Source organism: Kiritimatiellales bacterium (assembly GCA_041656295.1).
Lineage (GTDB): Bacteria > Verrucomicrobiota > Kiritimatiellia > Kiritimatiellales > Tichowtungiaceae > Tichowtungia.
In genome coordinates this window covers 1-57,671 of record JBBADV010000005.1, presented here as the reverse complement: position 1 = coordinate 57,671, position 57,671 = coordinate 1, and the positions used below count along the sequence as shown (strand labels likewise).

Genomic DNA, 57,671 nt, shown 5'->3' with positions numbered 1-57,671 from the left:
TCACACCGTTACCGTTCAGTTTTAAAGGGACGTATGCCATGGCCTGTGCGTCTGCGCCCTTGCCGACAGCCTGTTCGTGATAATTATCCACTGTAAAGTCGATTCCGGCAATGGTGCGCACGGCGTTAACGAATGCCGATACGGGACCGTTGCCGTCCGCCTCAACCCGATGTTCTTTGCCGTTGATACGCAGGTGAACTTCACCGTGGATAAATGCCGGATCTTCGTCATCCGGACGCGGCCAGTAGGCGATCAGTTCAAACGGTCCGGCAGGGGTGATAAATTTTTCGCGAAACACGCTATAGACTTCGGCGGCGGAAATTTCCCGTCCGGCATTTTCACTGTATGCCTGAACCTCTTCGCGCAGCTCCGGCTGCATCGCCTTCGGAATCTGCACGCCGTATTCCTGCTCCAGGATCCATGCAATGCCGCCCTTACCGGACTGCGAATTGATACGGATCAGTTTTTCAAAATTACGCCCTAAATCTGCCGGATCAATATGCAGATAGGGCATTTTCCATTCCATGCCGAATGCCGCCGGCGCATCTTTCAGCCGGCGCATCCCTTTGTTGATCGCGTCCTGATGCGAGCCGGAAAAGGCCGTGAAGGCATATTCGCCGGCGTACGGCTGGCGATAATAGATCGGCATACCAGTCAGACGTTCCACCGTCGCAACAATTTCCTCCATGTGCGAGAAATCCAAACCGGTATCAATGCCGCGCGAATAGAGGTTATTCACCACCGTCACCAAATCGACATTTCCGGTGCGCTCACCGTGACCGAACAGCACGCCCTCCACGCGGTCGGCACCGGCCAGCAGCGCCAGTTCGGTAGCGGCCACCGCCATGCCCTGATCGTTATGGGCGTGCAGTGAAATTTTCACGCTGTCGCGGTACGGAAAATTCCGGATGAACCATTCAATCATATCCGCATAATGATTCGGCGGACGGCGTTCCACCGTCGCCGGCAGATTCAAAATCAGCGGTTTTTGCGGCGTCGCTTTGCCCCATGCCTCAAATACGGCCGTGCAGACCTCCACGCAGAACGGCAGATCGGCGTCGGTGAATTCCTCCGGAGAAAATTCATACCGGATATCACTCTCCGGCATCGCATCCGCCAGCGCGCGAATCTGTTTGGTCGACTCAACCGCTGTTGCCAGCGCACTCTCCCGGTCGGTGTTGAACACATGTTTCATGTGCAGTTCCGAAACGGCCAGATAGGCATGCACAATTCCCTGCTTCACGCCGCGGAATGCCTCGAACGTCCGTTCAATTAAATGCGGCCGGCATTGCGTTAAGCCCATAATAAATACGCCGTCCGGAATCCGGTCTTCTTCAATCAGCTGGCGGAAAAAATCAAAATCCTCCTGGCTGGCTGAAGGGAATCCGACTTCGATCTGTTTAAATCCCATGCGGCACAGCATTTCGAAGTATTCCAGTTTCTGTTCCGGATTCATCGGGTCGGGCAGCGCCTGATTTCCGTCGCGCAAATCCACTGAACACCATTCAGGGCTGACAGTTACCGTGCGCGACGGCCATTGCCGGTCCGGCATCTTGAACGGATCCGGATCTTTATATTTCGGTGCTTTCATTATTCTTTTCCTTTTAATTTATTTTTACACAGAGAAAACCTGACTGGCAGCGTTTACTGATTTGCTCCCGGCAGCATCATGCGAAAAACTCCGTTTTTTAAAACCGGTTCGTTAAAATTAATTATTAATCCGACAGGAATATTCAATAGTTTCATATAGCTGAGCAGTTTTGCTTTACAAACGGGAAGTATTTTTTCAACAGCTTTCAACTCCAGCAGCAGGCAGTCTTCCACTAAAACATCCAGCCGCAGCGGTTCATCAAAAACAAACCCTTTATACTCGATCGGAACAATTTTCTGATTCACTGCCTGAATATTCCGCAATTCCAATTCTCTCATAAGACATTTTTCATAAATCGACTCAATCAATCCGGCGCCCTTATCCCGATGCACCTCAATTGCCGCACCGATGACTTCATGCGTTAAACCGTCTGCTTTCAAGAACAAAGGATGCATTCCAGTTCTCCATTTCTTTTTTCACACAGGGATACAAAAAAACAAAGGGGTTACATTCACACTTATTTTTAAAAAATCTCTTATCTTCGTTCTCTTGCTTTTCTCTGTATAAAATATTTTCTTTCTGTCTTTTATTTTTCACACAGAGATAACAAAGGAAAGGAAGAATTTTTATGCCTCGTCAAACTATCCATCTCTGTTTTCTTGCTTTCCTCTGTGTAAAATATTTTCTTTCTGTCTTATCCAATTTTTATCTTTTACATAGAGATGACAAAGGAAACAAAGACTCTTCATCGTTTATTAATCTATCAATTTCGGCATTTTTGCTTTTCTCTGTGTAAATCCCTTTTTCTCCATATAAAAATTTCCAACAAAAAAACCTCTCCGGCTTGCGGAGAGGTTCTTGCTGAAAATCGCTGGTTACTTTTTCATTTTAACAGACAAAAAACTTCCGCAGGTGTTTCCCGCGCAAGTAGAAGTTCAAGGCTGTTAAATAAAAATTTCATTTCGGCGGCGAACCTACGCCGGTCGTATGAGGTTGTCAACCCTCATTTTCATCCAGCAGGAGTTGCGGATAAATTTTCTGCACAAATTCGGTAATCTCTGTCTGGTACGTCTCCCCGGCAGCTTTCCGGTCGCCCGAAACGGCAACATAGGCCCATTTGTGGGCGACACTGCGGACAACGCGATCCCAGGCAAGCCAGAACATCCGTTCATAGTGGCTGGCGGTTTCACGACCCTGTCCGATAAACCAGTAGGCGTAATATCCGTAATACGTTTGCGGATTGCCCTCTTTGTCCGAATAGCGGCGCTGAATCTCAAGGACACAGACATCCAGCGGTTTGCGCCCTTCCAACGGAACTTTTATATATTTTGTTGCCGTGATGGTGTTCCCCTGTCCCGGCAGACAGCGCTGCGGACGGTGAATACTATTACGCTCACTGCCGGAAAGGACGATGGAGACAAAAACCTGGTCGGATATTTCGTTGGTGTAAATTGATTTTACAAACTGAGTGTCGTGCGGCAGTGCGTCGTATTCTGCCAAACTCATTGTATAAAGTTTTTCGCCGGTTTCCGGATCGGTGTCCGGCAGTTCGAGCTGGCTGAGGAGGTATTGTTTCGGATGGTCAGGATTATGAGAATAACGCAATTCATCGCCGGTCCAGCCGCCTGCGAGTGAAACCGGAAGTTCCATACGAATACCCGGCTGATCATCCAATGAAACATCCACCGTGAACGCCAGCGCCAGTGCGGCAATGGCAAACAGTCCGATTAAAATCAGGTATGGGGTGTAAGCGCGTTTTTCCATTTGTAAAACAGCTCCTTAAAATTCATGTTCAACAGATTGCCGAGCAGCACCATCACACTGATCGATGCCGTAAAAAGAATGTAGCTTGAATAGTCGTGATACAGCCCAAGCGCCAACTGACCCCCCATCGCCTCGGCGACAACCGCAATCGTCACAATGCGGGCAATATTCCCGATCACTGCCAGCGGAATTGACGCGATAAAAAGAATCCATTTTTTGATCAATGTTTTTTGAGTAAAATAGGCATACACCGCAGTCAAGGCAGTCATTGCCAGCAAAGAGCGCAGCCCGCTGCACGGGTCGGCAACATCCATGCCGGCCGGCATCGACGGAATCATAATGGCCGTTCCGTTCTGCACGGCTTCAATACCGACCCCGTGTAAAATTCCGGTTGCCATACCGGTTGACAGCATGCGCAGCGGGAATGCGATCACGTCCAGGAAATTGAGCGGTATGCAGAAAATCAGATAAGAACAGGGGAAGATTAATTTTTTGGCCATTTCCCAGCCAAAAAGATAAAAAGGAATGCCCCAGATCAAAAAAATCAGGCTCATCAGGGAAATACGCGTCTGCTGCATTTTTGCACCGAGCCAGTGAACTGCGAGAGCGGCAACAATGATGCCCAGCCCGCGCCAGTCAATGCGGGTCTTCACAGAAAAAATCTCTTTCCGCTTGTGCCAGATCACCCACAGGCTGACGAGCGGAATAAATTTTCCGTGCGAATAGTCCGCCCCGAACGAAATGGCGTCGTTCCAGCGGGCAACCATCCACACAAATGCCGAACGGCTGTCTACGTTGGAAACGGTGTTCCCCAGCATGTGGAACATCATAAACAACAGACCGATAATGACTGAAACCAGCCCGATCTGAACCATCTCCGGCCGCGTTAATGCACCCAGCCGCCAGCGCTCGCTCCAGATTTTTATGGATGACTGATTTTGCATAATTTTCCTTATTGCAGCCGCAACGCTATCAAACGATCCGGCGCGACTCAATTTTTATCGAAAGGTTTCCGGTGATAACCAGTCGGGAAACACCGCCTCTGCATACTGCAGGTTTTCAGCGAAAGGAACCTCATCCGTGCTAAAGAACAGGGATCCGGCAGAAGATGACTGCGCGTCGGGAAATGATTTATTTGAAAACCACACCCGTTGTCTGCCGCGGAATTGAGGGGAAGGCACCTCCGGCAGCCGGTATTCTGCACCGTTAAAAAAATCATTTAGAAACCGGGTTTGTTCCCCCCAGGTATGGTCGCCGGAACCTATCGCCAGAATGCCGACTCCCTGGATTTCAGGCGAAATAAACTGTGCCGGGCGGGAAAAAATCATCTCTGCAGAACTGGACGAAAACGGCTTGCGCATAAAACTGCGGCTGTCGGTATAAACCAGCTTTTCTGCCGGCCATTGTTCCGGAAATATTTGCTCTGCCTGCCCGCCGCGCAACGCCGCTTCCAGCATAAAATAACTGAACATCGGCGTCCACAGAACCGGCAGCTTCCCGTCCTCCAAAAATTGAAGCTCCGCATCGTGCAATGTTTTCCAGATCAACTGATGATGATCCACCGGATGTTCTGCCGCATTCCGCAACCGGAGCATGAATGGAACATATCCGCCCATGGGGCACGCACCGTCGGCAGACGGGAAAAGCTCAGTTTTTGAAACCGCCGGCACCGGAATTGTCCCCGGCAAGACCTGTACCCCGATAGCAAGCGGCAGAACCGCCGCCCCGATAAGGCTGCTTTTCACCCACCGGCGGTGTAAAAACTCCGGCAGCGGACGCGCCGCGGCCAGGAGAAGCAGCACCTCGCAACCGCGCCAGAAATATCGCGGTGAATGGAGCTGCGGCAGAAAAAAACAAACCGGGAGCAGAACGCTCAAAAACCCGGCAGCAATCCAGACCCTACCGCAGGGAGATGCTGTCCGCCGGAATTCAGACAGGAACGACAGTAGACACAACAGATATAAAAGCCCGGCTGCCCCGAACCCAAAAAGAGAAAAGCCGGCGACAACCTTCCAGTTAAAAAACAAATCGATGAACCGGTCGGGTGTGTCACAAAGAAACTGACCAAGAATGACTGCTGCAGCGCCGGAAAAAACCAGCCCGGCGGATGGAACAACACAGAGCAGCTCCTTGAAATTCCGGCGCGGCGACTTCAACGCTGAAAATACATCTGCCGCTTTTTTCACCGGGATTTTCAACCAGGCGAGGAGCGGCAGAAGAAGCAGTGCATCCGCGCGAATTCCAACGGCAATAAAACAAAGAATCCAGGAGAGCCGCTGCCGGCGGCGGGATCCGCTTAAAAAAAACGCCGCACCGGCCAGCAGAAATGCCGATGACAGCAGGTGATTATTAAAGTAAAGCGTGTTTAATAGAATTGCCGGTGATGTTAAAAACAGCAGCAAAACAACCGCCGGAAATTTTTTCCGGAATGAAAGTACAAAACCGGAAACAGCCAGCCAGAATAAAATTCCGGCAGTCATATTTGCCACAGTGAGAAACGGAATCCCAGGCAGACAATGCCGATGCAGCTGTACAATTCCGGCACCGAACCAGTAGGAGAGATAATATTTATCGTACTGATAATAATTCTGCCAGCTTTGCACTTTACCCGTAACAATATCCAGCGATCCGGCCAGCACCGCCGCCGGATCATTTTCCCGGATCAGGTCATTCGTGCACCATAAAGAGAAGCCGGCCGCGCAAATAAGCAGCAGGAACCTCCACCGGTGTGAAAAAAATTTCATGCTGATCTATTTTCTGTCAGTTTCACTCATTTTTGCGCGCAGCCATTCCATATTTTTCTGAACCACGGGATTAGAGCGCTTCAGGCGATCCGCCCGCTCAAATGCCCGGAGTGATTCTTCAAAAAGCCCGGCCTTGCGCAATTCGATTCCGAGCTTCCGCCAGTAGTAATCGTTAAACCGCTTATATTCTGCAACCCGGCGCAAACAGTTCAAACCTTCAGCGCTATTTCCGGCGGCAATTTCTGCCATACCCAGTCCGTAAAGCACAATTTTATCAAACGGATTTTTTGCATACGCTTTTTTAAATTCAATCCGTTCCTGCGCCAGCCATTTTTGTTTTTGCCCGGGATCAATTTCATAATACCGGCGGTGGTAGTAAATCTGTCCAAGACCGGAGTGAGCCATCCAGTTTTCAGAATCAATTTTTATACTGATTTTATACCGTTGTTCAGCGGCTGCGTGATCGCCTTGCGCAAGCGCGCGGTCGCCCAGTGCGCGCATCCCGGCGGAACCCATGACCTGCGCCGCCCCAACTCCGCCGATAGCGATCAGTATAAACAATATCCCGGCGAAACAGCGGTTCCATTTTGGAAAGCGCACATGTTCGGTCCGGCACAATGGTGCCGCCGCGCTGCCGGACAGTATCGCCAGCATGACAGCATTCGGGAAAATCCGCAGTTCAAAATCAAACAACCCATGAACTGCAGTTCCTGCCAGAGCGCCCAGTAATGCCATGGCGGGCAGTGCATCGCCGGAGCTCAAAGATCTCTGTGATAAACGCAGAAAACGCACACAACCGGCAATGACCGCCGCCAGCGCCAGCCCGGCGCCAATCAGTCCATACTCCGCCGCGAGTTCAAGATATTCATTATGGGCATGCACGGTTACAATCCGTGCCGCGGTAAACCGTTTGCGGTAATTTTCAAATACGGTGCCGTAGCCGCCGGGACCAACGCCGCAGGCCAATGAATTATCTTTGATCATATCCATTGTATCCAGCCAGGTTTGCGGCCGGAAATCATGGAATTCTTTTTCGACAACTGCGCCGCTGACCACATGATCAATAAATTTTACAACCGGCGTCATGCGGCGTTGAAACATATCCGACTTCATCCAGAGTCCGGCGACCGCCAGTGATCCCATGAAAGGAACAATAAGCAGCGCGAGGCAGAACCATTTCCAGCTGCGGCGCAAAACAAGCAATAATACCGTTACCGCCAGCCCGGCGATTGCGCCCAGAATTCCGGCGCGGGATTGCGTCTGATAAATCAGAATTGAAAACAGAGGAATGGCATATCCGCAGCAAATCCGCCAAAACCATCCAAGCTGCGGCATAAAAAGAAACACAAAACAGAACGGCAGCCACAGCTGGAACAGATGCGCAATATGATTCGGACATTGGTACGTTCCGCCCAGCCGTCCGCCGGTCCAATACGATGAATACCGTTCAATGCCAAAAAGGAGTTCCGGCGCAAGCCTGTGCTGGATTAAACTGTATAATGCGATGATGATTAATACGGACAACAGCGTCATCCAGATCCATTTACGGGTTGAACTCTGCGCAAGCGTATTTGAAAACAGATAATAGACACAAAAGATGCCTCCGAGTCCGGCTACACTGACTTTGGCCTCATACGGAAGCGCGGATCCGGGAATCAGATAAAGAGCATATCCGGCAAACAGCAATAGAAATATTCCGGCGGGAGGTGTGCTGAATCCGGACCATCCGCCGGTTTTTATTCTGAGAATAAAAAAGAGGATCGTCGCGATATAGATGCCCGCCACCGCCGGAGCCTGCCAAAGCATTTTGTCTTCCCAGATTCCGTAAATAAAAAACACCGGAATTAATAATAACAAAAAAATAAACGAAAATATTTGATCTCTTTTCATTTTTAGTTACTTCAATTTTTTATTCTGTTCACGGTTTGGAGGTCGCAGGCTCTGCGACCGCGGACGGCGAGCCGCCGTCCCTCCAAGGGTTGAATTATTCATATTTTTGGAGGTCACAGGTTTATCCACCATAGCTTTCCGCCTCCGCTACCTGTCCGCCATAGCTTTAGCGAAGGCGGACTTCTGCGACCCTCCAAACTTCAAACCCCAAACTCCAAACCGCAAACTTCAAACTCCAAAACCGTCACCTTCAATCTGAACCGGATTTAATACGCTCCGATACCAAAAAGCACTACACGGACTGTGCGGGTCAGAATAACGATATCCAGCCATATTGACCAGTTGGTGACGTAATAGCAGTCCCATTTATCCATTCCTTCAATCCCGGAATCGCTCCGCCCGGAAACCTGCCACAACCCCGTGATGCCGGGGCGAACCTTTACACGTAACCGGCGGGTACGCGGAGTTAATTGATCGTGATGGTATTTTGGCAGCGGACGCGGACCAACCAGCGCCATTTTTCCGGTCAGCACACACCACAGCTGCGGAAGCTCGTCCAGTGATGTTTTTCTAAGAAATTTACCCATCCATGTAATTCGCGGATCTTTTTTCAGTTTATACGATTGTTCCCATTCTGCGCGCAATGCCGGACTTGCGGCCAGTTTTCTCTGCAGCACTTTTTCTGCATCGGGAACCATGGTCCGCAGTTTGTATGCTTTAAACGGTCGATATTTCATTCCGATCCGCTCCTGTGCATAAATCGGCGCATGAAAATCCTGTACCCAAACCAGCAGCATCATGATCAAACACAGCGCCCCCCAAACCGGTAAAAACAGCAGAGTGATGAGAAACTCTAAACTCCGTTTCACAAATCTGGACAGAGGAGCAAGCAGATTCTGCTGTATCTCCAGGCCGAGCAGCCCCTGCAAATCGCAGGGCTTAATCCATAACGACGGCGTATCCTGCATATCCGGGACCAGCAGAATGGTTCGATAGTCCTGCAGCGGCCCGTCCAGCAGTGCCAGCAAACCGCCTGACGATATATCCGGCAGCGCCACAATAGCAACAGAGGCATTACAGGTCATATTCTGCAGCCCGCCGAGCACCGGCAGCCCGTTTACAATCGTTCCCTGCCGGTACTCATCGCTGAACACCATGACCGGAATAAATCCGAGAGATCTGTCTTTCTTCAATGCCCCGGTAATCAGCGGAATGGATGCCCGTGTTCCGTAAATAACGGATGGAGCGCCCCATAAGTTCAGTTCTATCAATATTTTTTTGGCCAGAACCCGTGCCAGCGGAATGAACACCGCGGCGATCAGATAGGCGGTAAGAAAAAAAATCCGGCTGTTCGCGATGTCTTTCTGTAAAAAAGCCACCGTTATTTCAATGCCGAACAGGATGAGCAGCAGAATTTCTATCCGCCGCAGGCTTTCAGGCGCGCTCAACCCCCATCCCGGCGTAAGGCGCATCATCCACGACCCGACCCACCACACCGGCAGGAAAAACACTGCTTTCTCCATGCTCAGCGGAACACCGCGCAACCAAAGCAGTACGAACCCCCCGATGAGCGCCGCTAAAGAGAGAACAGCTCCGTCAGTTAAATGCAGGCATAACACACTGATGAACCGCCGGCGGACACCCGCCTGCCGGTGTGCCGGACCGCTGTCGATCGTGATATTTTCGATCCGTGTCATTGTTGCCTCAATATGCTTTCAACCGATCCGATATTACATCCGCCGGTCGTAATATTCAAGTGCGCGCCGGATACCTTCCTGAAAATCCATCTGAGGAACAAATCCCTGTTTTTTCTGTTTTTCAGTATCGCCTCCCCGGGCGAACACACCTTCCGGCTTTGTCGAAGTCCCTTTGATCTCCGGACGGAACCCGCACAGTTCAGCCGCACTCTGTGCAAATTCAATGAACGACGTATAAATGCCGGTTGACAGGTTAAGCGCGGAAGCATCGTCGATCTGATCCATGGTCTTCAAAATACCGGTAATGCAATCCTCGATGTGAATAAAGTCCCGCATTTGCCGGCCGCTGCCCCATACCGTGATCACCGGTTCGCCGCGATGTGCTAAAATCCGCTTACAAATTCCCGGGAACGGGTAAGAATCATCCTGATCTTCTCCATAGCCGGAAAACGGCCGGTAACAGACCGACTTTAACCCGTGCTTTTCATACGCCAGCTGTGCGAGGTATTCATTGGTCAGCTTGGCCCAGCCGTAGGTCATATCCGGCATTCCAATACGATCGGTGAATGTAATCATCTCTTCTTTCAGCAGCAGGTAATGTTCCGGACGCTGAAGCTCGATGGGATAGGCGGCGCTGGAACTGAACACCACATTTTTCGCGGGGCGGGTCTTCACCGCCCACTGCCAGTAGTGTGCATCGATAGAGAGATCATCCGCAACAGCCAAAGGATTATTTTCGATCATCTCCCGCCCGCCGACCATGGCCGCAAGGTGAAACGCATAGTCAAAATCACTCTCCGGATGCTCGGGGAACCACTGCCGGCAGTCCTGTTGATAGAAATGGAATGTTTTATATTCGCATGGATTAAAAACTGGCCACTGTTCCGGAAGAATGCCTCCGCTCAACGGAACCACCGGATCCACACAATGCACCTCATGACCGCACTCCAGCAGACGCGCAATCAAATGCCGCCCGACAAACCCGCAGCCACCGGTTACCACTGTTTTTTTCATCATAAGCCTTTCGATTAATCTGTTAAACGCCGTAAAACTCTCTGTACCGCAGTAAAAACCTCTTCAACTGTAATTTTCATCATACAATAGTCATTCGGGCGAATACACGTTTTTTGCAGACAGGGGGTACCAGGGAAGCCGATTGATGCCGCTCCAGCTCCAATCCCCGGAGCCGCCGACATTCAAAATCCGCATACCACATCCTTGAACTCAAAAAGCTCCAGAAGCCGGTCCATGCGCTTTTCCCGCATGCCGCCACCAAGTTTTAACAACAGGTTTAAAACCGGATTATCCATCGCAATTTTCTAATATGCGGAATGCTTTTTCCAGGCGTTTCATGTAGCACTCAAGCGTATACATGGAGTTGTACCGCTTCCGGCCCGCGATTCCCATGCGACTCCGTAATGCATCATCTTTCGACAGCAGCTCAAGCCTGTCAGCAAAGACATCCGGTCTGTCATGCGGACAAAGGTATCCCGTTATGCCATCTACAACCACATCCCGCGGCCCTGTCCAGTCGGAAGCCACAACGGGCAGACCATGTGCCATTGCCTCCAGCTGCACGATGCCCATTGTTTCCCACGGATATTTTGTCGGGAAGAGCAATACATCCGCCCGCTGATATTCGCGCAACAGATCGTCCCCTGTTTTCCGCCCGACACAGTCCACCGCCTGTTCGACACCATGGTCCTTTCGCAGCCTGAAGAACCGCTTTTCTTCTTCGTCTGTGTACCAGCTGCCTACTGTCCGCACCTTAAAATCAACTCCCCGTTGTTTAAGAATCCTGACCGTATCCAACAGGGTAAACAATCCCTTATCCTCCGTGTGAATACCGACATACAGGATATTGAATGCTCCATCACAGCTGAGTCTGGGTTCGGGGACAGTCGATGCCATGTCTAATCCATGCGGCACCACCACCGTATGCTTTGCCTTGAAATATCCAGGATCATCGGGACAGGACTCCCCGTTCACGATACCAAGGGCCATCTTCCCGTACGCCAGCCGCAGCCAGGGCCGCAGCCAGAAGTGCGTTTCGGAAAAACGGGAAACGCCGCCGGCATGGAAATGAAGAATGACCCCTTTACAGAACAGTCGCGTCAGTAAAAGAAAAAATATATCGCGCAGCACGGGAACCAGATTGGGCGACGCAGGGGGGTAATAGAGATACCGGTCCCGCCGGGTCCCCAAAGCCTTCCACGTATAGCCAATAAGTGCAAATAAACTCCATATTTTTGAAATGGAAAACTTCCCGGCGGAGCTTACCGAATCACTGAAATTCATGCGCACAAACCGGACATCGTAAATTTTTGATAAATTATCCACCAGCACCTTGATCATCTTGGCCTGACCATTATACGGCGGCGGTGTCTGCCCCACAATTACAAGTTTTATCTTCGATCTCCCGTTCATTTCTTCAGCATAGAAAATGAGTCTCAAACTTCTTTGACTGCAGCGACTAAAATCTTATCGGCTCCATGCGATAAAACGGGCTGAGCCGGTGGCGGGCTTGAAGGTGCTGCGATGCTCACTGTCACCGGACAGATAAACAGCATATTCCAGCGGGAATCTTTCGCGATATCCGCCGCTAAAGTACTTTTCCAAATAGCGCAGCACTCTCAGTGGATAGTGCAGCATACGAACGGGCGGCGGCGCGGTTGTCCGCCACCGGATCAGCTCATCCTGTCCTGTCCGGCTGTTGCTTAGATTCTGCCCCGTCACAAAAAAAACCGACAAATATTCACTCATCCGACCGGCTTTAAATCCATGCTTCAGCAGCCGTGTTATGAAGTCGCAGTCGCTTACCGCTTTCCACTGTATATCAAAACAGCCCGTCTCCTGGAAAACATGCTGCCGGAAAAACATGGCACAGCTTTGTGTATAAAGATGATCCGACTGCACATACCATCTCCGCAGCGGCGGATTTTTCCGGTAAGTCAACAGGCTGCCGTTTTCATTCAGCAGCAATGCATTGCCATATATAAAATCCACCTCCGGATATTTCAAAAAAAAACCTGCCGCCTTTGCGAGTGTCCCCGGCAGATATTGTTCATCGCAGTTGAGCCAGGCGAAAACCTCACCGGTCGCCCGGCTGAACCCTTTATTGAGTGCATCATACATGCCGCCGTCCGCTTCGCTGGTAAAGGTTAGCTGATAGGTGTCAGTCGATTGTTGCCGGGCAATGTATTCTTTTAAATACTCAACGGTACCGTCCGTGGAACAGCCGTCCTGAATATGATGATGCACACGGAGCGCATGTTCAGGTGTTAAGCTGTCTGGCTGCTGAGCTGCCGGCAACTCCTGCTCAACCGGCAACGCACAACCATCCACTATACCACTTCCCGCCACCTGATCGGCAATCGATGCGATACAGCGTTTGAGATACGCCAGCTGATTCAACGCAGGGGTAATAATGGAAAACTTCATCTCTCCGCCATCAATGGTCTGAACGGTGCAGCGCATTCCCGCGCAAAAGCTTTCCCCCGACCAGCAGGATAAACCGGGGATTGCCGATCAGATAGCGCCGCCAGAGCCGTTTCGGTTCCGCACCCAGACGAAACAGCCACTCCAGTCCGCTGCGCATCATCCAGCGCGGAGCCTGCGGGATTTCGCCGGCATGGAAATTAAATGCTGCACCGACTGCAATAACCGCCGCCGCATTCAGTTCCGGCTGGAATTCCGCCACCCAGTAATCCTGTTTCGGCGTACCGAGCCCGCACCAGACAATATCTGCACCGGACGCATTAATGCGCTCAATAACATCTGCTTTTTCGCCGGCGGTCAGAGGGCGGAAAGGCGGCGAATACATTCCGGCGATCTGCAGGCCGGGAAATTTTTCCAGCAGGTTTGCTTTCAGCTGAGCAAGGACTTTGTCGGTGGCGCCATAAAAGAAGTGTGAAACAGGCCTCTTGCCGGCTGCTGAGCTGTCGGGACATTGGACCCCCGGGCATTTCTCATCAATAGCCAACGAACATCCATCCACTGCTTCCGCCGTTGCTGCACACAGCGCCAGCATCAGATCCGGTCCGTAAACTCTCGTCGCGTGTTTGAATCCATAGCGATGCGCCAGCCAGACCAGCGGCATTCCATCGGTAGCAGCCAGCCCGGCGCTGGAGACAATGCCTGCCAGCCGCGGCTGATCCGCACATTTAACCATTGTATCCGCCGTACAAACATTGACATAGTGTTTTTGACCGGTTGCAATCCAGTTCAGAATCCTGTCCCGCGCACCGGAAAGGCTCATCGCGGACAGCGCAACAACTCCGGCCGGGAACCGCGGATATCCTTCTGCATCTGTAAAGGGATGGAGCGGGCGCTCATGAATGAAGAGCGGATATTTTTTACAGCGCAGAAGCTGCAGCATCACTTCAAACATAAAGCGGGGATTATCCGGCAGATACCGCTTCCACAGCCTCGGCTCCTTGATGGCGCGGTGCAGCCACTGCAATCCCGCATATTTCACCCAGTCGGGGGCATCGATCTGCACACCGGCATTTACATCAAAGGCGTAGCCGACCGGACAGATGATTTTACAATCCAGCTTCCCGCGCATCTGATCCATAAAATAGAGCTGCTTCGGCGTGCTGATTCCGATCCAGAAAACATCCGGCTTCGCGGCGGCGACCTGTGCAATCAGACCGGCCTCCTCTTCCGGCGTCAATGGCCGGAAGGGCGGACAGTAAACTCCGGCAATCTGAATTTGCGGATGCTTATGCTCCAGCGCTGCTTTCAGTTTTTCAACCACGCCGGGCGCCGCGCCGTAGAAAAAGTGCCGCCAGCCTTTATCTGCGCCGTACGCGCAGACATCGCGCAGTAAATCAGGACCGTACACCCGCTCGATACTCCGGTATCCGAACAGCTTGCCAAGCCAGACCAGTGGCATACCGTCCGGGGTGTTCAGCACCGACTCGTTCAGAATCCGCTGCATGCGCGGGCTGCGGCGCGCCTCAATAATTCCGGCGACTCCAAGCGCGGATGTCATTACGGGGGAATGACGGTTTGGAGTTGATGGTTGGGAGTTGGGAGTTGATAGTTGACAGTTTGGAGTTGATAGTTGGCAGTTGGCAGTTGAAACAGCATCTGAAACCTCACTCTTCAAACTTCCAACCTCAAACCTCTCCGCATCCGAAACTCCAAACTTCAAACTTCCAACCTCAAACTTCTCCGCGGAAGAGTTGCAGTTTGGAGTTGATGGTTGACAGTTGTCTGCTGGACTCTGAACTCTGAACTCTGAACTCTGAACCGGCGCATTGCCTTCGATGATTTCCTGAAATCGCCGGAGGCAATCGCTCATGTTCACTGCATCTACGCCGACGCCCAGCACGTTAAACCGCGCAGAACCCTTCCGCCGGTGTTCCGCCAGAGCCGTATAAAAAAACTGCACCGGCACAAAAAGCAGCAGACCGGCCAGCAGACCGAGGCTGCCGTCTATCATGCCCCATAGGGAGACCTCACGGGTCGGGGAGAGCACCTGCAGCAGTTCAACCTGAAAAGCAAACAGCGCTCCTGCAGCGAAGAGCATCAGAAGCCGACGGAGATAGACGGTTCTCTTTTTCGACTTCAACGTCTTTAACGGTTTCAATGAGGACTCCGCCCGTTTGAACAATCCTATCGGCTCTAGCGGAAACAGATAAACCACCGCCATCGCAAACCCCAGCAGCCCGAATAAAATCATCTTACCCTGTCTGAACGGATCCAGCCGGCTCAGACTCTCCCCGTAATCCATCAACTGCTGTTTCAAACTGTATTGTTTGACAACATCACCCGTATACACTGCATTCCAGCCCGCCTCCAGCGTGTGCACCATCCAGCCGGAAGCCATTTGCGGGAACTGCGTTACCTGCGCTTTCGGGATCAGGGCGCCGGTCAGGATGATCACCGCCAGCAATGTGATGGCAAACCCGCCGATCTGTTTAAACAGCTCCGCTTTGATCAGATAATTTAAAATTACGCTGCCCCAGCAAATTCCGATCCCCCATGCGCCCCACCACGGGAGAACCGCACCCGTCAGAGTACGGACCAGAAAAAACACGCTCAGCACCAGTGTAAACAGCAGCAGCGGCAACGCATCGACTATCTTATTTCTCATCTTGTTCTTCATCATTGAGTTGTTAAAACTGTGAAATCATTAATCTGGTATACCAGATCAGTTGCCAGTTGCCAGTTGTCAGTTATCAGTTGTTGGTTGTTGGTTGTCAGTTTCAGACATCATGACATACGCCGTTGCGTTTTCGTTGAACTCTCTTTCTTCTCCTCGGGATTCCGTTACTGAGCGCGGAGTACTGTTTGTTGCTAACGGTATCAATCCAATATCTTTCTGACCGATCTCTGCCCACTGATTGTTACTATCCGCCGGCCTTGCTGTATCCCCGGCATTTCCTTGATTAATTCAACGATCTTTTTATTTAACGGGACATCCGCTTTTACAACTTCACAACTGTCTTATAAATTTCAATTAACTGCTGATAGTTTACTTCTGCTGAATACTTCTGCTCAAAATCTTCTTTAGCACGTTCGCCCATCTTCTTCATCTCATCCGAATGGTTGAATGCCCACGCAATTTTATCAGCAAGATTTTTTTCATCTCCAAGAGAAAAGAATACTCCTGTTTTGCCGTCTTGTACGAGCGATGAGGTCACTGTGGGATCGGCGACAATTGCCGGTGTAGCATTGATTCCGGCTTCAATTAACGTAAGACCGAACGTTTCATGCCACACCGAAGAGAAGATAAGGAACTCAGCCTGTTTCATTAACTGCTGAACTTCTTGATTTGGCAACTTACCCGCAAAAAGAATTGAAGACTCTAATCCGTATTCTTTCATATATCCCTGAAGAACATCACGTTCCGGACCATCGCCGGCAATAACGAGTCGAACATGGCGGCTGGTTTCCCCGGTGTGTGTACTGCTGCAATGAGTTTTTTGAAACATCTCCCATGCACGCACCAGAATCCGGACTCCTTTTTCCCGGCTAAGCCGTCCAACAAACAGAGCGTATCGATCCAGGGCATTAAAAATCAGGCTTGTGGACTGCGGTTCTCTTCCCGGCACTTCATCTGCTGCCGCAGCTTTAACCGCTGCTCTTGCCGGCTCCCCTGTTCCTGGAACCTGAATAAAATTAGGTTTAACTAAAACCTTATCCGCCGGCAGACCCCCTTCAATCATTTTTTGCTTTTGAAATTCCGTTAGTACAATATAAGCCGTTATTTTTTTCGTCCAGGTTCCCAGCAGTTTATGAGTGAACAGCATCATCGCAACCACCAGTGAGCCGGCTTTCGACCCACGATAACATGAATAGCGCACCCCCGGCCATTTAAACGCCTTTGTGAGGCAGGCCTCGCAGATTGAGCTGTCCAGTGATGGCTGGTGGCTGCCGGGGATCAGGCTGATGCTTCCTGTACGCTCTGTTTTATGCCTTCTTTTCGTGGTGCGAAAAAGAAAGGCATTCAGACAAAGCAGCCGGTAGTTATGCAGCGTTTGCACCACCGGCACTTTTGCGTGCGCGCAAGCCCAGTAGATCGAGGGAGAAACCAGCGGAAAAGTATTGTGGCAGTGAACAACATCCGGTTGCTCTTTGTGCAGCAGCTTCCGGAACTCCCGATATGTCTTCCGATTCCAAACCGTCTTGAACGCAACGCTCAAAAGACCAAGCGCATGACGCATGGCGAGACCTGACTGCTGCCCTCCGGATTCTCCCCCGTCAACCGGAGACGAACAGCGATCGACGATCCCGCTGTTGTTTTTATAATAAGTTATCACCTCATGTCCACGCTCGCGCAGCAGAGCAAGCTCTGCCGCCACGACCGCATCTTCGCCGCCCGCCTGCTGATAATAGTTATGAACTTGAAGAATCTTCATTTTTACACTGCATTGCATAACCATAAGCACTGGAAATATCGGCCATCCGGGTTTCCCATGTCATATTACGCTGGACCTGCTCCCGAGCTTCTTTTGAGAGGCGGGCAAGTACAGCAGGATTATCTGCTATCTCACGCATCACATCAGCCAGTGCCGCCACAGAGGAATCCGGCGTGTGAACAGGAACGGCGATTCCTCCTCCCTTCTTCACCTGCAATGCCGGCCCGCCAAGATCCAACGTTAATGCGGGGCGACCGGCCGCCATCGCTTCCAGTACAACATTCCCGAAAGCCTCATGAAGCGCTGGGTGAACCAATACATGACAGTGGGATAGTACGCCGTAGACGTCCTCTAAGCTCGAAAGTTTATCAAGGAAACGTACACGTGCGCCTATTTTCAGGCTGTGTACCAGAGTTTCTAAACGCTCCCGTCTTGTTCCATTGGCGATTATCCAATATTCGGCATCCGGCAGGCTGGCTGCAGCAAATGCTTTAATTCCCAGATGAAACCCCTTCCAATGCAACGGGCGGCCTATGCTTATAAATCGCAAGGGATCCGCGGGCGGATCGGGCAGTGCGAGCAGGTGCTTGCACCTGGAAACAGCCAGAGCACACTGAGGCACAATTTTAACCCGCCGGCATCCCAGTTGTTGCAAGCGGGCAGCCGTTTCCTGAGTGGATGCCAGGGCAATTGCACTCCGGCGTGCCGTTGCACGAACGCCGGGGAGATGCTCGCCCAGCCAGCGGGCTATGACGCGGCTCAATTCAGACAGTGCGTCCTTGAAGCGAAGATTCTTGAAAAAAGCGCCAGGCATTGATTCTCCGCCCCCGACTGTGCCCCATACAAACGGAACCGGCAGCTTGGGAAGCATGCTTGGAATCCAATACTTACCAAATGTCACATGGTGTGTGAGATCAAAATGCTGTATTGCATGAGCAGACTTTATTACCGGCCAGCTGAACCGCTGCCAAAGGTAATAATAAAGCTGCACACCCCGGCCGCCCTTTTTCCACCAGCGTGCCCATATCGGCAGGTCATAATAGATAAAATGCAACCCCGGCACCGGGTGTTTTGCCAGTTCCGCGCCGATCGCCTCGCGGTTATTGGTGCGCGTCAGCACCCACACATCATGATGCTTTGCCATCTCTGTAGCCATGTTCCACCCGACCCCCGGCTCAGAGCCTTTATGAGGTTCGCAGGCATAGGCAGACATCAGCACCCGTAAACGTGTTGGTTTTACTGGTTGAGTTGCATGCATAAATATTTTGTGTTCCCCTGGAGCGCTTTCTGTTTAATTTCTCATTATTTTATCAATATCTCACGCAATTCTTTCCATAACGCACCCAGTGCAACCAACCGATACCATAACGTTTTGTCAATCCAGCTGATTTGCTGATCAAGTAATTCTGCAAAACACCAGCAGGCGTAGGCGGAATCAAAAATCTGCGGAATGCTGCTGCGGCAGAATTCCCAGTCAATCAGAGACAGCATCCGGCTGTCACCGGTTTGAGATTTTAAGCGACCGGAGAGCGGACATGAAGCCGGAGTGCGCTGAATGACATTCCACGGGGCGAAATCGCCATGCACAACTCCGGTATGTGAGCGAAGATCGAGGGCGCCGCATTCGCGGCAGGCCGCAATGAGAGGGCTCAGCCGGCCGGCTGCGCGCACTCCGCTGCGCTCAATCCACTCGCCCACCGTCTCCGGGAGTGCTGCACCTCTCCGGGGAAACTCTTCTTCCCGTTTAAAACCTGACACCTGCTGTTTAAACCCGCCGTTTTTGAAAAAAAATGTTTCAAACTCCCTTGGCGTCAGCTGCCGGCCCCTGATCCGTTCAACCAGCAGAGCCTCCCGCCCGCAAACAGGAGGCACAGCTTGTATCTTCGGGATACTGATGGAATCAAAAAAAATATCCCGTACAACGGCAGCCGAGGCGGCGGAATCCGGTGAGCCGGAAAACAGCTCCAGGCTGTTTCGTTCGTTCAGAATTGCCTGATCGGCATCTGTTCCGGCTGCGATTTTTAAAACCCAGGAGGATTCCTTTCCCGTATCGATCACCACCAGCTTGCGGCGGGAGGTCGGTTCACCGACATACATGCCAACCCGCTCCGGCACGGTATCTAATGCGGCGGCAGCCTGTTCAAGAAAAGATTCAGATATTCCGATCGCTTCTGCTGCACCGGGTATTTTAAAATCAAAGAGTCCCATCAGCTTAAGGTATAACCGGGGGACCCGCTTAGTCGGTGCGGCAAAACAGCTCAACGCCTTTAAACTGCCTTTTGCATGTGAAGCAATGTAGCGCAGCTCTCCTTTCCGTTTCACTGCCCGAAAAGAACGCTGTTTCCCGGCGAGCATGAACGTTAACTGTTGATCCACTGCAGGCATTTATCTTGTGCTTCCTTTCCTGTAACACCACTCCATTACAGCCATCCTCCCGGCAGTTCTGGCCGCCATGTAATTCAAAACCGCCGCTTGCACATCCCGCACTACATCCGCCAGCGGCTGTGAGGCATCAATGACATGCCCGTTCGGCAGTTTCTGTACTAATGCACGATAGGCCTCGCGCTGCCGTTGGCACTCCTCAAACGAAACCTCCTGTTTACGGGCCTGAAGAATTTCAGGGTCTGCATCCAGGCAAAAGACCAAATCCGGTTTTTTTATAAAGATAAAGCCCAGCCGCACAATCCATGGCGGAAGACTCAACCGGTACCGCCGTTGATCCACAAAAAAATCATAGTAGTAGCGGTCGATCACCGCAAATCCGTTCCGAAACAATACCGGTTTGATATACCGCCACCACCCGAAAATAAACGCTGCGTAGTGATATCCGAAATAGAGGAGACTTATGATTTGGTTGCGAGGAGGCTGCCCGTGCGGATCTTCGGCCGGAGGTGTTGTTCCTCGTTGCGGAACCGGTTTCCAGTGGCAGTGGATAGTGCGTTCCGGATAGAATGTTTTAAGCAGTCGAACCTTCAGTCCGCCAGCAACGCTGCTCTTGCCGCATCCGTCCGGCCCGGAAAAAACAACAGACAGCCCCGGAGAACTGCGCCATCGGCGCACCAGTCGATCAACATCCGAAACCATGGAGCGGACCAGGCGTAATGGATGACGCAAATTTGCAAGCAATACGTTTATCCGGACCATCGCGGCTTGCGCTTCGATGGCTTCCCATTGCCCGGCTGCGGCATGTTCAACAATGCGCCTGCTCAGGCTGCCGCCCAGCCAGGGAGAGAGCACTTCAGTAAGTTCATGACGGCTGTCTGATGCCGAACGCCTGATCGTCTCCCGGTATTTTTCTTTGACACGGCCGCCATAGAGCAGCCGCGTCAGGAGAAGGACAGCGGTCTCATGCACCGGTGCGGGTCTGAAAAAATTTTTATGCGGCAGGCGGGATTCCAGCATCAGGGAATGATCTGCAAAGAAAAACGAATACCATTTTGCCCCGCACATCAAATCCAGATGGATCTGCTCCAGGGTCTGAAGATTATAGAGGAAGAGTGCCGTACAGGAAAAATGCCCCAGATTATGAATGGTCCACCCTTCCTGACGCGCCGCCTGTTCCAGCAGTTTCCGGGCAGGATGGAGCTGAGCCGGATCCAGCAGAATATCAATATCGTTCTCTGTATGCTCCGGCAGCAGCTCATAATTGCGTAAAACGAGATAGCGGATATTGGCGCGGTCCCATGCGCTGAACAGGCGGGTAAGCACTGCAGACATAGTATTGGATATAGTCATAAGCAGACAAGTGACCGACGACCGCTATCAGATAAACCCGGAAAGACCGGCAGCGCCTGAACTGATATTATTTCTACCACCGTTTATGCCAGAATCCGGTTGGATGACTGATTGTTTTGATCACCCGTCCGGCCGGATCACCGTTAAGATACAGGGAATAGTTTTCCGGCGGCGCGAGAAACAGCTCGGCGATACCCCGCCTCAACCCCAATAAACGGGCCGTCAGCGTTGTGCCGATCGACCGTCCATGCAGGAACTCATCCTCATAGCGTTTTTTTTCGAGGAGCCCCGCGTCTGTCCAGTTTATATTCTCCCCGGTATCCGTAAAGACTGATACCAGCGCATGACAAACCGCAAATGTACAGCCGGCGCGGTGCAGGTCATTATACCAAACCTTGTCGCCAAAGTTTTTCCAGCTCGTATCAAAAAAAACTTTTTTTTCTTTTGTGACAGATGCCCGGTGAAATGTGGTCGCCGTCATTCCCGCACAACAATATTTCGAGAACACGCGATAGGGCTTCAAGCTGCGCCGGTGGCAGATATACTCCCCCTGATCATCCACTACCACCATATCCGCCAGCACCACATCCTCCTGCGGATGTCTTTTCATACACCCGGCAACAGTGCTGAGCGCATTCGGCAGATACTGCTCATCACAGTTCAGATGGGCGATCACATCGACATCGTCAGGAGCCAGCTTCCAGCCCCGGTTGAGCGCATCATACATGCCCCCGTCAGCTTCGCTGGCGCAGGTCAGCTGGTAGCTGCCGGTCGCAGGTTGCCGGGCAATATATTCTTTTAAGAACTCGACGGTGCCGTCGGTCGAACAGGCATCCTGAATATGATGATGCACGCGGATCGCATGATTCGCTGTTAAGTTGTCTTGTTGCCGAGTTGTCGGCAGCTCCTGATCAACCGGCAGCGAACAATCCTCAACTGCATGACTCCCCGCCGCCTGATCCGCAACGGAAGCCACACAACACTTTAACCACTCCAGCTGGTTATAACTGGGTGTAACAATCCAGAACTTCATGCGGCTGCACCTTCTCCGCTGCCGGCTATGTGCTCCTGCCGAGCGATGTCTCTCTCCTCTAAAACCGATTGATAGGCGATATGCACCACCCCCATGTCGAAGATAATTACTGCCAGGTATTCCGTTTTGCCAAAAAGAACCCAGTAAGCAAAAATCTGCGTGAGTACCAGGGCAATAAAGTAGAGCGTAAAGCGCTCTAAAACGGTGGATGCAGCGGAGAGGTTTTTCCCCATTCTAAAACACTTAACAATGAAAAAAATGTGTACAGTCAGCATCACCAGCAGGCCGGGAAGGCCGTAGTCGATCAGCAGCGTCAGGGGGCCGCTATGATAGGAGTGCGTCAAAAACATGAACCACTGGTTCTGCAGCTGAACATCAAGGGCGCCGAGTTCACTGATTGTTGTCCAGACATTAAAAGCAATCCCCCGCCCGATCAGCCAGTATTCCGGGAATTGCTGCAGACAGTATTTCCAGATTTCAAAGCGCCACTCTGTGGAACCCTGAGCCACGGATGCCTGGGCTAAATTGACCGTGACGCCGGGTACAAACGAGACTGCGCGCTGCATCCCCAGCGGCAGAAACGGGGCGGCAGCCAGAATCGCTCCCCACAGCAGCAGCCCTGTAAACAGCGCCTTCACAACATATTGTTTTCTGTTTCCGGCATAAAAATAGAAAAAGACAAAACATAAAAAAACCGTACTGACAATTCTCCCCCGAAATCCGGTAGCGGCAGCCGCCATGAGCGACGCAAGAGCCAAAAGAGCCGGCAGCCAGATGCGCTTCCAGTGAATCACCAGCGCCAAAGGCAGCAGCGAGGTCGCTAAAGGCATTGCCCAGCTCAGGCGCACCTGACTAAACTCATTCATTGTTTCCATCGCAACAAAAAATCCTCTGCGCTGGAAAAGCGTATTTACGCCCCCGAGCAATACCGAAAGAAAGACCGTCCATAGAATGCCGCTGCGAGTAACCCGGAGACGGCGGGAAAAGAGATAAAAAAAGGTGGCAGCAAATACCAGAATATACGGAGAACCGCCCCAGACTGCTGAGCCGAGAAATTTCAGACCGCTGCCGCGGGCAGCCATAAGAACTAAAATAACGGCTACAAATGAGAATAACATCCTGTCGCCCGGCTGTTTTTCATAGCGGCCCCGATGCATCAGCATCAATGAAAAACAGCTCAGCGCCGCAAAAGCGAAGAAAATGGAGGCATCTGAAAAGGAGCTGATGCGCAGGACGCTCAACGAAGTAAAAGAGGCGGTCAGAGCCAGATACAGACTTCGAACAGGGTGACTAAACAGTATGATCATCAGCGGAATACCGATGACCGCTCCCATGAACACCAGTTTTTCAGACTTTATGGCGGAAGAACTCACAAAAACAACTACTGCTGTTAAAAACAGCGCCAGCAGTCCCCGTTTTAACCGGACGGCATCCGGTCCGCTTTGTCTATGAAATGTATTATCCATTATTTTTTGCCGTATTCTTATTTTGTTTATCCAGCAGGCAGCCCACAATCCCTTCGGGATGCCACTTTTTCAGAAAGGCTGCCGCTGAATGCTGCCAGCGCACGCTGCCGGACCCTGCAGTATCCGGTGCGATTTCCAGCATCTGATCCGCGCGCTGCAGGTATTCAGGATCTCTGTATCCCGCCAGCAGCAGGTAGGCGATAAGGCGCTGCCGGTCGGGATCTGCGCCCCGCCGGCCGGAGTAGACCGCATAGAGACGGTTGTACAGCTTGCCATGCCAGTTAAAGCCCGCTCTTTCTATAAAAGTCCCGTATCGTTGCAAATTATAAAAGGTCTGGCGAAACCTGTTTGACTCGAATGCAAGAAAACGCTCGACCATCCGGTCCGCCAGCTCCTCCCAGTGCAGCTCGAGTTCCGCGGCATTCGGTGCGGCATCGAAACGCGGATTAAGCTTTTGATGCACGGCGGCACGGTAAAGCGGCAGCAGTTCGCGGCAGCCGGGATCGCATAGCGCCTCGAAACGCCGCAGCCGCTCGGCGTATGACCAGTGGTAGCGGCGGCGGCGGATCAGCTCGGCATCGCCCAGAGCAATCGCCGCCTTATTCAGCTCGATCAAAACATTTTCAGTCCAGGGCATGTTGTTGAGCTGATCGCGATTTTCGAGAATATAGCGGGCAATCAGCAGTCCGCTGCCGCGCGTGAAAAAATACTGCGTACCCTCCCGCTGAGGGAGGCGCGCAGCCCGGACCGACCGGATCGTAATATGATCCGGGCCGTAAATAATGCGATGGCCTGCGCGCGCCTCATAGCGGGTGATCGAGTCTCGCGGAACAAGCAGCTGCCACCGGCTGACCAGTCCCATATCGATCTGCTTGATGCCGAACCGGGCCGCGCAGGACTGTGCAACAGCCTCAATCCGGTCTCCATAGTCCCGCTGCGTTGCCTTGACCTTTTTTACAACCAGATAGAGGTCGTAGTCGTTGACGGGGCGGATGCCTTTTTCATCTTTAACAACCCCTCCTTCGCCGCGCCCGAATCCTCCGGCAGCCAGCACAGCAATCAACCGGTCCCCCAGCAGGGCTGCGAGATCTTCCGCCACCGCGCGCAACTGGCCGGCGATGATCCGGTTGACTTCCGGATCGGCATGAACTGTAAAATTAAATCCGGTGAGATCATGCATCTTCATGATCAAGACTCCTTAATGGACGTCCCCGGGCACCTGCCGGCAGCGGCAGTTCGAGGCTGTCAAGAACGGTGGCGAACAGATCAACCATCGCCGCCGGCTCTGAAAGCTGCCGGGCAAACGGCTGCGCCGTGGAGTGGAAGAGGGCGGCGGCATGGTTGTCGCGCACCTCACGGCGATAGCCGTGCATTCCTTTCTTGATATCTCGAAAATGCCAGTAATCGGGGTGGATCTCATAGCCGGCATCAACCCACCAGATCAGATCGCCGAAGCGGCGGCTCTTCCAGCGGATTGCGTAGTCAGTCCGGTCCTGTTCCGAGATCCATGTTCCGCCTTCGATGCCGGCCAGCAGCTCCTGCAGCGGACCGCGAACCGCTTCGTTATGGATCCAGAAGCGGGCAAAGGTTGAATCCAGAAAGACCGTATAATCCTTTCCGGCGCTGAACGGTATTGTTTTAAGAGCAGCGGCGATATTCACCCCCCGCTCCACCGCCACCATGCCATGATCTCCGAAAACCAGGCAGTCGGTCTGCTCATACAGCGCAGTGATATGTTCGTATATCCGGCGGAGTCCGGCGTCCACCTTTTTTGCGCAGGCACGCCGCTCGCACGACTCCGGTCCGTACTGATGGCCGGCGGCATCCAGGTCGGCAATGAAAAGAAAGATAAAGTCGGCCGACCCGTCGATTTCAAGCAGGGCCCGTTGCACCACCCGGTCCACCCCGACCGGATGTTTCGGCGCGCCATGGAAAAACCATGTTTTATTCCCCTTGCGCAGCTGATCATAGAGAGTGGGCAGGCCGTTCAGCGCGCCCGGTTCAAAAGCATACTCCTGCTCGCACAGGTCGAACCGCGGGAGCTGATGAAAGGGGATCCGGCCGATGTAGGTCTGTTTTTTCTGACGCGCTGTGCGGGCAAAATGCCGCACCAGCCGCTCGACAAAAAAGCGCCGGAAAGCAAAACTCACATAGGGTCCCAAACGATCCATCAATGCCGGCAGAAAGCGGGCAAAGCCGTAGCAGGAGGTTTCCGGGGAATAGACAAAATGTACGCCGCCTTCATACTCTTCCGGCTCCCGCCCCGTGAGATAGGCGCCGTCCGGTTCAAACCCGAAGGGGGGAATTACGTCAGCCGCTATCCCTGTCGATGCAAGGGAGTAAAGAAACGGCATATCTTCTTCCGTGACATAATCGTGCCGCAATGCATCCACATGAATCATTACAGTGGCTCTCTTTTTCTGCATCTTACAGACCCTCTTTCAAAACGGCATCATAAACCGCTCTGGTTTTCTGCGCGACTGTATCCGGATGATATATGTCCGCCGCTATGCGTGACGCATCCGACATAGTGCGCTGCAGTGCTTCATCCTGCAGAAGCTCCAGCAGCTTTCCGGCAAGTGCGTCAATGTTCTCGGGAGGCACAATAAATCCGCTCACGCCATCGTCTACCATATACTTCACCCCGCCCACATCCGTAGCGACCACCGGGGTGCCCATCGCCAATGCTTCGGCAATCACCATGGGGGCCGTCTCTTCGATAGAAGGCAGCACCAGACACTTTGCACCTGCAACAGCGAGCGCGACCTCAGCGGGCTGCAGAGGGCCGACAAACTTGACGTTGCTGCGCAGCTGATTTCGATCCAGTGAAGTCTGAATTTGCTCGATATATCCGGACTCCCCCCCTCCGATTAACTGCACCGTCAAATCAGGCAGGCGCTGCCTGATCCGATCCACCGCCTTCAGCAAATTCAACACCCGTTTGCGCACAGTCATTTTCCCGACAAAAACAAGGTCGGTTCTTTTTTCTGCGCGGGTCTCAAAAAAAGAGGGGGAGATCGGATTCGGGATGCGGTGAATTACCCCGGAATACTCAGGAAACTGCTGCTCGACATACGGATTTATAGAGATCAGATGTTTTGCCGCCTGCAGCGCCAGCGGCTCATGCCGGATATATTGCCACACCACCGATCCTTTCGGCGGCGGAGCTTTCACGGCATTTTCTTTCATCACTCCGTGTACGGTAATCACATTGGGGCGGTTACTCGTCGCCGCAACATAGCCATATTCATGATCCGTTCCGCTTCCATGCACCAGATCCGGATGAAGCTTGCGCAGATAGCGCCGTAAAATGGAGCAGCTGTAGCGCATACGGGTCCAGTTATCCCATCGATCAAGTTTCGGCAGATGCCCGATAAAGTGAATGGTCAGGTTTTTGTCGCGGAAAACTTTTGTTTTCCAAAGCGGTGCCATCGTCAGCAGATGCACCTCCAGATCCGGAATTCGCGCCAGAGCGTAGGCGAGATTATAGTTCCAGGTGGTGGTCAGATCGGGACGGTCATTCCAAAACCTGACGCGATCGCGGAAAGGATAGATCGGGAACGACCCCATGAGTGCTATTTTCATAATATACCAAGTGCAGTGATTAAAGTAAGTCCGGCCGGCATGAACGGATGAATTGTATGATTGCTGTAACGCCCTCTTCAAGACAGGCTTCGCCGTCGACCTCCAAATCTGCAAAGCCGGCTCCATCCGCTGCAAACTGACGGTGCATCGGGCGGACTGTTTCCAGATATTGTTCAACTACTGACCCGGCTGTGCGGCCCCGTTCGGTCATATCGCGCAATAAACGACGCACAAACCGTATGTCATCGGCCGTACGCACAAAAACCTTAATATCGCAAGCCGCCCGCACCTGTGGATCAGAAAACAGCAAAATGCCCTCCACCACTATGATTTTTTTCGGAGCAGTCACCAATCCGTCATGCCGGGTATGCGCGGTGAAATCGTAACAGGGAACCGTCACACAGCGGCCGTTCTTCAAGGCCTGAAGATGGGCGGCCAGCAGCGGCAGGTCCAGAGCATCCGGATGGTCGTAATTAACCAGCGCCCGCTCCTCAACAGGAATATCGCTGCGGTCTTTATAATAGGAGTCCTGAGAAAGAAGCATCGACGCATCCCCGCCCAGGCGTTTGCACACCGCATGCGCCAGCGTACTCTTGCCTGATCCCGTCCCGCCCGCAATGCCGATAACAATCGATCTGCCGCTGATCATGTTTCCTGTGTCCATACAAAACTGCTCTGCTTCTACAGCTTTTATAGGCGGGCTTTTAAGTGCTCATAATATTTTTCTTTGAAATACGGAGGAAGCGCCTCCCGCCGTTCCGTATCCGCCAGGAAGGCCTTCACCTTTTTTTCCGCCTCTTCCAGCGACCCGGCAAATACGATATTGCGCCCGAATATCTCTGCCGGATACCACGCGACTCCGCTTCTTAGCTTGTGGTCTGCGGAATCAATCACGACTACCGGCGTCTCCGCAATCAGCGAAAAGATCGCTCCGTGATAACGGTCCGTTACCACAACCGCAAACGAGGCCGCATAATCGAGATATTCATTGATGAGCCGCTCCTTTTCATTCCGGACGGTCCACGCATCCGCCGCAATCGTCGTATCAGAAAACTCCGTCCGGGGAATTGCGAGCCTGGCAGCCATATCCTCCATTTTTTCCCTGGCGTAGAAGGATTCCACATCGCTGCGCATACAGAAAAGAATCCCGCTCCGTTTTTCAGGGCGGTTGCGCTCTGAACCGATGAGCGTGGTTACGATATCCGGACAGAGCAGCAGCCGGCACCGGCTGAACATTTCCCGGGCCTTTTCCAACGATGTTTCATCCCGGCAGATAATCGTGGTGTCAGGGTGCCCGTCAAAAATCTGCGCCGCTGTATTGCGAATAACCGGATTCATGAAGTTTACAGTCTGCGGCATGATCACGAGCCTGGTTTTCGGCAATGCGCCGGCCAGCCGGGCAAACGAATACCAGCCGCTGTGATGATCAATAAAGAAATAGCCGCTATGCCCGAAAATAATATCCTTTCCCCGCGAAAAAACCCGCAGGGTACCGATTACCAGCATGCACCGCACCGCTGCAAGAAAATATCCGGAAACCAGCACCACATGTGCCGCAAGCAGAGAAATCGGGATACGGACTAGTTTGTGCTCCGGATAGTTCTTCTGAATCCACAGTTCCAGACACATCAGCTGCGCCTGATCGCCGAGGTTGGCGTGTGTCGGCGCCGCCGCGATGTAAGCTCGCGGGCGAAGTGTGAAGATCACATCACGAATTAAACAGAGATGATCCAGGACGTGCTGTTTTATACTAACCTTATTCATAATATCCTTTAAATTAACGGCAACATCAGGCGTACGCTGTTTTCTTCCCCTGGCGGACGGTCTTTTCAGATCCTGAAGGCACCCCGGACCTGTATACTTCTACCCTTTGGTGAGCTTCTTCAGCACCTTGATTCCCTTCGCGCCGATCGCCTGTCTGGCCAGATTCACCACTTCGGATTTGATATCCTTCTCCAGAGACATCATGAGGTCCATCGCCTGCGACTCCTCATCATCGTTCGTAAAAACTTCGAGCAGCACAGGGCGTTCGGTCAGTTCCGGCGTCATAAACCGCTCGTACACTTCCTCCAGCTCCTGCTCGTTTGCCGCCGAGAGATATTCGAAGCCGAGATTTTCGGCAAAGTTTTTCACCAGCTGCCGGGACTGCCTGCCGAAATGGCCTTTTGCCGCCACGAACGCATCCGCTTCGGCCCCGAAAAGCGCCGCCGGGTGGAATGAAAATCCAAACTCCATTCCCTTGCCGTTATTGATGAGCAGGATCCGGACATTGTTGCCGATGTGCCGGTTGCCAAGAACGTTCATATCATAAAAAAAGGCCAGATCGCCGATGACTCCGAAATATAATTTATTGCGGTCGGCCAGCGAGGCCCCGATCAGTGAGGAGACACAACCGTCGATGCCGAATCCCCCGACATTGCACATGGCGGCGACTCCTGCCGGCAGTTCAAAAAAGTTCCAGGCGCGCAGGCTGTTGAGAATTCCGAAATGCAGCACTGCACCCGGCGGAATATGGGGTGCCAGCCGTCTGGCGATGGAAATATTGGAAAAGGGCAGCTTCGGAATCTTCGCGTGCATCCGCTCAACACATGCCAGACACTCCTGCAGATACCGGTCTTCCTGTCCCCCGCCGCTCTGGCGGGTATAATGGTCAAAGAACCGGCGTTCGCTCATATCAAAGACGTAACGCAGCTTGCGAAACTTATCGCGGATCTCCCCGTCTTCACAAACCCGCCAGACCTGTCCGGCGGAAACCCTCAGATAATAATCGCCGGTAATCTCGCCGATATGGATGAGCACATCCGGATAAAATCCGGATGTGTCGAACGTCTGCTGGCATCCGACAATGGAAAACGCTACGCGGTATGCCCCCCGGTAACCGCTTGTGTGATCACAGAATACCGCCCCGTTATAGACCGCACAGAACCGGTCAATAGCGCTGGTCAGCTCTGCCGGCATAACCGCGTGTGAGCCCACAAAGATGCCCACCCGCCCGCCCTTCGGCAGCGCGGGAAACCCGGAATCGGGGCCGATGCGCTGGATAATCCGGCACTCGGGCAGCTTTTTCGTATCGTACGACCGGCAGTAGGTGGTGGGCAGGTTGATATGAACCGGACCGCCGCCGCGATGGGTGAGCGCCAGGATGGCGCGATTGGCTTTGATCTCACAGTCCCACTGATCTTCCGCATCTTTAATCACCGGCAGGGAAACCGAATGCACAACTGTGTCTTTTGGAAATACACTGCGATCAATCACCTGAGCGGTATGATGCCCCACCTCAGAGAGCGGCCGCGTAGCCGTAATGGCAAGAACCGGCAGTTTGCGATAGTGCGCTTCGGTCAGGCCGGGCATATAATTCCGGGAGGCTGTTGCCCCCGTACAGCTGATCACTACCGGCTCACCGCACTCCTCTGCCAGCCCGCACGCCATATACGCCGCAGAGCGCTCGTCCACCGCTGAAAACAGTTTGAAGTGGGGATCTGACTTAAGACTCATCACGAACGTCATATTTGTTGTACCCGGGGAGGCAATAATTTTTCGGATTCCGTGCGCTTTCAGCAGAGCAATCACAACCTGAACCTGTTTTTCATCTGTGTAGTAGTGCGTCATATTCAATCCCATTTTAACTGTATTTTTATCTGCCGGGAGGTACAGATTTTCATAATCTAAAATTAAATGCGGCTCACTTTTTTCGGCAATGCTTCGTGCGCAGAACCAAAGAGCGCACGCGCACGGCAAGCCTGCGAAAAGAGGGGGGAGCTCCGAAATATCTAAACAAGCAGTAACACAACTTGCCTTCCAATCCCTTTATCTCACGGAAAGGGGCCCTCTCTCTTGTCTGCCGATCCATTAAAGCTTCAGTAATCCAATCGATCTCACGAAATCTCGGCTGATCTAAAAATTGTTCCAGGCATCGTTTTAGACCTGCGTCTGCGGGCGTAAAATCCGGCATACCCGCAAGCTGATAGATCTTTGAAGAGTCGAACCGCCGGTCAAACAGCCGATCATATATGATCTGATATTTTGAATGCTTACATCTCATAAACTGTTTCAGATTCTGCAATAAAACCTTTGGTCTCTGCCCGAGATGCTTTTCTAATACCTCCAGATATAGAGCCAGCACATCCGCCCATGCGACAGAATGTGCAGCCGTGATATGAAAAACCTCTCCCAAGGCAGCAGTCTGTCCGACTACATGTGCTATGGCGGCAGCGACATCTCCCCCGTAGGTCATCGTTGTACTCTTTGAATGGATATCTTTGGAAAAGACGATCGTCCTCCCCCGCAAAGCCCGATAGAGCCACTCCTCTTTTTCCAGTACACCCAGCTGCAACCGCTCTTCACTGTATGTGATATAGGGGCGGATGACGGTCCAGTGATCTTTTCCTGAGTGCCGCAGAATATCTTCCTGGCGTGCTTTGGAAAGTGAATATTCGTCTGAAGCGAGAAAGGTTGCGTCCGGCGAAACATCCAACAGGCGGGGGGATGTCTCTGTAAGCGGGCTGCCGGATTGAGCATATACCCTGGAGGAGCTTAAAAATACGTAATGCGACGTCGCCTCTAACAGCGCTCTGATCCGTTCTTTAAAAGCGCGGGTGGAATAGACCATAAAATCCACAATGACATCCCAATGCTCCTCATTGAGAATAGCACTGAGAAAGCCCATCTCTTTGGCATCGCCTTGTATATAACGAAGCCTCTCCTGAGAGCTCCTGGCAGAGCGGGAGGTAACCGTTACCTCTTCCCCGCGATCCGCAAGTAACTGGACGAGGTGATGTCCCATCGCTCCAGTACCGCCTAAAATTAAAATTTTCATCGTATCATTCTCAATCAAGCGTCGTAGTTTTTTGCAACCCCAAGCCGACGGGACAGCTAAAAGGAGGGACGCATCCGTAAAATCATCTTTTTAACCAGATTGCGGACAAATTCCCGCTCTGCGCGGGTCAGTACCAAAACCCAGCCCAGTGCCGCAGAACAGATTCCTGTGGCTGCCGTCGTAAAACAGAGCCTGTAAAATCCTTCATCCATCGACCACATCACACCCCAGCCCGCCGCGAGCGCACAGATGGAGAGCAGCCCAACCGGAAGCGCCACCCGCCTGATCCAAACTGTGACCGGCAGCTGCAGAAGTGCCCGGCCAAAAACCAGCCGGCCGGCACAATAAAGACCCATTGAAATAAACAGGGCAATCCCCATGCCGGCCGGACCGCTCTTCAGCCTGAAAAAGATCCAGGCAAGGGGCAGAGCAAGCACCAAAAGTGTCCCCTGCACCAGCTCATAGAGCGCGATTTTGCCATGTGCATTGACGGCGAGCATGTGCCCGGCGGTCAACCGGTCGATGACCAGCATCGCCAGCATCCACTGGCACAAAATCCCGGAAAATGCGGGCGGAGTTTTCAACCAGAGCCGCAGTACATAGTCCATCTCCAGCATCAGCGGGATGACAAACAGCAGGACCAGCAGGGAGCCGAACTTGCACACCTGCAGCGCCGTAGCCAGCATCATGCGCCTGTCTCCACGCCCCTCCATCGATGTAATCGCAGGCTGAAACGCCCCCATCAGAGCGGTTGAAAGCATCGTTGCCTGAATGGAGACCCGGTTGGCGATATTAAAGGCGGCATTGACCTGCGGACCGAAGAAGAGATTGATGAGGATGGGACCGCCTTGCGTTCTGGAAACTACACAGCCCATACCGAACATCTTCCAGCTGACAAAACCGAACAGCTTTTTTAGATACTCGCTGTTGTACAGATAGGAGAGCCTGATGCGGCACGCCTTAAATTTAAGCACGGCTCTCAGGGATTGCAGCAGAGGTATGCCGGCATTGATCAGCATCATATAAACCGCATAAATAATCAGCCGGTCGGATTGAACTTTTAACAGCCAGTATGCACAGAAAAATGTGAACAAAGAGCGCATGATATCAAACACTGCCAGTTCCGAGATCAGTTGATGCGCCGTAAACATGGATAGAAAGGGGACCGACCACACATTCACCACGCCGGTAATCAGCGATATTCTGAAGACCCAAATCGAAGCTTCCAGCCGCTCGGCCGGAATGATCAGCCAGTGTTTGATCGCATAAGTACCCAGCGGGTAGCCGATCAGTACCAGCAGCAGCGGCAGAATCGCATGGATGGAAAAGGCTGTATTGAACCAGCGCTGCAGCTCCGCCGCGGCCTCACCCTCCGGAAGGTGATCGCCCCGGCCGATGGAGTAGGCATAAAACCGGGCGACGCCGACTGTCATCGCTCCGTTTAAAAACGTGATGATCAGGATCAGGCTGCCGACAACGCCATATAGACCAAAGTCTGTCTCGCCAAGGGCCTGCAGTATCCAGCGGGCAGTGAACAGGGTGACCACCATCGCAAAGACCGACCGGCCGTAGGTGGCGAGTGTATTTAAAATTATGCGATGTGACTCTTTCATGATGTGCGCCGGTCGATGAATGCCGAGCATTGCAGAGGGTTATCGGCCTGCAGAGCCGTGGACTGAATCCTGCTCATCTCTGCACGGAGTGAATACGCGACAGAAAATCCTGATAGGCCCGCGCGATTCCCTCTTTCAGAGAAATCTGCGGTGTCCAGCCGAGTGTGTTGATGCGAGACGAATCCATGAGCTTGCGCGGTGTGCCGTCCGGCTGACTGGAATCCCACGCGATTTCTCCTTGAAATCCGACGACTTCTTTAACGGTTTCGGCGATCTCCCGGATCGCGGCTTCTTTGCCTGAGCCGATGTTGATGTGCGACTGCACGGTGCCGGAGGCGTCGGTGAATGCCAGATCGCTGTAGTTTACTTTTTCAACGAGAAAGAGACAGGCTTCGGCGAGGTCGTCGCTGTAAAGAAATTCGCGCAGCGGGGTTCCGGTTCCCCAGAGAGATAAACAAATTGCAGATTTCCGATTTCCGATTTCCGATTGAGTAATGCCGGATTTGGCCAGCCACTCCATCAGCTCCCGGTTGTCAGGCTGTTGAGCCGCCGGGACTGTCCCTGCCGACTGACAACGAACAACTGACAACTCACGCGCGTATACGCGCATCAGTTCGTCAAAATCTTCATTTTCAAGCGATTTTGCGAGATGCATTTTGCGAATCATGGCGGGCAGGACATGGGAGTTTTCAGGATGATAGTTGTCTCCCGGCCCGTACATATTGGTTGGCATGGCGGAAATAAAATTGGTTCCGTACTGCCGGTTATATGCATCGCACAACCGGATGCCGGCGATTTTGGCAATGGCATAGGGCTCATTGGTCGGCTCCAGCGGACCGGTCAGCAGCGCCTCTTCGCTGATCGGCTGCGGCGCCAGCCTGGGATAGATGCAGCTCGAGCCGAGGAAAAGCAGTTTTTTGACTCCGTGCTTATATGCGGCGTGAATGACGTTCAGTTCGATCATGAGGTTTTCATAGATAAACTGTCCGCGATAAATGTTATTGGCATGGATCCCGCCGACTTTTGCCGCCACTAAAACAACGTATTCCGGTTTTTCAGCGGCAAAAAATTCGTCTACAGCCTGCTGCTGAATTAAATCCAGCTCATCAATGGAGCGTCCGATCAGGTTGGTGTAGCCGTGCCGCTCAAAAGCCCGCCAGATGCCGCCGCCGACCAGACCCAAATGTCCGGCGATGTAGATCCGTGCATTGCACGGGATGTTTGGAGTTGGGAGGTTAGGAGTTTGAAGTTGGGAGTTAGCAGTTGGAGGCTGGGAGTTTGAAGTTGGGAGTTTGGGGTTGGGGGTTGGATGTTTCATACTTACTTCCGTAATGATTTTATTAATGCGGCAAGCATGCGCCGGAGAACGGTTATTTCTTCCAGTAATTCTGCCGGTACTGATAAAAATTCCAGTTTGATGCTGATGATAAGCTGCGTTTCCAGTTCTGCGGCCGATCCATCTGCAATACGTAAGAAATGGGTGAAATCTTTGGAATGATGTCTGGCACTCCCTTCTGCAATATTTGAGGGTATACTAACGGCAGCCCGCCGCATCTGGTTCACAATTCCGAATTTTTCTGAGTCCGGAAAAGATGCCGTCTCTCTATAAATGCGTACAACCACATCGACCGCTCTTTTCCAGACATCAAGATCCTTATAATCACTCATAACTCTCACTCAACCCCAATCTTCAAACCATCAACCCCCAACTCCAAACTCCCGCCCTCAAACCCCAAACCACAAACTCCCAACTTCCAACCGCTAACTCCAAACTTCAAACTGCCAACTCCCAACCTCAAACTTCTAAAACCCTTTCCGGTAGCATTCGCCATCCAGCAGACGGAGATCCCCCTCGGTCATGATGTTAACGAGTTCTGCAAATTTTACTGTCGGCTCCCAGCCGAGCTGCTGTTTGGCTTTGGCGGGGTTCCCCAGCAGCTGCTCAACCTCTGCCGGGCGGTAATAACGCGGATCGATGCGAACAATCACGTCGCCGGTTTTCCGGTTTCTGCCAACCTCTTTCACCCCTTCGCCTTCCCAGACGATCTCAATGCCGGTGTAGGCAAACGACTTCTCGATAAATTCGCGCACGGTGTGCATTTCATTGGTTGCGACCACATAATCATCCGGGGTGTCCTGCTGAAGAATCATCCACATCATGTCAACATAATCCGGCGCATATCCCCAGTCGCGCCGGGCATTGATATTGCCCATATAGAGACATTTTTGCAGACCGCGGGAGATGCGCGCCACCGCCATGGTGATTTTGCGCGTTACAAAGGTTTCCCCGCGGCGCGGCGACTCATGATTGAAAAGTATTCCGTTGCTGGCATGCAGTCCGTAGGCCTCGCGATAGTTTTTTACAATCCAGAACCCGTACTGTTTTGCGACCGCATACGGCGAGCGCGGATAAAACGGCGTTGTTTCGGTCTGCGGAACTTCGACAACTTTCCCATACAGCTCCGAGGTGGATGCCTGATAAAACCGGCTGTTGACGGCGGTTTCACGGATGGCATCCAGCAGGCGCAGGGTTCCGATGGCATCCACTTCCGCCGTATATTCCGGCACTTCAAACGAAACCTGAACGTGCGACTGGGCGCCCAGATTATAAATTTCGTCCGGTCTGATTTTTTCAATCAGCCGGTTCAGGTTACTGGAGTCGGTCAAATCTCCGTGATGAAGGAACATCTTCACGCCGGTTTCATGCCGGTCTTTATACAGATGGTCTATCCGTCCCGTATTGAATGAACTGGTGCGCCGGACAATCCCGTGAACTTCATAGCCTTTGTCCAGCAGCAGTTCCGCTAAATAGGATCCGTCCTGTCCTGTAATGCCTGTGATCAATGCTTTTTTTATCATATCGCTACCTTTCTAAGTTAAGCTGCCGCCCCCGGTCGTTCGGCAATATTCCGAAACCTTCTCTCTGGTTTACTCTGTTGTTTAAAGGCCAACGTTCGACCTTCTGGCGGCCCTGTTCAGGCCACCCGTTCCAAAACATCCACCGGGACTTCTGCCGCAACAGCCGTACCCATCAAATCCATTAAAATGTTCACCCGCTCACTGCCCGGCAGTTCCTGAGTGATGACAGCACGCAGCCCGCGCAGTGCGCCGGCGGCCACTATAACTTCATCGCCCGTCCGCAGCTCCGGCTCACGGATGATCACCGTTTCGCCACCCTCGCGCTTCAAAAACTCAATGACCGGTGCCGGCACAGTCGCATATTCACCGGCAAACCGGATAATTCCCCGGACTCCGGCGGTCGTCGCAATGATACGCCCGGTTGTTTGAATCTTGCAGCGCACAAACAGATATCCGGGGAACAGCGCTTCGTCAAACCAGACCCTGCCCCGCCTGGTATTGCGCCGGAAGCGGATCCGCGGACAAAAGACTTCGACCTCCGCCAATCGGCGCAACTGGCCGGCGGCAATATGCTCCCGCCGGGTTTGCGTTTTCACGCAAATCCAAACCGTATCCGCTTGTGCTGACGCCTCTTTGTTCATCCATCTGCCTTGGCAAAACTTGCAGCGAACGGCGCCAGCATAGCCGCTTTTTTATGCCAGCCCTTCAGGCGGTCGATGCGCTCGATGAAAAACTCTTCACCGGATTGTTTAGCCAGCTGCTCCATCTGTTGAATCCGCTCTTTCCCGTTTTCAAAGTGCGGCCGCAGCTGTTCGTTAATAAATCCGCCGACAATTTTTTTGAGCTGCGCCTCCGCCTCATAAAAATCCCGCCGGTCGCCGGGAATATAGACTGTATTGACTGCGCCGAAAGAGCGCAAAATTTTAAGCCCCTGACTGGTCGAACCTTTGCTCATGTTCAATTTTTTCATCAGCAGGCTGATGCACATCGGTTCGGGAGAGATGAACAGGATGCCGTATAGTTCTCCGACCGAGCGCGGAAGGTTTACAATCGCAGCAACTTTGACGAAAACATCGACTACTTCTTTTTCAAGCGCTGAAAGTACGGCGTCCAACTGCATTCTCCAAAATTCAATCTGTTCAGGATATAATGAACACGCGATTGAAAACAATTTTTATTTTTATAAATCTCGTCATGCGACAAAAACCGATATATCCAATTTATGGATAATAAATTACATTAAATTTACACCAATTTAACGCGTTTTGCGATAACGGCAGCAAATAGTGCAATGTTATCCGTATGAGAAAATCTACCCATACCGCTGAATACGAGTGTGTCACGAAAAAACTGGTACAAATGCGAACGGCAGCCGGTCTTACGCAACAGCAGATGGCGGACATGCTGCAACGGGAACAGTCTTTTGTCTGGCGGATAGAACACGGCGAACGCCGTGTGGATATTCTTGAGTTTTACTGGATTTGCAACGCGTTAGGCTTCGATGCGAAATCTGTTTACAATGAACTGGCAGATTCGTTTGAAAAAACAGAAAGCATGCCCTTAGCGGCTCAGAAATAACTCATGCTTTTTATATAAAATTTATACGTATTTTTTGCTGATATCATTTAAAGACTGGGAAAGATACATATGTATAAAAAAGTTATAAAAACTGCCGTTTCAGAACAACTGGCTGCTGCTCTGGATCAAAGCGCCCGGAAACTGGGCATCTCGCGAAGTGAACGATGTGTTCAGATCATAGAGGAACATTTGCGTTCCGGAAAAAAACTTTCAGAAAAAGATGTCCGGTAAAAATTCCGGCAGCGGTTTTCGCCGGCGAATAGACCGTTTTTGATGAGTTCCCGCATAGCGGGATGGACTTGTTTTCTACAAGTAAGTTGTGACTGTTTTCCTGCCGGAGTAGCAAATGTGGCACAGGCATTCCTGCCTGCGCAGGGCAGACAAGAATGTCTGCCCCACAACGATGCATACGCGGACAGGCTGGATTCGAAGAGTGGCTTTCTGAAAGAAAGCAGTGAAAACGGCAAACACACCGAATACACGGATTTTTTGCAAAGAAGCAAATGTGGCGCAGGCATTCCTGCCTGCGCAGGGCAGACAAGAATGTCTGCCCCACAACGATGCATACGCGGACAGGCTGGATTCGAAGAGTGGCTTTCTGAAAGAAAGCAGCGAAAGCGGCAAATACACCGGATACACGGATTTTTTTACAAAGAAGCAAATGTGGCGCAGGCATTCCTGCCTGCGCAGGGCAGACAAGAATGTCTGCCCCACAACGATGCATACGCGGACAGGCTGGATTCGAAGAGTGGCTTTCTGAAAGAAAGCAGCGAAAACGGCAAATACACCGGATACACAGATTTTTTACAAAGAAACAAATGTGGCGCAGGCATTCCTGCCTGCGCAGGGCAGACAAGAATGTCTGCCCCACAACGATGCATACGCGGACAGGCTGGATTCGAAGGGTGGCTTTCTGAAAGAAAGCAGCGAAAACGGCAAACACACCGGATACACGGATTTTTTACAAAGAAACAAATGTGGCGCAGGCATTCCTGCCTGCGCAGGGCAGGCAGGAATGCCCGTCCCGCGTTTTATCGGCGCCGTTATGCGTCCGGTATTGCTCCTGATAAATTCTGCTTCGTGGCTGAAAGAATTTTCACCGGAACGATCGTCCGGTATAGATTTTCTGCGCCGGGAAACTGCACCGGAATATAATGCGGCGAACCACCGGAACATTCGCCGTTCACTGCGCGTTCAACCAGCACATCCACTGTGCGGCCGATAAATTTCCGGTGATAATTCTCTTTCATTATTCCGGCGAGTTCCATAAGCCGCTGCTGCCGTTCGTGAGCAATCTGCGCCGGAACAGCATCCGGCATTCCGGCGGCGCGCGTTCCGGGCCGCGGCGAAAAGGTGAAAATGTGCATATCGGCAAAACCGGCGGCACAGCAGAAATTAAACGTCTCTTCAAACTCTGCGGCCGTTTCGCCGGGGAAGCCGATGATGACGTCGGTTGTAATCGCCGGAATATCCAGGATGGCGCGTGCGCGTTTCACCGCACCGGAAAATTCTTCCGGCGAATAGCTGCGCCCCATGCGCCGGAGAACGCCGGCGGAGCCGGACTGCAGTGAAAGGTGGAGATGCGGCATCATATTTTTTGCACCGCTCCAGATATTCAGCAGTTCATCGGTTAATTCTGCCGGATGCAAACTCGACATACGAATGCGTTCGAGCGCCGGAATTTTTGTAAGCTTGCGCAGGAAATCCGATAATGAATATTCTTTGCCGCGTCCGTATAATCCGACATGAACGCCGGCGACGACAATTTCTTTACAGCCCTGCCGCACTATCGCTTCAGCTTCGGCGAGCGCGGCATCCATATCTTTATCGCGCGGTTTTTTGCGCAGCTGCGGCACAATGCAATAGGCGCAATTTGCATCACAGCCATCTTGAATTTTCAAAAAACCGCGCGTCCGTTCACCGAACGTTTCCGCCGGCAGTTCGTCGGCGTTTTCCGGCAGACGGAAACTGGGATTCGGTAATGAAAACAGATGCAGTTCGTCGGCGAGCAGTTGAATCCATCCGGGGCCGGCGGCAATGCGCGCATCAATTTTTCCCGGCACGGCGAGCAGTTCTTCGCTGGCGGCGCAGCCGGTTATGAAAATCACTGCCCCGGGATTCCGGCGAATCAGCCGGTGTATCGACTGCCGGGATTTTTGCACCGCCGCTGCCGTTACGCCGCAGGTGTGCACGATCACCAGATCGGCCGCCTCTCCGGAATCGGCTAAACGCAGTCCGTGACCTTGCAGCAACCGTACAATCTGCCGTGAATCGTAATGGTTGACTTTACAGCCAAGTACATCGAGAATATACGTTTTAAGTAAAGACATTCTGACATATAAGCACGAAACAGAATTTTCCGAAACACGAAACAATTCGAACTGCCCCCGGCACGGAATATCAACAGTTTTCTTAATAAGAGGACACTTCTGCGCTTGCACATTAATGTCGGGAGTGTAGGCTGTTCGCATGGCAAAAAATGATAAAAAAGAGGGATCTGTCAGCCTCGACGCGGTTCTGGCGGAAATTAAAAAACAATACGGCGACGGCGCGATTGTGCGCCTCGGTGAAGAGTCCGGCCCGAAAAAAATTCCGGCGATTTCCACCGGTGCGCTGACGCTGGATATTGCGCTGGGCATCGGCGGCGTGCCGCGCGGCCGCGTGATTGAAGTTTTCGGCCCCGAATCCTCCGGAAAAACAACACTGGTTTCGCATATTATCGCGAACGTGCAGAAAGGCGGCGGAGCGGCGGCATTTATCGATACCGAACACGCGCTTGATCCCGGCTACATACAGAAAATCGGCGTCGATTTGAATAACCTGCTGGTTTCGCAACCGGATTCCGGTGAAGAAGCGCTTAATATTTGTGAAACGCTCGTGAAGAGCGGTTCGATCGACGTTGTGGTGGTTGACTCCGTGGCAGCGCTGACGCCGCGCGCAGAACTCGAAGGTGAAATGGGACAGTCGCATGTCGGCCTGCAGGCGCGCTTGATGAGTCAGGCGCTGCGTAAGCTCACTGCCGCAATTGCGCGCACTAACTGCAGCGTTATTTTTACTAATCAGATTCGTGAAAAAGTCGGCGTCATGTTCGGCAGCCCTGAAACAACGCCCGGCGGTCGCGCACTGAAATTCTATTCGTCTGTGCGTATAGACATCCGGCGCATTGGACAGTTAAAAGATACCGCCGGCACGATTTACGGCAACCGCACAAAAGTGAAAGTTGTCAAAAATAAAGTCGCGCCGCCGTTTACTGTCGCTGAATTTGATATTCTTTATGCCGAAGGAATTTCCTGGACCGGCTCAGTGATCGACGCCGGAATCGATGCCGGACTGATTGATAAAAAAGGTTCCTGGCTTTCGTTCGAAGGACAGCAGCTCGGACAGGGGCGTGAAGGCGCACGCAAAGCTCTCGCTGAAGATCCCGGGCTCTGCAACACGCTCGTCGAAAAAATTAAAGCGGCCGGTAAAGTCAAAACCGATGGCTCGGACTAGACATTGTTGATTGCAGATTGGTCGCAAAACACGAACCCCCCGGAAATCTTTTACAAAGAAAAACTAAGGAAGAAGAAAAATTCGAATCACTGATCGGCATTCACAAATTAGTGAAGGTCGGTGATTAAAAAATAACTTAATCCGATAAATCCTGTTAACCCTGTCTACTATTCTTTGTTTACAAACCGGTGATAATGAAAATAATTTTTGCTTACTTGCAATGATAAGGACAGACAATGAAAAAAGAAACGGCCATTGAGAAAGCCGTTGCTGCACATCGGGCGCGATTTGGGAAACAGCCGGAAGCGGTGGCATGGGCGCCGGGACGGATTGAGGTTTTAGGAAACCATACAGATTACAATGAAGGCACCGTGCTTTCGGCGGCCATTGACCTCGGGCATTGTTTCTGTATTTCAAAATCTGATCACGCCGGAATCCGGCTGCTCGCAGTGGACGTGAATGAAGTTGCCGAATTTCTGCCGACAGATACTGCTAAAGTTTCCGGCTTCGGCTGGGCAAGCTATATCAAGGGTGTGTTTTATTTTATTCAGGAATTTACCGGCGAAAAAATTGATGCCCTTGACTGCACATTTTTTGGATCGATTCCAATGGGCTCCGGGCTTTCCAGTTCCGCCGCACTCGAAGTGTCGGCAGCGTTTGCGGTGTTGAAAATACTCGGCACAGAAATTGATAAAAAAGAGATCGCAAAACTGTGTCAAAAAGCAGAACACCTGTTTGCCGGAACGAAATGCGGTCTGCTTGATCAGTTTTCCAGTATTTTCGGCCGTGACCACGGTTTGATCCATTCCGATTTCCGCAGTCTGGATGTAACCGGCGCTGTCCTGCCGGCGGATATTGAATTTCTTGCAATCAACCCGCACATCCAACACAGCCTGGCCGATTCACCGTATAACGAACGGCGCGAACGCTGCGAACAGGCGGCGGAGCAATTTGCAAAAATCCTGCCGCATCCGGTAGCGGCGCTGCGCGATGTTTCGTGGGAGGAATTTGCAGCCCATCGCGATAAAATTGACCCGGCGGCGGCACAACGCGCGGCGCACGTGGTTGGCGAAATCACGCGCGTTGAAAACGGTGTAACACTGCTTGCTGCCGGCGATGTCGCCGGTTTCGGAGAACTGCTGTTTGAATCGCACCGGAGTTCGATCAAAAATTTTGAAAATTCCTGCGCAGAACTTGATGTCGTCGTTGCGTCGGCAAAAGATGCCGGCGCGCTCGGCGCGCGGCTTTCCGGCGGCGGCTTTGGCGGCAGCGCCATTGCCATGGTTCAGGCGGCAAATGCGGCCGCTGTAAGTGAAAAAATTATCGAGCTCAGCCGGGCCGGCGGTGTTTCGCCGGAAATTCTCACGATCACACCGTCCGCCGGCGCACAGCTTGTTTGATGATATTGCGTTAGTGTCTGGTGTCCGGTATCAGCCCTATTATTTAAGTGTTTTGCACCATTATACATTTCTATTGATGACATCCTCAATCACCGGGCGCGAAAATAATAAGACTGATATCATTCAAGAAATGTCAGATGCAGAATAATAATTTCCTATCGCAATCTTTTCTTGGCAAACGCAACTCCCGAACCGGACTTTAAATATTTTTCAAAATCCATTGCTTTCCGACGATCTGCAAATGCATGATAACTTGCAATTTTCCATGGACTAAACGGTTTTGTTGAAATGACGTATCCGGCGTTATGTTTTTCAATACGTGATTTTAAATCATCTGTTTGACCGACATAATATTTTTCAGGATACGTTTCGCTTTGCAGTATATATACGTAATGCATTTTGCCCTCCTTCGCTCATGGAGCTTCGGACGATCATCCTTCGCGCTTTTAACAAAGGAAATGGCCTGCCATCCGAAGCGCAACGCGCGAAGGATGGCGGAGAGAGAGGGATTCGAACCCCCGGAACCTTGCGGTTCTCCGGTTTTCAAGACCGGCGCATTAAACCACTCTGCCATCTCTCCGGTGGAATAAGGCGCCATATACTAAGGAACAGATTTTCAAAAACAAGTTTCTATTTACCGAACCGGTGCAGGCGGCGCTGCACGGCCGGTGCAATTAAAATTCCGGATTTATGTTTTTTGGACAACTGTTTCGTGGTTTCGTACGCACTGATTTGATAAATAAATGTATGCATGAAAAAACATATTCATCCTGAAAGCATGCCGGACTATCTGGAACCCGGCGAATTACGCGAGCTGCAGCTCGCGCGGCTGCGGTCTGTCATGAAACGCTGCTACGACCATATTGCACTTTTCCGGCGGCGCATGGACGAACGCGGTTTGATGCCGGACGATGTGCAATCGCTCGCTGATTTAGAAAAACTTCCGTTCACAGATAAAAATGATCTGCGCGATACCTATCCTTACGGTTTGTTCGCGGTGCCGATGAACGAGGTGGTGCGTTTGCATGCGTCGAGCGGGACCACCGGCAAGCCGATTGTGGTTGGTTACACACAGGATGATCTTGATGTCTGGAGCAGCGTGATGCTGCGGTCATTCGCCGCCGCCGGCATGGGCGCAGACGATATTCTGCAAAATGCGTACGGTTACGGTCTATTTACCGGCGGACTCGGCGCGCACTACGGTGCCGAAAAACTCGGCGCAACCGTAATCCCGATTTCCGGTGGAAATACCGAACGTCAGCTGATGGTAATGAGAGATTTCGGCGTAACCGCGGTGTGCTGTACGCCGAGTTATTTCATTTACCTGATTGAGCGCGTGAAAGCGGACGGGATGTCGTTTGCCGACCTGAAGCTTAAGACCGGCGTATTCGGCGCGGAACCGTGGACGGAAGCGATGCGTGATTATATTCAGCGTGAATCCGGCATCCGGGCGTATGATATTTACGGGCTGTCGGAAATCATCGGACCCGGCGTCGGCATTGAATGTGCGGCGCAGCACGGGCTGCATATTTTTGAAGATCACTTCCTGCCGGAAATTATTGATCCGGAAACCGGCGCGGTACTGCCGGACGGTGAATTTGGCGAACTGGTCATTACGACGTTGACGAAACAGGCTTTTCCGATGATCCGTTATCGCACGCACGACATTACCGCGATACTGCCGGAGCACTGTTCATGCGGACGCACCATCCGGCGCATTCACCGCATTCGTACGCGCACTGATGATATGATGATTATTCGCGGCGTGAATGTCTTCCCGGCACAGATTGAAGCGGCCCTGCTCTCGGTGGATGAAACCGTTCCGCATTATCAGATTCTGCTCACACGTAAAGACGGGCTTGACCAGATTGAAGTGCAGGTTGAGGTGACAAAAGAGATGTTCAGCGACCGCATCAGCGCACTGGAATCGCTGCGTAAAAAACTGATGCGCGCGATTGAACACACCGTTGGTTTGCGCGTGCCGGTGCAGCTGGTCGAACCGCAAACCATTGCGCGCAGCGAAGGCAAAGCAAAGCGGGTAATTGATAAACGCAGTGAAGGAGACATCATATGAAAATCCGGCAGATCTCTGTATTTCTTGAAAACCGGCCCGGCCATTTGAGCCATGTGTGCCGCATTCTGGCAGATGCCGGAATTAATATCGTTACGCTCACCGTCGCCGACACCAGTGAGTTCGGCATTTTACGTCTGATTGTCCGCGAGTGGGAACAGGCGAAACATGTACTTGAGGCCGCCGGCTTTGCGGTGAATTTAACGGACGTGGCAGCGATTGAAGTGGCGGATCAGCCCGGTGGACTCGGTGCAATTCTGGAAATCGCCGATGCCGGCGGGCTGAGTGTTGAGTATATGTATGCGTTTGCCTGCGGCGCAAAAAACAAAGCGCTGCTGGTCATTCGTTTTGATGATGCTGAGCGTGCCGCCGGCGTCATGGAAGACGCCGGAATCGGAATTTTACCGGCGAAAGAATTTTACAGGAGCGCATAATTCGACCGCGGATAACGCGGATGGAAAGGTGGGGCTGGCAGTCCCTTGCCAGCCGGCGGATGAATTGAAATTTTATAAGTTGAATAATTATTTGTGTAAATTCGCGTTTGTTCGCAATTTAAATAAATATTGAAAAGGATGAAGCATGATCGCGAATAAATGGATATCAAATCTGCCGGTATATGAACCGGGCAAACCGATTGAAGAAGTCGCGCGCGAACTGGGTTTTGAGAATATCGACGAAATCATTAAAGTTGCGTCGAACGAAAATGAACTCGGTCCGTCGCCAAAAGCACTGCAAGCCATGGCGGCGCACGCAAAAAACATGCACCGCTATCCGGACGGCGACTGCTTCGCCCTGAAGGCAAAAACGGCGGCGAAGCTCGGCGTGGATAAAAAAAATCTGGTGTTCGGTAACGGCAGTAATGAACTGATTGAATTTCTAGGGCATACGTTTTTAAATCCGGCAAGCAACATGGTGATCAGCGACGGTTCATTTGCGGTATACCGCCTCGTTGCGGCACTGTTTAATTCGACAGCGATTGTTACGCCGATGAAAAATTTCGGACACGATCTCGACGCAATGCTGGCGGCAATTACGCCGGAAACGCGCATGGTCATTGTCTGCAACCCGAACAATCCGACCGGTACAGCGGTGACGCCGGAACAGCTGGATGCATTCATTGAAAAAATTCCGCCGGACGTGCTGGCGGTATTTGACGAAGCCTATCTGGAATTGATGCCGGACGGCACTGCGCCGGATTTGCTGAAATATATTCATGCCGGAAAAGAGAATGTGGTGCTGCTGCGCACCTTTTCAAAAGCATACGGCCTCGCCGGTTTGCGTATTGGTTATGCCATCGCGCACGAAAAAACCGCGGCATTGTTTAACCGTGTGCGTCAGCCGTTTAATGTCAATCTGATGGCGGCGGAAGCGGCGCTGGCGGCGCTGGAGGACGAAGATCATTTAGCCAATACACGCCGGACAAATGCTGCCGGACTGAAGCTGTTCTATGAAACACTGCCGAAAATTGCCGGCGGGCTGGAGTTCGTATCGTCATTCGCTAATTTTATTCTGATTAAAACCGGCGACGGCCGGAGCGTTTTCCAGGCACTGCAAAAGCGCAAAGTCATCGTCCGCCCGATGGACGGTTACGGTCTGCCGGACTGGATTCGAATTACAACCGGCACGCCGGAGCAGAATGTAAAAGTTCTACATGAGCTAAAAGATATTCTGGATCAGAATCATTAATATATTCCTTTCGTTGCGTAAAACGTGTATAAGCACACGTTTATTTTGCGACTAAAAGAGGACCGTTATGCATACCCGTTTGATCCCGCAGATGTTCACCTGCTTTCGCGGCGGCTATTCGCTGAAAACTTTTTCCAGCGATCTGATCGCCGGCATGATTACCGGCATCGTTGCGCTGCCGCTTTCAATTGCATTCGCGATTGCGTCCGGCGTAAATCCTGAACAGGGACTTTACACCGCCATCATCGCCGGATTTCTGATTTCATTTTTCAGCGGCAGCCGCGTACAGATCGGCGGACCAACCGGTGCGTTTATCGTCATTGTTTACGGTATCGTGCAGCAATACGGAGTGCAGGGACTTGCCGTCGCTACTCTGATGGCAGGAGTCATGCTCGTGCTGATGGGCATCTGCCGGCTCGGCAGCATTATTAAGTATCTGCCTTATCCGCTCATCATCGGCTTCACCACCGGCATCGCCGTGATTATTGCAACCACGCAGATCCCTGATTTCCTCGGCATGCAACTCACTGAATTCCCCGGCGAATACATCGGTAAACTTGCCGCCATCGGAACGAATCTGAATTTAATCAGTCCTTACTCCGCCGGCATCGGAATCATCTCGATTGGCATTATGATTCTCTGGCCGCGCGTCGGTACCAAAAAAATTCCCGGCTCACTCATCGCACTCATTGCCGCCACATTGATTGTGATGATATTTCAGCTGCCGGTGGAAACCATCGGCAGCCGCTTCGGCAGCGTACCAAGCCATCTGCCGTCATTCACACTGCCGGCGATGGATTTCCAAATCATGCGCGGACTCTTTGCGCCGGCGTTAACGATCGCTCTGCTGGCTGCGATTGAATCATTATTATCCGCCGTTGTGGCCGACGGAATGACCGGGAAGAAACACCGTTCCAATATGGAACTCGTTGCGCAGGGAATCGCGAACATCGCCTCGCCGCTCTTCGGCGGAATTCCGGCAACCGGCGCCATCGCGCGCACCGCTACGAATATTAAAAACGGCGGCGCCACACCCGTTGCCGGAATTATTCACGCGATTACCCTCACCCTCATTCTGCTCTTTTTTGGACGTTATGCCGCGCTCGTTCCGATGCCGGCGCTCGCCGCCGTTCTGCTCATCGTGGCATACAATATGAGCGAATGGCGTTTTTTTATTAAACTGTTCAAAAGCCCGCGCAGTGACGTACTCGTACTGCTTACCGTATTCCTGCTCACTGTATTTGCCGACCTCTCGGTTGCAATTCAGGTCGGCGTAGTGCTTGCCGCTTTTTTATTCATGCGCCGCATGGAGATTGTCACACAGGCCGGATTTTTAGACCCGGCGAATGACGATGATACCGGCGATCCAAATGCATTGCAAAATTTCACTGTGCCGGACGGCGTTGAAGTATTCGAAATCAACGGTCCGTTTTTCTTCGGCGCCGCCAGCAAATTTCAGGACGGTTTAAGTACAATTGCATCACCGAAAATTTTAATCCTGCGCATGCGCAATGTGCCGGCCATTGATGCCACCGGTTTGCGTGCGCTCGAAGAGGTTGTTGATTCAACCCGCAAACACGGAACCATCGTTTTAATTTCCGGTATTCACAAGCAGCCGGCGGCAGCCATGAAAAAAGCCGGACTTGTCGATAAGATCGGCCATGACCGGATTCATAAAAACATTGGCCGAACGCTCGAACATGCGAATGCCCTGCTAAAGTAAAAATAAAAACCGGGCATTAAATTTTCTGAATCTCGCGTATTCCTGAGGACTGCCGCCTTTACAGAGAAAAAATCCGGCATTGCTAATATTCCGCTTTACGAATTCCCGTTTAAGCGTAAATTATGCCGCTCTTTTCCCGAAAAATTTTTATGAGAAACGACAAAATTCGCAATATTGCTATTATCGCTCACGTTGACCACGGCAAAACCACGCTGGTCGATCAAATTATTAAACAGGCGCACATTCTGCGCGAAACGGAATTCCAGAACTGTCTGCTCGACAGCAACGATCTGGAACGCGAACGCGGCATCACGATTCTTTCAAAAAATATCAGCGTAAATTATCGCGGTGTAAAAATTAATGTGATCGACACACCCGGCCACAGCGACTTCGGCGGACAGGTTGAACGCGTATTGAATCTGGCAGACGGCGTGCTGTTACTCGTCGATTCCGCCGAAGGCCCCATGCCTCAAACACGCTTTGTGCTGGATAAAGCACTTGAGCTGAATTTGAAACCGGTGGTCGTGATCAATAAAGTGGATAAACCGGATGCGCGCTGCGAGAAAGTGCATAACATGGTGTTCGATCTGTTTGTGGAACTTGACGCCACCGATGATCAGCTCGACTTCCCGCTACTGTACGCCAGCGGTCGCGACGGCTGGGCCGTAAACAATCTGAATGATCCGCGCGAATCCATTCAACCGCTGATGGATGCGATAATAGACCACATTCCCGGCCCGCCGGTTAGAGGCGGTCCGGTGCAAATGCAGGCGACCACACTCGATTATTCCGATTATGTCGGCCGGATCGGTATCGGCCGCGTTTACCGCGGGACACTCGATCTTAAAACGCCGGTGTGTATTGTTAAGCGCAACGGCGCGGTGCGTCCGGTACAGCTCAAAGAGCTTCATTCGTTCGAAGGACTTGAACGCGTAAAAATGGACAGCATCCCGTGCGGCGATCTTTGCGCTATCAGCGGAATCGCCGATATGGATATCGGTGATACGATCGCCGACGCTGAAACGCCGGAAGCACTGCCGATGATCGCGCTCGATGAACCGACGCTTTCAATGACGTTCCGCATTAATGATTCCCCCTTCTTCGGCCAGGACGGAAAATATGTCACCAGTCGGCATATTCGCGAACGCCTGCTTAAAGAATGTGAACGCGATGTAGCGCTGCGTGTAGAAGAACAGGGCGGCGATTCGTTTGTTGTCAGCGGGCGCGGTGTGCTGCACCTTTCCATTCTGATTGAAACGATGCGCCGCGAAGGCTTTGAACTTACAGTGGCTCAGCCTCGTGTAATTTTTCACACGCACCACGGCAAAAAAGAAGAGCCGATTGAAATCCTCACGGTCGATGTGCCGGACGAATGCGCCGGTAAAGCGATCGAACTGATCGGCGCGCGGCGCGGCGAAATGCTGCGTATGGATCAGCACGGCATCCGTAAAAATATGTCTTTTCATATTCCGACGCGCGGACTCATCGGACTGCGCAGTAAACTTATGACTGCCACGGCCGGGGAAGCCATCGTCTCGCACCGCTTTGTGCATTACGGGCTGTACACCGGCGACATCAGTCAGCGCAGCAACGGCGTGATGATCAGCATCAGCAACGGCAGCGCTGTTCCGTTTGCCATCGACGGTCTGCAGCAGCGCGGCATTTTCTTCATCGATCCCGGCGAAGAATGTTACGAAGGAATGATTGTCGGCGAACACTGTCTCGACAAAGATCTGCCGGTGAACGTACAGAAAACCAAACAGCTTACCAACATGCGCGCCGCCGGTTCAGACCGGAATATGAAAATCGCGCCTGCGCAAAAACTGAGTCTCGAAGAAGCACTCGAATATATCGCCGGCGATGAACTCGTTGAAGTTACGCCGAATCACATCCGCCTGCGCAAACGCTATCTGACCGATAACGAACGCAAACGCATGAAGCGTTATAACGCAGAGGAATAAAGGGAAAACAGCGAAGATGCCTCATCTGCGTGAAATGCGGTGAAGACAGTGGTCAAGATTGGCAGTTCAATCTCATTCCATTTTGCATCGCCCGCCGGTTTATGCATAATGTTGCAGGTATGAAAACAGCGGTTTTAATTTTTCTTAGCGCAGCCGGCATGCTGTATGCGCAAACGAACAACAGCGATGCCATGCAAACGGCAGTGATTGATGCGTATGCGGCGCGCGTGAACGATACGGTGATCACCTACGGTGAAATCCGCGCAAGCGTTGCGCCGTATGTTCAACAGCTGCAACGGCAGCTCAGCGGCAGAGAACTTACCGAGCGGGTTGCGGCCGCGTATGTTGAAGGGCGTGAAGCTCTGATTGAAGAAGCGCTCATTAAAGCCGAAGCCAAAGCACAGGCACTTTCTCTGCCGCCGCAGGCCGTGGATGAAGAGATGGACCGGCTGATCCGCGAGCGGTTTGACGGCGACCGCGCCCTGCTCACCCGCGCGCTGGTATCGCGCCGTATGACGATGGATGAATGGAAAGCGGAAATTGGCGATCAAATGCTTATCCGGATCTATTACGCGCAGGAAGTCACGCGCCGTGCCAGCATTTCGCAACAGGCAGTGCGTACAGAATATGAGAAAAACAGAGAGTCCTATTTTACACCGCTGCGCGTGCGGTACAGTTTTATTCTGATCAACAAAGGCCGTACCGATGCCGACCGTTCTGTAAAAAAAGAGCAGATCGAGGCTACTCTGGAAAAACTGAAATCCGGCACCGATTTTGATACGGTGGCAAAAGAAGTCTCCGCCGGTGATACGTCTGTTTCAGCGTGGAAAACGTTAAGCAGCATCCCGGAGGAATTTCATGCTGCACTGCAAACCATGCCGGCCAACGGCATCAGCGACATGATTGAAACATCCGGTGAATATTATATTCTCCACCTCGTTGAACGCGATGCCGGCGGATATATACCGTTCGAAGATGCACGCAAATCTATTGAAGACAGATTGCTGCAGTCCGAGCGCAACCGGCTCCATCAGGAACTTATCAAACGTCTCTCCACCAGACATTTTGTTGAACGGTATTGATTTATTTTAATTGCCACAAAAAATGAACCGCCCCGTCAGCGCCTTTTTCCCTTTCATCTGTTTTGTGTTTTTCGTGGCCGATAAATCCGTTTATAGCTGCGTCATCTGGGGTTAAATCGAAGTTAATGAAATGAGTGCTACATTAAAAATTGCTATTACATGCGGCGATGTAAACGGCATCGGTCCGGAAGTTGCGCTGAAAGCGCTGGCAGCCTGCGGACCAAAGTCCGGCGCCGATTTTATTCCGATCGGTCCGCAACAGGTGTTTAACTTTCCGAATACGGTAGAAATTCCATTGGCGGGGAAAGTCACGCCGGGAAAAATTACGGCGGCGGCGGCGCGCACTGCTGTCGCAGCTGTCGAGCGCGCAGTACAAGGCTGCCTTACGGGAGAATTCGATGCAGTAGTTACGGCGCCGATTTGCAAGCAGGGATTAACACTCGCCGGAATTGCCTATCCGGGACACACCGAATTGATCGCCGATCTCTGCAAAACAAAACGCTACGGCATGATGCTTGCCGGAAAAGAGCTGCGCGTCATGCTCGCTACACGGCATTTGCCGCTGCGCGATGTTGCCGGCGCACTGAGCAAAGAAAACGTCCTCGACGCAATTGAACTCACCGGCGAAACGCTTGCCTGGTTCGGATTAAACGGCGGGCATATCGGCGTATGCGGCTTAAATCCGCACGCCGGCGACGGCGGGACGCTTGGCGATGAAGAGGAAAAAATCATTGCACCGGCCATTGCTGCCGCCCGCGCCGCCGGTTTTAATGCCAGCGGACCGGTACCGGCAGACGTAATTTTTTTCCAGGCGCTGCACAATCAATATGACGCGATCGTGGCAATGTATCACGATCAGGGACTCGGCCCGCTGAAAATGCATGCGTTCGATTGCGGCATCAATCTCACCGCCGGACTTCCGATTGTACGCACATCACCGGATCACGGAACCGCATTCGACATTGCCGGAACAAACAGTGCGAGTCCGGCCAGTATGATCGCCGCAATTGAAATTGCCATTCATCTTGCCGGAGAACCAAACCCGTGGAAAACATGATACCCGGTAAGCTCACCAGCCCGTCTGTGATCCGTGCGCATCTCGACCGGCTTGGTCACCGTCCGAACAAAGGACTCGGGCAGAATTATCTGATCGATGCCAATATTCTCAACATCATTGTCGATGCCGCACAAATTTCGGCGGACGACCGGCTGCTCGAAATCGGCCCCGGACTCGGTGCATTGACGCAGGCGCTCTTAAAGACCGGCGCCCCGCTCACCGCGATTGAAAAAGATCCGGCAATGATTGCACATCTGCAACACTATTTCCCGCCGTTAAATCTGATTGAACGCGACGTGCTCGATGTTGATTTGAATAAAATATTTTCTGGCGGCGTAAATAAAATTGTGGCGAACCTTCCCTATTCTGTCGGCAGCCGGTTTATCGTTAACGCAGTGGAATCTGCACCGCTGCCGGAACGCATGGTATTGATGGTGCAGAAAGAAGTCGCCGACCGGTTGACCGCACAGCCCGGGAAAGATCCATACGGATCGCTCGCCATCTGGACACAGCTGAAGTACATCGTGAAAAATATTAAAAGCGTCAGCCCGACCTGTTTTATGCCGGCGCCGAACGTGTGGTCTTCCATTGTGCAATTTGAAAAACGCGCCTCACCGCTCGCCGAAATTAATAACTACGCGCGCTTCAAACAAATCATCAAACTCTGCTTTACGCAGCGTCGAAAACAAATCGGTTCAACCCTGCACAAAAACGCGCCGGAATATTTCGAAAAACTTTCCGCTGCCGGAATCAATCCCGAACTCCGCCCCGCATCCATTTCCATCGAGCAGTGGGCGGCACTTTTAAACTAATCCTGCCAAAAAGCAGTTGATCAATGCGTATTGAAACTTGCTTTAAACTGATGCATCAATTAGCGTGATTTCCATTCGGGCCCGTAGCTCAGCTGGTCAGAGCAGGAGACTCATAATCTCTTGGTCGCAGGTTCAAGTCCTGCCGGGCCCACCATTGTAACGTCGATTTCGATCAATAATAACAGGATCTCGTGAAGTTTCGCGCTCTCAGCCCTCGTTTTGAAAACCCCTGATATTTGGTGCTAAAACAGGGCAGCTTTCAAAACAACTGCCAAACATTTTTCAGGTGTGAAATGATACAGGATGATTCCGTTGCAATTTTTTTAAGCATCGAACCCTCTTAACCGGAATATTGCGCGCAGTCCGGTAATCAATGCGATGGCATTTAACGCGGCAGAAAAAGCTGCGATATTATTTATGTGATCGTGCCAGAGATACACTGCGAGCAGGTATGAACCGCAGCAGAACAGTACCGGCAGTGCGGCAAAAAACCGGCGCTGAGCCAGTAGAAACTGAATGATTGTGTTTACTAGCGCAGAGAAAGACATAGCGATGGCCATGAGGCGCGTGAGTAAAATGATAGACGGCGAGGCCGTGCGAATTCCAAAGAGAATGCGCAGCAGCAGGCGCGGGAACAGCAAGCAGCCGATAAGTGCGGCTGAAACAAGCAGCGCAGTATATCCGAATGACTGCAAAAATATTTTCCGGTGTTCGGCGGTGGCGTGTTTATCGGACACAACTTTTGGAAACATGGCTACTGCAATCACCGCCGGAATGAATGCTACGGTGCGTCCGAGCGTTGCGGCATAAGCAAATTCGGTTTCTGCCGGTAGAAAATGTTTAACGAGCACTACGTCGGCATTCATTAAAACGGCGAATGCGGTTTGAATGAAGAAACTTTGCAGCAGATAAAAGCGCATGCCCGGTAATGCGGAGTTCGTTGCCGGCGCACGCCGGAGAACAAGCAGCAGTGCAGCCATGAGCACGCCGGCGGAAATATAAAGTCCAGCGCCGTGACCGACCATTGCCCAGCCGCACGCCGGAACCCAGAAGATCACCAGCCCGGCACCAAACAGAAAACGGAATACTGCGCCGGAAATTGACGCGGCGGATGCCCAGCCGAACAGCTGAAGTCCTTGTGCCGCACCTGTGAGCACCGGCAGCCAGAACAGCGCCGGCAGTGTAATTCCGGCAATGACAACCGGCGCCGCACGTTCGAGGTGCATCCAGCCGGAAATGGTTTCATTAAACAGAATAATTCCGGCGCCGGACAGCAGCGCCGGAATTCCGGTGAGCACCAGCCATTTGCGTGTCAACCGTTTTATGTCGCCGGCGCGGTTTTCCTGTGCAAGCAGGCTGCTGTAATGACCGAGTCCGGTGATGAGTGTTGCCAGCGGATAACTGATGATGGCAAGTATCCCGAGAAATGCGGCGAGCAGTGCATATTCCGCATCCGGCAGTGCCCGGCTCACCGCCATTTGAAACGTGAGGTTGCACAGATTTACAATCATCATTCCTGAAAAAAGGAGCGACGAATGCTTCAGCAGGTCATTCTGCAAAAAACATGCAATTGTAGCCCGGAGTTTTGCCATATTTTAAATTCTGGAGATCGTGCTCGTGATTGAAAATTTTACCAGGTCGCTGTGTTTTTAAACAGCTGGTTAATCAAATCAGGATCGCAAACTCCGCCGCTGAGGGTTCCTCTTTTTTCCTATTCATGCAATGCTTCCCAAAATTAAAATGACGGCGCTGAATGCGCCGATGATCCAGGTTTGAACGTCGCGCACTGAAAATTCAAGCGGATCGTCCGGTATTTCTCCGCGACCGGCAAGCAACCACAGCCGTGCAACCCAGTAGAAAAAAACCGGACACAGCAGCCAGAGTATCGCCGGACTGGGATAAAACTGTACGACTTTGGCGCTGTTGATGTAGAGCGCGAGCACTAAAACCGCCACAGTTCCACTGCCGGCGCCGAAGGCGGCCAGCAGCGGCAGATCGGCGGCACGATAACCGCGCCCGCGGTTTTTTACTTTTTCAGGATTTGATTCGCGCAGTTCAGCATAGCGTTTAATCAGCGCGAGACTGAAAAAGAGGAACATTGAAAACGCAATCAGCCACGGCGATGTTTCAACCCCGTATGCCGCCGTTCCGGCAATGATGCGCAGGACATATAAAAATGCGAGCAGCAGTACATCAAGCAGTGCGATCTGTTTCAGGCGCCACGAATAACACGCATTGAGAATGAGATAAAGAATCAGGACCCTGGAAAATTCTGCCGGTAAAAATCCGGCAACGGCAAACGAAGCAATCAGCATGATAAAAAATGAAATCACTGCGCCATTGGCGGAGATATTCCCGGCGGCGAACGGGCGGAATTTTTTGCGCGGGTGGTGCTGATCGCTGTTCAGATCAAACAGATCGTTACAAACATAAATTGCGGATGCCATACAACTGAATGCAAAAAATGCCAGCACGGCGTTTATGTAAAGCGCCGGTTCGGTTAAGCGGTGGGCCAGAATCATTGGCACAAAAACCAGAATATTTTTTATCCACTGCCGGACGCGCAGAGCTTTGATCCAGCATTTAAACGCCGGCGGACGGTCTTCAAACATGCGCGCCGGCTTATTTTTCAGGAACCGGCGCGCACTGGAATCGGGATTCACCGCGATAATTTCGCGCGCAGAATTCCATACTGGAATATCGGCGCCGGAATTTCCGGCATAATCAAAATTTTTCTCACCGAAGCGCGCTGCAAGTGCCGTGCGTTTGCAGCCGGCTTTTAAATTTGTTTTGCCGTCACTTGCCATCACATCCGAGAAAATTCCGAGCTGCGCCGCGACTGCGCGCGCCGGAACCATATCCGATGCTGTCGTTAAAATCAGCTCACGGCCGGTCGCGCGTTCGTTTTGTAAAAATGTCAGCAGTCCCGTATGGTACGGCAGCGCGGCGGGGTCGATTTCAACCTCCTGCGCAACACGCTGTTTAAATGCTGCCGGCCCGCCGGACATCCACCGGTGAAAAGAAAACAGCGCCGCCGGCCGGTTGCGGATCAGCAAAATCAGCGCCTGTACAAACGTGTCGGTTTTCACCAGCGTTCCATCAAGATCAACGCACAGCGGGACGGATGTGTTCGGCTCAGTCATCATGCACGCAGTATTCATAAGTAACGCCGGTGCGGCAATCTGAATTTCAAATTTCGAATTTCAAATTCACAGTATATCTGTTCAAATTCCAAAGATGAATCTGCTCGAAAATATCCGGATCGTGCTCGTCGCACCGAAATACGGCGGCAACATCGGTTCGATTTGCCGCGTGATGATGAATATGGGCATGACCGATCTCGCCGTGGTTGCACCGGAAAAATCGCTCGACCGGGAAGATGCGCGCCGCCTCGCTTTTCGCGCGGAAACGCTGCTCGACGAAATTAAAATTTTTGCCACGCTGCAGGACGCCGTAGCCGACTGTACCGTTGTTGCCGGCACCAGCGCGCGTACCGGATTATACCGCGATCACGCCTATCTGCCGCGCGATATCGCGCCGGTGGTGCTCGATTCCGCCGCGCACCATAAAGCCGCGCTCGTGTTCGGACGTGAAGACAAAGGGTTGTTTAACGATGAAATTGCGGTGTGCACACATATTATTAACATTCCATCGAGCGGGCTGTACCGTTCGCTGAATCTTTCGCACGCTGTGATGATCTGCTGCTACGAAATTTTTCTGCTCGCCGGCGACACATCGTATTCGCCGCCGGCAGAACGTTCGCCGGAAGCTGACGGCGCGATGCGCAACCGGCTTTATGCCGCGTGGGAAGCCGCCATGCTTGAAACCGGATTCTGCGAACCGGAAAAACTCGATCACATGATGCTCGGATTGCGCCGGATTTTCAGTCGCGGAAAACTTACCGATAACGACATTCGCATCCTGCTTGGACTTGCCCGTCAGTCACGCTGGGTCGCCGCTGAACTGGAAAAATGCAAAATTGAAAAATCTCGCAGAGAATCATAATAATTTCATTTTAGCCGGGTCCGGCGTGAGCACGGTTATCGTATTGCCTCATATAAAAAAGACACCGAAGGGGTGCTGATTTTTGATCGTTGACGGGCATGGGGTAGTTCTTTCGTTATGGTTTGTCAAGCGGCGGTTTT

The 57,671-nt window shown here is 52.1% G+C and carries 46 protein-coding genes and 2 tRNA genes (1 of these 48 running past the window's edge); 13 read left to right on the top strand and 35 right to left on the bottom strand.

The window, feature by feature from the left end; genetic code table 11:
• From WC959_04510 to WC959_04365, 30 genes are all read right to left on the bottom strand, one after another.
• Window positions 1-1,591, bottom strand: partial view of a 2-isopropylmalate synthase gene (locus WC959_04510; protein ID MFA5688394.1) — the 5' portion only. The gene continues 92 nt to the left of window position 1, outside the view; 1,591 of the gene's 1,683 nt are visible here — the first part of the coding sequence; its start codon is at window positions 1,589-1,591; its stop codon lies off the left edge, out of view.
• Between the two features lie 53 nt (window positions 1,592-1,644).
• Window positions 1,645-2,046, bottom strand: a complete 402-nt coding sequence (locus tag WC959_04505) for a GxxExxY protein (protein ID MFA5688393.1) — start codon at window positions 2,044-2,046, stop codon at window positions 1,645-1,647.
• A 541-nt stretch (window positions 2,047-2,587) separates the two neighbouring features.
• A complete protein-coding gene (locus WC959_04500; protein MFA5688392.1) occupies window positions 2,588-3,355 on the bottom strand; it encodes an exosortase-associated EpsI family protein in 768 nt (255 codons plus the stop codon).
• Entirely contained in the window at window positions 3,325-4,299 is a 975-nt protein-coding gene (locus WC959_04495) for an exosortase/archaeosortase family protein (GenBank protein ID MFA5688391.1), read from the bottom strand. Before WC959_04495 ends, WC959_04500 begins: the two co-directional genes overlap by 31 nt.
• Window positions 4,300-4,353: 54 nt before the next feature.
• Window positions 4,354-6,099: a hypothetical protein gene (locus WC959_04490; protein MFA5688390.1), complete on the bottom strand. Its 1,746-nt coding sequence runs from the start codon at window positions 6,097-6,099 to the stop codon at window positions 4,354-4,356.
• A gap of 6 nt (window positions 6,100-6,105) precedes the next feature.
• Window positions 6,106-7,989, bottom strand: a complete 1,884-nt coding sequence (locus WC959_04485) for an O-antigen ligase family protein (protein ID MFA5688389.1) — start codon at window positions 7,987-7,989, stop codon at window positions 6,106-6,108.
• 266 nt (window positions 7,990-8,255) lie between these two features.
• Window positions 8,256-9,686 (bottom strand): exopolysaccharide biosynthesis polyprenyl glycosylphosphotransferase, encoded by a 1,431-nt coding sequence (locus WC959_04480; GenBank protein MFA5688388.1) that lies wholly within the window; start codon window positions 9,684-9,686, stop codon window positions 8,256-8,258.
• Window positions 9,687-9,719: 33 nt separating this feature from the next.
• Complete coding sequence (locus tag WC959_04475) at window positions 9,720-10,703, bottom strand: NAD-dependent epimerase/dehydratase family protein (protein ID MFA5688387.1); 984 nt, start codon at window positions 10,701-10,703, stop codon at window positions 9,720-9,722.
• 285 nt (window positions 10,704-10,988) lie between these two features.
• Window positions 10,989-12,113: a glycosyltransferase family 4 protein gene (locus WC959_04470; GenBank protein MFA5688386.1), complete on the bottom strand. Its 1,125-nt coding sequence runs from the start codon at window positions 12,111-12,113 to the stop codon at window positions 10,989-10,991.
• 54 nt (window positions 12,114-12,167) lie between these two features.
• Complete coding sequence (locus WC959_04465; GenBank protein MFA5688385.1) at window positions 12,168-13,127, bottom strand: glycosyltransferase family 2 protein; 960 nt, start codon at window positions 13,125-13,127, stop codon at window positions 12,168-12,170.
• 10 nt (window positions 13,128-13,137) lie between these two features.
• Window positions 13,138-15,789, bottom strand: coding sequence for a WecB/TagA/CpsF family glycosyltransferase (locus tag WC959_04460; GenBank protein MFA5688384.1), 2,652 nt, complete (start codon window positions 15,787-15,789; stop codon window positions 13,138-13,140).
• Window positions 15,790-16,123: 334 nt separating this feature from the next.
• On the bottom strand, window positions 16,124-17,557 hold the full coding sequence (locus WC959_04455) for a glycosyltransferase family 4 protein (protein ID MFA5688383.1): 1,434 nt from the start codon (window positions 17,555-17,557) through the stop codon (window positions 16,124-16,126).
• On the bottom strand, window positions 17,535-18,701 hold the full coding sequence (locus tag WC959_04450) for a glycosyltransferase family 4 protein (GenBank protein MFA5688382.1): 1,167 nt from the start codon (window positions 18,699-18,701) through the stop codon (window positions 17,535-17,537). Before WC959_04450 ends, WC959_04455 begins: the two co-directional genes overlap by 23 nt.
• Before the next feature lie 158 nt (window positions 18,702-18,859).
• Window positions 18,860-19,942: a phosphotransferase gene (locus WC959_04445; protein MFA5688381.1), complete on the bottom strand. Its 1,083-nt coding sequence runs from the start codon at window positions 19,940-19,942 to the stop codon at window positions 18,860-18,862.
• Window positions 19,943-21,274: a hypothetical protein gene (locus tag WC959_04440; protein ID MFA5688380.1), complete on the bottom strand. Its 1,332-nt coding sequence runs from the start codon at window positions 21,272-21,274 to the stop codon at window positions 19,943-19,945.
• A 91-nt stretch (window positions 21,275-21,365) separates the two neighbouring features.
• Window positions 21,366-22,325, bottom strand: a complete 960-nt coding sequence (locus tag WC959_04435) for a glycosyltransferase (protein MFA5688379.1) — start codon at window positions 22,323-22,325, stop codon at window positions 21,366-21,368.
• The gene (locus WC959_04430; protein MFA5688378.1) at window positions 22,322-23,791 is read right to left on the bottom strand and encodes an O-antigen ligase family protein; all 1,470 of its coding nucleotides are present in this window, start codon (window positions 23,789-23,791) and stop codon (window positions 22,322-22,324) included. Before WC959_04430 ends, WC959_04435 begins: the two co-directional genes overlap by 4 nt.
• Window positions 23,784-24,977, bottom strand: coding sequence for a hypothetical protein (locus WC959_04425; protein MFA5688377.1), 1,194 nt, complete (start codon window positions 24,975-24,977; stop codon window positions 23,784-23,786). The genes WC959_04430 and WC959_04425 overlap by 8 nt, the downstream gene beginning before the upstream one ends.
• Window positions 24,964-26,217, bottom strand: a complete 1,254-nt coding sequence (locus WC959_04420) for an alkaline phosphatase family protein (protein ID MFA5688376.1) — start codon at window positions 26,215-26,217, stop codon at window positions 24,964-24,966. The genes WC959_04425 and WC959_04420 overlap by 14 nt, the downstream gene beginning before the upstream one ends.
• 1 nt (window position 26,218) lies before the next feature.
• Window positions 26,219-27,376, bottom strand: a complete 1,158-nt coding sequence (locus WC959_04415; protein MFA5688375.1) for a glycosyltransferase family 4 protein — start codon at window positions 27,374-27,376, stop codon at window positions 26,219-26,221.
• Window positions 27,377-27,395: 19 nt separating this feature from the next.
• The gene (udk, locus tag WC959_04410; protein ID MFA5688374.1) at window positions 27,396-28,040 is read right to left on the bottom strand and encodes a uridine kinase; all 645 of its coding nucleotides are present in this window, start codon (window positions 28,038-28,040) and stop codon (window positions 27,396-27,398) included.
• A gap of 26 nt (window positions 28,041-28,066) precedes the next feature.
• Entirely contained in the window at window positions 28,067-29,140 is a 1,074-nt protein-coding gene (locus tag WC959_04405; protein ID MFA5688373.1) for a polysaccharide pyruvyl transferase family protein, read from the bottom strand.
• 99 nt (window positions 29,141-29,239) lie between these two features.
• Window positions 29,240-30,997, bottom strand: a complete 1,758-nt coding sequence (locus tag WC959_04400) for a thiamine pyrophosphate-binding protein (GenBank protein ID MFA5688372.1) — start codon at window positions 30,995-30,997, stop codon at window positions 29,240-29,242.
• A 61-nt stretch (window positions 30,998-31,058) separates the two neighbouring features.
• Window positions 31,059-32,192 carry an NAD-dependent epimerase/dehydratase family protein gene (locus WC959_04395; protein MFA5688371.1) on the bottom strand — a complete coding sequence of 378 codons (1,134 nt, stop codon included), beginning with the start codon at window positions 32,190-32,192 and terminating at the stop codon, window positions 31,059-31,061.
• A gap of 56 nt (window positions 32,193-32,248) precedes the next feature.
• Window positions 32,249-33,805: a hypothetical protein gene (locus tag WC959_04390; protein MFA5688370.1), complete on the bottom strand. Its 1,557-nt coding sequence runs from the start codon at window positions 33,803-33,805 to the stop codon at window positions 32,249-32,251.
• A 73-nt stretch (window positions 33,806-33,878) separates the two neighbouring features.
• Window positions 33,879-35,123: a GDP-L-fucose synthase gene (locus WC959_04385; protein ID MFA5688369.1), complete on the bottom strand. Its 1,245-nt coding sequence runs from the start codon at window positions 35,121-35,123 to the stop codon at window positions 33,879-33,881.
• Window positions 35,124-35,125: 2 nt separating this feature from the next.
• A complete protein-coding gene (locus WC959_04380; protein MFA5688368.1) occupies window positions 35,126-35,473 on the bottom strand; it encodes a four helix bundle protein in 348 nt (115 codons plus the stop codon).
• Window positions 35,474-35,608: 135 nt separating this feature from the next.
• A complete protein-coding gene (gene gmd / locus WC959_04375; protein ID MFA5688367.1) occupies window positions 35,609-36,664 on the bottom strand; it encodes a GDP-mannose 4,6-dehydratase in 1,056 nt (351 codons plus the stop codon).
• Between the two features lie 116 nt (window positions 36,665-36,780).
• Window positions 36,781-37,305 carry a transcription termination/antitermination NusG family protein gene (locus tag WC959_04370; GenBank protein MFA5688366.1) on the bottom strand — a complete coding sequence of 175 codons (525 nt, stop codon included), beginning with the start codon at window positions 37,303-37,305 and terminating at the stop codon, window positions 36,781-36,783.
• Window positions 37,302-37,784: a hypothetical protein gene (locus WC959_04365; protein MFA5688365.1), complete on the bottom strand. Its 483-nt coding sequence runs from the start codon at window positions 37,782-37,784 to the stop codon at window positions 37,302-37,304. Before WC959_04365 ends, WC959_04370 begins: the two co-directional genes overlap by 4 nt.
• Window positions 37,785-37,966: 182 nt before the next feature.
• Here WC959_04365 and WC959_04360 point away from each other — a divergent pair, with 182 nt between their 5' ends.
• Window positions 37,967-38,242 carry a helix-turn-helix transcriptional regulator gene (locus WC959_04360; protein ID MFA5688364.1) on the top strand — a complete coding sequence of 92 codons (276 nt, stop codon included), beginning with the start codon at window positions 37,967-37,969 and terminating at the stop codon, window positions 38,240-38,242.
• A gap of 1,043 nt (window positions 38,243-39,285) precedes the next feature.
• Here the strand turns inward: WC959_04360 and WC959_04355 are convergent.
• Window positions 39,286-40,572 carry a MiaB/RimO family radical SAM methylthiotransferase gene (locus tag WC959_04355; GenBank protein MFA5688363.1) on the bottom strand — a complete coding sequence of 429 codons (1,287 nt, stop codon included), beginning with the start codon at window positions 40,570-40,572 and terminating at the stop codon, window positions 39,286-39,288.
• Window positions 40,573-40,711: 139 nt separating this feature from the next.
• Here WC959_04355 and recA point away from each other — a divergent pair, with 139 nt between their 5' ends.
• Both recA and galK read left to right on the top strand, forming a co-directional pair.
• Entirely contained in the window at window positions 40,712-41,734 is a 1,023-nt protein-coding gene (gene recA, locus WC959_04350) for a recombinase RecA (GenBank protein ID MFA5688362.1), read from the top strand.
• Between the two features lie 236 nt (window positions 41,735-41,970).
• Window positions 41,971-43,134, top strand: coding sequence for a galactokinase (gene galK / locus WC959_04345; GenBank protein ID MFA5688361.1), 1,164 nt, complete (start codon window positions 41,971-41,973; stop codon window positions 43,132-43,134).
• 155 nt (window positions 43,135-43,289) lie between these two features.
• Here the strand turns inward: galK and WC959_04340 are convergent, their stop codons facing one another.
• Together WC959_04340 and WC959_04335 are read right to left on the bottom strand one after the other, a co-directional pair.
• The gene (locus tag WC959_04340) at window positions 43,290-43,532 is read right to left on the bottom strand and encodes a GIY-YIG nuclease family protein (GenBank protein ID MFA5688360.1); all 243 of its coding nucleotides are present in this window, start codon (window positions 43,530-43,532) and stop codon (window positions 43,290-43,292) included.
• A 94-nt stretch (window positions 43,533-43,626) separates the two neighbouring features.
• Window positions 43,627-43,714: transfer RNA gene (locus WC959_04335), tRNA-Ser, on the bottom strand.
• Between the two features lie 171 nt (window positions 43,715-43,885).
• On the opposite strand from WC959_04335, the gene WC959_04330 reads away from it, so the two are divergent.
• From WC959_04330 to WC959_04290, 9 genes are all read left to right on the top strand, one after another.
• Window positions 43,886-45,208 carry a phenylacetate--CoA ligase gene (locus WC959_04330; GenBank protein ID MFA5688359.1) on the top strand — a complete coding sequence of 441 codons (1,323 nt, stop codon included), beginning with the start codon at window positions 43,886-43,888 and terminating at the stop codon, window positions 45,206-45,208.
• A complete protein-coding gene (locus tag WC959_04325; protein ID MFA5688358.1) occupies window positions 45,205-45,639 on the top strand; it encodes an ACT domain-containing protein in 435 nt (144 codons plus the stop codon). Before WC959_04330 ends, WC959_04325 begins: the two co-directional genes overlap by 4 nt.
• Before the next feature lie 145 nt (window positions 45,640-45,784).
• Window positions 45,785-46,891: a histidinol-phosphate transaminase gene (gene hisC / locus WC959_04320; protein ID MFA5688357.1), complete on the top strand. Its 1,107-nt coding sequence runs from the start codon at window positions 45,785-45,787 to the stop codon at window positions 46,889-46,891.
• Window positions 46,892-46,958: 67 nt separating this feature from the next.
• Window positions 46,959-48,614: a sulfate permease gene (sulP, locus tag WC959_04315; GenBank protein ID MFA5688356.1), complete on the top strand. Its 1,656-nt coding sequence runs from the start codon at window positions 46,959-46,961 to the stop codon at window positions 48,612-48,614.
• A gap of 149 nt (window positions 48,615-48,763) precedes the next feature.
• A complete protein-coding gene (gene typA, locus WC959_04310) occupies window positions 48,764-50,575 on the top strand; it encodes a translational GTPase TypA (protein MFA5688355.1) in 1,812 nt (603 codons plus the stop codon).
• 119 nt (window positions 50,576-50,694) lie between these two features.
• Entirely contained in the window at window positions 50,695-51,657 is a 963-nt protein-coding gene (locus WC959_04305; GenBank protein MFA5688354.1) for a peptidyl-prolyl cis-trans isomerase, read from the top strand.
• 130 nt (window positions 51,658-51,787) lie between these two features.
• The gene (gene pdxA, locus WC959_04300; protein ID MFA5688353.1) at window positions 51,788-52,714 is read left to right on the top strand and encodes a 4-hydroxythreonine-4-phosphate dehydrogenase PdxA; all 927 of its coding nucleotides are present in this window, start codon (window positions 51,788-51,790) and stop codon (window positions 52,712-52,714) included.
• Window positions 52,711-53,526 (top strand): 16S rRNA (adenine(1518)-N(6)/adenine(1519)-N(6))-dimethyltransferase RsmA, encoded by an 816-nt coding sequence (rsmA, locus tag WC959_04295; GenBank protein MFA5688352.1) that lies wholly within the window; start codon window positions 52,711-52,713, stop codon window positions 53,524-53,526. Before pdxA ends, rsmA begins: the two co-directional genes overlap by 4 nt.
• Window positions 53,527-53,603: 77 nt before the next feature.
• Window positions 53,604-53,680 (top strand) — tRNA-Ile (locus tag WC959_04290).
• Between the two features lie 169 nt (window positions 53,681-53,849).
• On the opposite strand, the gene WC959_04285 is transcribed toward WC959_04290, so the two are convergent.
• Window positions 53,850-55,118: a hypothetical protein gene (locus tag WC959_04285; GenBank protein ID MFA5688351.1), complete on the bottom strand. Its 1,269-nt coding sequence runs from the start codon at window positions 55,116-55,118 to the stop codon at window positions 53,850-53,852.
• Between the two features lie 123 nt (window positions 55,119-55,241).
• Window positions 55,242-56,687, bottom strand: coding sequence for a UbiA family prenyltransferase (locus WC959_04280; protein MFA5688350.1), 1,446 nt, complete (start codon window positions 56,685-56,687; stop codon window positions 55,242-55,244).
• Window positions 56,688-56,763: 76 nt separating this feature from the next.
• Here WC959_04280 and WC959_04275 point away from each other — a divergent pair, with 76 nt between their 5' ends.
• The gene (locus WC959_04275; protein MFA5688349.1) at window positions 56,764-57,531 is read left to right on the top strand and encodes an RNA methyltransferase; all 768 of its coding nucleotides are present in this window, start codon (window positions 56,764-56,766) and stop codon (window positions 57,529-57,531) included.
• Window positions 57,532-57,671: the final 140 nt, after the last annotated feature.

What these genes read in the sequence shown, in the direction of transcription:
- WC959_04475 (MFA5688387.1), bottom strand. Translation starts at nt 10,703, where the DNA reads ATGATGAAAAAAACAGTGGTAACCGGTGGCTGCGGGTTTGTCGGGCGG.
- WC959_04405 (MFA5688373.1), bottom strand. Translation starts at nt 29,140, where the DNA reads ATGAATAAGGTTAGTATAAAACAGCACGTCCTGGATCATCTCTGTTTA.
- WC959_04285 (MFA5688351.1), bottom strand. Translation starts at nt 55,118, where the DNA reads ATGGCAAAACTCCGGGCTACAATTGCATGTTTTTTGCAGAATGACCTG.
- WC959_04455 (MFA5688383.1), bottom strand. Translation starts at nt 17,557, where the DNA reads ATGAAGATTCTTCAAGTTCATAACTATTATCAGCAGGCGGGCGGCGAA.
- typA (MFA5688355.1), top strand. Translation starts at nt 48,764, where the DNA reads ATGAGAAACGACAAAATTCGCAATATTGCTATTATCGCTCACGTTGAC.
- WC959_04505 (MFA5688393.1), bottom strand. Translation starts at nt 2,046, where the DNA reads ATGCATCCTTTGTTCTTGAAAGCAGACGGTTTAACGCATGAAGTCATC.
- WC959_04465 (MFA5688385.1), bottom strand. Translation starts at nt 13,127, where the DNA reads ATGAAGTTTTCCATTATTACCCCTGCGTTGAATCAGCTGGCGTATCTC.
- recA (MFA5688362.1), top strand. Translation starts at nt 40,712, where the DNA reads ATGGCAAAAAATGATAAAAAAGAGGGATCTGTCAGCCTCGACGCGGTT.
- WC959_04470 (MFA5688386.1), bottom strand. Translation starts at nt 12,113, where the DNA reads ATGAACGGGAGATCGAAGATAAAACTTGTAATTGTGGGGCAGACACCG.
- WC959_04440 (MFA5688380.1), bottom strand. Translation starts at nt 21,274, where the DNA reads ATGTCTGCAGTGCTTACCCGCCTGTTCAGCGCATGGGACCGCGCCAAT.
- WC959_04450 (MFA5688382.1), bottom strand. Translation starts at nt 18,701, where the DNA reads ATGGCAAAGCATCATGATGTGTGGGTGCTGACGCGCACCAATAACCGC.
- WC959_04390 (MFA5688370.1), bottom strand. Translation starts at nt 33,805, where the DNA reads ATGAAAGAGTCACATCGCATAATTTTAAATACACTCGCCACCTACGGC.
- WC959_04370 (MFA5688366.1), bottom strand. Translation starts at nt 37,305, where the DNA reads ATGAACAAAGAGGCGTCAGCACAAGCGGATACGGTTTGGATTTGCGTG.
- hisC (MFA5688357.1), top strand. Translation starts at nt 45,785, where the DNA reads ATGATCGCGAATAAATGGATATCAAATCTGCCGGTATATGAACCGGGC.
- sulP (MFA5688356.1), top strand. Translation starts at nt 46,959, where the DNA reads ATGCATACCCGTTTGATCCCGCAGATGTTCACCTGCTTTCGCGGCGGC.
- WC959_04495 (MFA5688391.1), bottom strand. Translation starts at nt 4,299, where the DNA reads ATGCAAAATCAGTCATCCATAAAAATCTGGAGCGAGCGCTGGCGGCTG.
- pdxA (MFA5688353.1), top strand. Translation starts at nt 51,788, where the DNA reads ATGAGTGCTACATTAAAAATTGCTATTACATGCGGCGATGTAAACGGC.
- WC959_04445 (MFA5688381.1), bottom strand. Translation starts at nt 19,942, where the DNA reads ATGCCTGCAGTGGATCAACAGTTAACGTTCATGCTCGCCGGGAAACAG.
- WC959_04500 (MFA5688392.1), bottom strand. Translation starts at nt 3,355, where the DNA reads ATGGAAAAACGCGCTTACACCCCATACCTGATTTTAATCGGACTGTTT.
- WC959_04425 (MFA5688377.1), bottom strand. Translation starts at nt 24,977, where the DNA reads ATGAAGATGCATGATCTCACCGGATTTAATTTTACAGTTCATGCCGAT.
- gmd (MFA5688367.1), bottom strand. Translation starts at nt 36,664, where the DNA reads ATGATAAAAAAAGCATTGATCACAGGCATTACAGGACAGGACGGATCC.
- WC959_04365 (MFA5688365.1), bottom strand. Translation starts at nt 37,784, where the DNA reads ATGCAGTTGGACGCCGTACTTTCAGCGCTTGAAAAAGAAGTAGTCGAT.
- WC959_04355 (MFA5688363.1), bottom strand. Translation starts at nt 40,572, where the DNA reads ATGTCTTTACTTAAAACGTATATTCTCGATGTACTTGGCTGTAAAGTC.
- udk (MFA5688374.1), bottom strand. Translation starts at nt 28,040, where the DNA reads ATGGACACAGGAAACATGATCAGCGGCAGATCGATTGTTATCGGCATT.
- WC959_04325 (MFA5688358.1), top strand. Translation starts at nt 45,205, where the DNA reads ATGAAAATCCGGCAGATCTCTGTATTTCTTGAAAACCGGCCCGGCCAT.
- WC959_04380 (MFA5688368.1), bottom strand. Translation starts at nt 35,473, where the DNA reads ATGAGTGATTATAAGGATCTTGATGTCTGGAAAAGAGCGGTCGATGTG.
- WC959_04490 (MFA5688390.1), bottom strand. Translation starts at nt 6,099, where the DNA reads ATGAAATTTTTTTCACACCGGTGGAGGTTCCTGCTGCTTATTTGCGCG.
- WC959_04435 (MFA5688379.1), bottom strand. Translation starts at nt 22,325, where the DNA reads ATGAAGTTCTGGATTGTTACACCCAGTTATAACCAGCTGGAGTGGTTA.
- WC959_04280 (MFA5688350.1), bottom strand. Translation starts at nt 56,687, where the DNA reads ATGAATACTGCGTGCATGATGACTGAGCCGAACACATCCGTCCCGCTG.
- WC959_04360 (MFA5688364.1), top strand. Translation starts at nt 37,967, where the DNA reads ATGAGAAAATCTACCCATACCGCTGAATACGAGTGTGTCACGAAAAAA.
- WC959_04340 (MFA5688360.1), bottom strand. Translation starts at nt 43,532, where the DNA reads ATGCATTACGTATATATACTGCAAAGCGAAACGTATCCTGAAAAATAT.
- WC959_04420 (MFA5688376.1), bottom strand. Translation starts at nt 26,217, where the DNA reads ATGCAGAAAAAGAGAGCCACTGTAATGATTCATGTGGATGCATTGCGG.
- WC959_04395 (MFA5688371.1), bottom strand. Translation starts at nt 32,192, where the DNA reads ATGAAAATTTTAATTTTAGGCGGTACTGGAGCGATGGGACATCACCTC.
- WC959_04305 (MFA5688354.1), top strand. Translation starts at nt 50,695, where the DNA reads ATGAAAACAGCGGTTTTAATTTTTCTTAGCGCAGCCGGCATGCTGTAT.
- WC959_04480 (MFA5688388.1), bottom strand. Translation starts at nt 9,686, where the DNA reads ATGACACGGATCGAAAATATCACGATCGACAGCGGTCCGGCACACCGG.
- galK (MFA5688361.1), top strand. Translation starts at nt 41,971, where the DNA reads ATGAAAAAAGAAACGGCCATTGAGAAAGCCGTTGCTGCACATCGGGCG.
- WC959_04485 (MFA5688389.1), bottom strand. Translation starts at nt 7,989, where the DNA reads ATGAAAAGAGATCAAATATTTTCGTTTATTTTTTTGTTATTATTAATT.
- WC959_04330 (MFA5688359.1), top strand. Translation starts at nt 43,886, where the DNA reads ATGAAAAAACATATTCATCCTGAAAGCATGCCGGACTATCTGGAACCC.
- WC959_04430 (MFA5688378.1), bottom strand. Translation starts at nt 23,791, where the DNA reads ATGGATAATACATTTCATAGACAAAGCGGACCGGATGCCGTCCGGTTA.
- WC959_04460 (MFA5688384.1), bottom strand. Translation starts at nt 15,789, where the DNA reads ATGAGAAATAAGATAGTCGATGCGTTGCCGCTGCTGCTGTTTACACTG.
- rsmA (MFA5688352.1), top strand. Translation starts at nt 52,711, where the DNA reads ATGATACCCGGTAAGCTCACCAGCCCGTCTGTGATCCGTGCGCATCTC.
- WC959_04400 (MFA5688372.1), bottom strand. Translation starts at nt 30,997, where the DNA reads ATGGGATTGAATATGACGCACTACTACACAGATGAAAAACAGGTTCAG.
- WC959_04385 (MFA5688369.1), bottom strand. Translation starts at nt 35,123, where the DNA reads ATGAAACATCCAACCCCCAACCCCAAACTCCCAACTTCAAACTCCCAG.
- WC959_04415 (MFA5688375.1), bottom strand. Translation starts at nt 27,376, where the DNA reads ATGAAAATAGCACTCATGGGGTCGTTCCCGATCTATCCTTTCCGCGAT.
- WC959_04275 (MFA5688349.1), top strand. Translation starts at nt 56,764, where the DNA reads ATGAATCTGCTCGAAAATATCCGGATCGTGCTCGTCGCACCGAAATAC.